Origin of the sequence: Saliniferula longa, from assembly GCF_050789285.1 — a bacterium.
Lineage (GTDB): Bacteria > Pseudomonadota > Alphaproteobacteria > Rhodobacterales > Rhodobacteraceae > CAVPWP01.
Genome location: NZ_JBOUVX010000004.1, coordinates 330,451 through 384,911 on the forward strand (window position 1 = coordinate 330,451; position 54,461 = coordinate 384,911).

The 54,461-nt window shown below is 66.1% G+C and carries 58 protein-coding genes and 3 tRNA genes (2 of these 61 only partly in view); 30 read left to right on the forward strand and 31 right to left on the reverse strand.

The genetic code is table 11. The features are described 5' to 3' along the window. Positions 1–178: the start of a Na/Pi cotransporter family protein gene (locus ACRDNQ_RS18160; RefSeq protein WP_431830126.1), read on the reverse strand. 1,427 nt of this gene lie to the left of the window's left edge; only the first 178 of its 1,605 coding nucleotides appear in the window; the start codon lies at positions 176–178; its stop codon lies off the left edge, out of view. Between the two features lie 159 nt (positions 179–337). Between ACRDNQ_RS18160 and ACRDNQ_RS18165 the strand changes: the two genes are divergently transcribed. Together ACRDNQ_RS18165 and ACRDNQ_RS18170 are read left to right on the forward strand one after the other, a co-directional pair. Next, entirely contained in the window at positions 338–1,300 is a 963-nt protein-coding gene (locus ACRDNQ_RS18165; RefSeq protein WP_431830127.1) for a DMT family transporter, read from the forward strand. Positions 1,301–1,346: 46 nt separating this feature from the next. Then, positions 1,347–1,423 (forward strand) — tRNA-Pro (locus ACRDNQ_RS18170). Between the two features lie 104 nt (positions 1,424–1,527). On the opposite strand, the gene ACRDNQ_RS18175 is transcribed toward ACRDNQ_RS18170, so the two are convergent. The 3 genes from ACRDNQ_RS18175 to ACRDNQ_RS18185 form a co-directional block, all read right to left on the reverse strand. After that, a complete protein-coding gene (locus ACRDNQ_RS18175) occupies positions 1,528–2,406 on the reverse strand; it encodes a transglutaminase family protein (RefSeq protein WP_431830128.1) in 879 nt (292 codons plus the stop codon). Positions 2,407–2,575: 169 nt separating this feature from the next. Then, positions 2,576–3,280 (reverse strand): VIT1/CCC1 transporter family protein, encoded by a 705-nt coding sequence (locus tag ACRDNQ_RS18180; protein ID WP_431830129.1) that lies wholly within the window; start codon positions 3,278–3,280, stop codon positions 2,576–2,578. A 102-nt stretch (positions 3,281–3,382) separates the two neighbouring features. Further along, positions 3,383–3,739 carry a DUF4440 domain-containing protein gene (locus tag ACRDNQ_RS18185; protein WP_431830130.1) on the reverse strand — a complete coding sequence of 119 codons (357 nt, stop codon included), beginning with the start codon at positions 3,737–3,739 and terminating at the stop codon, positions 3,383–3,385. Positions 3,740–4,188: 449 nt separating this feature from the next. Between ACRDNQ_RS18185 and ACRDNQ_RS18190 the strand changes: the two genes are divergently transcribed. The 10 genes from ACRDNQ_RS18190 (at position 4,189) to ACRDNQ_RS18235 (ending at position 11,553) form a co-directional block, all read left to right on the forward strand. Next, a complete protein-coding gene (locus ACRDNQ_RS18190) occupies positions 4,189–5,739 on the forward strand; it encodes a winged helix-turn-helix domain-containing tetratricopeptide repeat protein (protein ID WP_431830131.1) in 1,551 nt (516 codons plus the stop codon). A 129-nt stretch (positions 5,740–5,868) separates the two neighbouring features. Continuing rightward, on the forward strand, positions 5,869–6,201 hold the full coding sequence (locus ACRDNQ_RS18195) for a GYD domain-containing protein (protein WP_431830132.1): 333 nt from the start codon (positions 5,869–5,871) through the stop codon (positions 6,199–6,201). A gap of 325 nt (positions 6,202–6,526) precedes the next feature. Next, positions 6,527–6,910, forward strand: a complete 384-nt coding sequence (locus tag ACRDNQ_RS18200) for an SgcJ/EcaC family oxidoreductase (protein ID WP_431830133.1) — start codon at positions 6,527–6,529, stop codon at positions 6,908–6,910. Between the two features lie 61 nt (positions 6,911–6,971). After that, positions 6,972–7,760, forward strand: a complete 789-nt coding sequence (locus ACRDNQ_RS18205; protein WP_431830134.1) for a class I SAM-dependent methyltransferase — start codon at positions 6,972–6,974, stop codon at positions 7,758–7,760. Positions 7,761–8,001: 241 nt separating this feature from the next. Then, positions 8,002–8,427 (forward strand): cupin domain-containing protein, encoded by a 426-nt coding sequence (locus ACRDNQ_RS18210; RefSeq protein WP_431830135.1) that lies wholly within the window; start codon positions 8,002–8,004, stop codon positions 8,425–8,427. Beyond that, positions 8,424–8,855: an ester cyclase gene (locus ACRDNQ_RS18215; RefSeq protein ID WP_431830136.1), complete on the forward strand. Its 432-nt coding sequence runs from the start codon at positions 8,424–8,426 to the stop codon at positions 8,853–8,855. The genes ACRDNQ_RS18210 and ACRDNQ_RS18215 overlap by 4 nt, the downstream gene beginning before the upstream one ends. 33 nt (positions 8,856–8,888) lie before the next feature. Continuing rightward, positions 8,889–9,227: a cupin domain-containing protein gene (locus tag ACRDNQ_RS18220; RefSeq protein ID WP_431830137.1), complete on the forward strand. Its 339-nt coding sequence runs from the start codon at positions 8,889–8,891 to the stop codon at positions 9,225–9,227. A gap of 1 nt (position 9,228) precedes the next feature. Further along, positions 9,229–9,750 (forward strand): hypothetical protein, encoded by a 522-nt coding sequence (locus ACRDNQ_RS18225; RefSeq protein ID WP_431830138.1) that lies wholly within the window; start codon positions 9,229–9,231, stop codon positions 9,748–9,750. Then, entirely contained in the window at positions 9,743–10,492 is a 750-nt protein-coding gene (locus tag ACRDNQ_RS18230; protein WP_431830139.1) for a gamma-glutamylcyclotransferase, read from the forward strand. The genes ACRDNQ_RS18225 and ACRDNQ_RS18230 overlap by 8 nt, the downstream gene beginning before the upstream one ends. Beyond that, positions 10,489–11,553, forward strand: coding sequence for a dipeptidase (locus tag ACRDNQ_RS18235; RefSeq protein WP_431830140.1), 1,065 nt, complete (start codon positions 10,489–10,491; stop codon positions 11,551–11,553). Before ACRDNQ_RS18230 ends, ACRDNQ_RS18235 begins: the two co-directional genes overlap by 4 nt. A gap of 223 nt (positions 11,554–11,776) precedes the next feature. On the opposite strand, the gene ACRDNQ_RS18240 is transcribed toward ACRDNQ_RS18235, so the two are convergent. After that, positions 11,777–12,673, reverse strand: a complete 897-nt coding sequence (locus ACRDNQ_RS18240; RefSeq protein WP_431830141.1) for a phosphotransferase family protein — start codon at positions 12,671–12,673, stop codon at positions 11,777–11,779. A gap of 84 nt (positions 12,674–12,757) precedes the next feature. Here ACRDNQ_RS18240 and ACRDNQ_RS18245 point away from each other — a divergent pair, with 84 nt between their 5' ends. Continuing rightward, positions 12,758–13,378, forward strand: coding sequence for a class I SAM-dependent DNA methyltransferase (locus tag ACRDNQ_RS18245; protein ID WP_431830142.1), 621 nt, complete (start codon positions 12,758–12,760; stop codon positions 13,376–13,378). On the opposite strand, the gene ACRDNQ_RS18250 is transcribed toward ACRDNQ_RS18245, so the two are convergent. Genes ACRDNQ_RS18250 through ACRDNQ_RS18270 form a run of 5 tightly spaced genes read right to left on the reverse strand, consistent with a single transcriptional unit; the run spans position 13,375 to position 20,689 of the window. Next, entirely contained in the window at positions 13,375–15,810 is a 2,436-nt protein-coding gene (locus ACRDNQ_RS18250) for a GcvT family protein (protein WP_431830143.1), read from the reverse strand. The genes ACRDNQ_RS18245 and ACRDNQ_RS18250 overlap by 4 nt on opposite strands. Further along, positions 15,807–16,682: a phosphotransferase gene (locus tag ACRDNQ_RS18255; protein ID WP_431830144.1), complete on the reverse strand. Its 876-nt coding sequence runs from the start codon at positions 16,680–16,682 to the stop codon at positions 15,807–15,809. Before ACRDNQ_RS18255 ends, ACRDNQ_RS18250 begins: the two co-directional genes overlap by 4 nt. Further along, positions 16,669–18,675: an ABC transporter permease gene (locus ACRDNQ_RS18260; RefSeq protein ID WP_431830145.1), complete on the reverse strand. Its 2,007-nt coding sequence runs from the start codon at positions 18,673–18,675 to the stop codon at positions 16,669–16,671. Before ACRDNQ_RS18260 ends, ACRDNQ_RS18255 begins: the two co-directional genes overlap by 14 nt. Positions 18,676–18,679: 4 nt before the next feature. Next, positions 18,680–19,699: a quaternary amine ABC transporter ATP-binding protein gene (locus ACRDNQ_RS18265; protein WP_431830146.1), complete on the reverse strand. Its 1,020-nt coding sequence runs from the start codon at positions 19,697–19,699 to the stop codon at positions 18,680–18,682. A 48-nt stretch (positions 19,700–19,747) separates the two neighbouring features. Further along, entirely contained in the window at positions 19,748–20,689 is a 942-nt protein-coding gene (locus ACRDNQ_RS18270) for an ABC transporter substrate-binding protein (protein ID WP_431830147.1), read from the reverse strand. A gap of 181 nt (positions 20,690–20,870) precedes the next feature. On the opposite strand from ACRDNQ_RS18270, the gene ACRDNQ_RS18275 reads away from it, so the two are divergent. The 11 genes from ACRDNQ_RS18275 (at position 20,871) to ACRDNQ_RS18325 (ending at position 35,097) form a co-directional block, all read left to right on the forward strand. Continuing rightward, positions 20,871–21,653: a DeoR/GlpR family DNA-binding transcription regulator gene (locus tag ACRDNQ_RS18275; protein ID WP_431830148.1), complete on the forward strand. Its 783-nt coding sequence runs from the start codon at positions 20,871–20,873 to the stop codon at positions 21,651–21,653. 492 nt (positions 21,654–22,145) lie between these two features. Then, positions 22,146–23,177 carry a LacI family DNA-binding transcriptional regulator gene (locus tag ACRDNQ_RS18280; protein WP_431830149.1) on the forward strand — a complete coding sequence of 344 codons (1,032 nt, stop codon included), beginning with the start codon at positions 22,146–22,148 and terminating at the stop codon, positions 23,175–23,177. A gap of 94 nt (positions 23,178–23,271) precedes the next feature. Beyond that, positions 23,272–24,576: an ABC transporter substrate-binding protein gene (locus ACRDNQ_RS18285; RefSeq protein ID WP_431830150.1), complete on the forward strand. Its 1,305-nt coding sequence runs from the start codon at positions 23,272–23,274 to the stop codon at positions 24,574–24,576. Positions 24,577–24,667: 91 nt separating this feature from the next. Then, positions 24,668–25,534 (forward strand): carbohydrate ABC transporter permease, encoded by an 867-nt coding sequence (locus ACRDNQ_RS18290; protein ID WP_431830151.1) that lies wholly within the window; start codon positions 24,668–24,670, stop codon positions 25,532–25,534. A gap of 14 nt (positions 25,535–25,548) precedes the next feature. Further along, the gene (locus ACRDNQ_RS18295) at positions 25,549–26,379 is read left to right on the forward strand and encodes a carbohydrate ABC transporter permease (RefSeq protein ID WP_431830152.1); all 831 of its coding nucleotides are present in this window, start codon (positions 25,549–25,551) and stop codon (positions 26,377–26,379) included. 10 nt (positions 26,380–26,389) lie between these two features. Beyond that, a complete protein-coding gene (locus tag ACRDNQ_RS18300; protein WP_431830153.1) occupies positions 26,390–27,394 on the forward strand; it encodes an ABC transporter ATP-binding protein in 1,005 nt (334 codons plus the stop codon). After that, a complete protein-coding gene (locus tag ACRDNQ_RS18305) occupies positions 27,391–28,164 on the forward strand; it encodes an L-iditol 2-dehydrogenase (RefSeq protein ID WP_431830154.1) in 774 nt (257 codons plus the stop codon). Before ACRDNQ_RS18300 ends, ACRDNQ_RS18305 begins: the two co-directional genes overlap by 4 nt. Then, positions 28,152–29,645 carry a mannitol dehydrogenase family protein gene (locus tag ACRDNQ_RS18310; protein ID WP_431830155.1) on the forward strand — a complete coding sequence of 498 codons (1,494 nt, stop codon included), beginning with the start codon at positions 28,152–28,154 and terminating at the stop codon, positions 29,643–29,645. Before ACRDNQ_RS18305 ends, ACRDNQ_RS18310 begins: the two co-directional genes overlap by 13 nt. A 294-nt stretch (positions 29,646–29,939) precedes the next feature. After that, the gene (locus tag ACRDNQ_RS18315; RefSeq protein ID WP_431830156.1) at positions 29,940–31,322 is read left to right on the forward strand and encodes a mechanosensitive ion channel family protein; all 1,383 of its coding nucleotides are present in this window, start codon (positions 29,940–29,942) and stop codon (positions 31,320–31,322) included. A gap of 363 nt (positions 31,323–31,685) precedes the next feature. Then, the gene (mgtE, locus tag ACRDNQ_RS18320; protein WP_431830157.1) at positions 31,686–33,101 is read left to right on the forward strand and encodes a magnesium transporter; all 1,416 of its coding nucleotides are present in this window, start codon (positions 31,686–31,688) and stop codon (positions 33,099–33,101) included. Positions 33,102–33,297: 196 nt separating this feature from the next. Next, the gene (locus ACRDNQ_RS18325; protein WP_431830158.1) at positions 33,298–35,097 is read left to right on the forward strand and encodes a cation:proton antiporter; all 1,800 of its coding nucleotides are present in this window, start codon (positions 33,298–33,300) and stop codon (positions 35,095–35,097) included. A 219-nt stretch (positions 35,098–35,316) separates the two neighbouring features. On the opposite strand, the gene ACRDNQ_RS18330 is transcribed toward ACRDNQ_RS18325, so the two are convergent. The 3 genes from ACRDNQ_RS18330 to ACRDNQ_RS18340 form a co-directional block, all read right to left on the reverse strand. Then, positions 35,317–36,807 (reverse strand): phospholipase D family protein, encoded by a 1,491-nt coding sequence (locus ACRDNQ_RS18330; RefSeq protein WP_431830159.1) that lies wholly within the window; start codon positions 36,805–36,807, stop codon positions 35,317–35,319. Positions 36,808–36,920: 113 nt separating this feature from the next. Beyond that, the gene (locus ACRDNQ_RS18335; protein WP_431830160.1) at positions 36,921–37,232 is read right to left on the reverse strand and encodes a hypothetical protein; all 312 of its coding nucleotides are present in this window, start codon (positions 37,230–37,232) and stop codon (positions 36,921–36,923) included. A 170-nt stretch (positions 37,233–37,402) separates the two neighbouring features. Further along, the gene (locus tag ACRDNQ_RS18340) at positions 37,403–38,179 is read right to left on the reverse strand and encodes an efflux RND transporter periplasmic adaptor subunit (protein ID WP_431830161.1); all 777 of its coding nucleotides are present in this window, start codon (positions 38,177–38,179) and stop codon (positions 37,403–37,405) included. 367 nt (positions 38,180–38,546) lie between these two features. Between ACRDNQ_RS18340 and ACRDNQ_RS18345 the strand changes: the two genes are divergently transcribed. From ACRDNQ_RS18345 to ACRDNQ_RS18355, 3 genes are all read left to right on the forward strand, one after another. Beyond that, a complete protein-coding gene (locus ACRDNQ_RS18345) occupies positions 38,547–38,855 on the forward strand; it encodes a hypothetical protein (protein ID WP_431830162.1) in 309 nt (102 codons plus the stop codon). Positions 38,856–39,204: 349 nt separating this feature from the next. Next, positions 39,205–39,933, forward strand: coding sequence for a cobalamin B12-binding domain-containing protein (locus ACRDNQ_RS18350; protein WP_431830163.1), 729 nt, complete (start codon positions 39,205–39,207; stop codon positions 39,931–39,933). Between the two features lie 174 nt (positions 39,934–40,107). Next, a complete protein-coding gene (locus ACRDNQ_RS18355; protein ID WP_431830164.1) occupies positions 40,108–40,314 on the forward strand; it encodes a cold-shock protein in 207 nt (68 codons plus the stop codon). Positions 40,315–40,630: 316 nt separating this feature from the next. Here ACRDNQ_RS18355 and ACRDNQ_RS18360 read toward each other — a convergent pair whose 3' ends face one another. The 3 genes from ACRDNQ_RS18360 to ACRDNQ_RS18370 all read right to left on the reverse strand — a co-directional run bounded on the left by ACRDNQ_RS18360 (position 40,631) and on the right by ACRDNQ_RS18370 (position 43,239). After that, positions 40,631–41,515 carry an ABC transporter permease gene (locus ACRDNQ_RS18360; protein ID WP_431830165.1) on the reverse strand — a complete coding sequence of 295 codons (885 nt, stop codon included), beginning with the start codon at positions 41,513–41,515 and terminating at the stop codon, positions 40,631–40,633. Next, positions 41,512–42,315: an ABC transporter ATP-binding protein gene (locus ACRDNQ_RS18365; RefSeq protein ID WP_431830166.1), complete on the reverse strand. Its 804-nt coding sequence runs from the start codon at positions 42,313–42,315 to the stop codon at positions 41,512–41,514. The genes ACRDNQ_RS18360 and ACRDNQ_RS18365 overlap by 4 nt, the downstream gene beginning before the upstream one ends. A 381-nt stretch (positions 42,316–42,696) precedes the next feature. Further along, the gene (locus tag ACRDNQ_RS18370) at positions 42,697–43,239 is read right to left on the reverse strand and encodes a MarR family winged helix-turn-helix transcriptional regulator (RefSeq protein ID WP_431830167.1); all 543 of its coding nucleotides are present in this window, start codon (positions 43,237–43,239) and stop codon (positions 42,697–42,699) included. An 82-nt stretch (positions 43,240–43,321) separates the two neighbouring features. Between ACRDNQ_RS18370 and ACRDNQ_RS18375 the strand changes: the two genes are divergently transcribed. Continuing rightward, on the forward strand, positions 43,322–43,711 hold the full coding sequence (locus ACRDNQ_RS18375; protein WP_431830168.1) for a RidA family protein: 390 nt from the start codon (positions 43,322–43,324) through the stop codon (positions 43,709–43,711). Positions 43,712–43,780: 69 nt separating this feature from the next. Then, on the forward strand, positions 43,781–44,809 hold the full coding sequence (locus tag ACRDNQ_RS18380) for an ABC transporter substrate-binding protein (RefSeq protein WP_431830169.1): 1,029 nt from the start codon (positions 43,781–43,783) through the stop codon (positions 44,807–44,809). Positions 44,810–45,090: 281 nt separating this feature from the next. Here ACRDNQ_RS18380 and ACRDNQ_RS18385 read toward each other — a convergent pair. From ACRDNQ_RS18385 to ACRDNQ_RS18450, 14 genes are all read right to left on the reverse strand, one after another. Then, positions 45,091–45,165, reverse strand: a tRNA-Phe gene (locus ACRDNQ_RS18385). Between the two features lie 79 nt (positions 45,166–45,244). Then, positions 45,245–45,424: a DNA gyrase inhibitor YacG gene (locus tag ACRDNQ_RS18390; protein ID WP_431830170.1), complete on the reverse strand. Its 180-nt coding sequence runs from the start codon at positions 45,422–45,424 to the stop codon at positions 45,245–45,247. Further along, a complete protein-coding gene (locus ACRDNQ_RS18395; protein WP_431830171.1) occupies positions 45,421–46,455 on the reverse strand; it encodes a ribonuclease E/G in 1,035 nt (344 codons plus the stop codon). Before ACRDNQ_RS18395 ends, ACRDNQ_RS18390 begins: the two co-directional genes overlap by 4 nt. Continuing rightward, positions 46,452–47,033, reverse strand: a complete 582-nt coding sequence (locus tag ACRDNQ_RS18400) for a Maf family protein (protein WP_431830172.1) — start codon at positions 47,031–47,033, stop codon at positions 46,452–46,454. The genes ACRDNQ_RS18395 and ACRDNQ_RS18400 overlap by 4 nt, the downstream gene beginning before the upstream one ends. Next, the gene (gene infA / locus ACRDNQ_RS18405; RefSeq protein WP_007205486.1) at positions 47,034–47,252 is read right to left on the reverse strand and encodes a translation initiation factor IF-1; all 219 of its coding nucleotides are present in this window, start codon (positions 47,250–47,252) and stop codon (positions 47,034–47,036) included. Between the two features lie 78 nt (positions 47,253–47,330). Continuing rightward, positions 47,331–48,218 (reverse strand): carbon-nitrogen hydrolase family protein, encoded by an 888-nt coding sequence (locus ACRDNQ_RS18410; protein ID WP_431830173.1) that lies wholly within the window; start codon positions 48,216–48,218, stop codon positions 47,331–47,333. Further along, the gene (locus ACRDNQ_RS18415; protein ID WP_431830174.1) at positions 48,215–48,799 is read right to left on the reverse strand and encodes a GNAT family N-acetyltransferase; all 585 of its coding nucleotides are present in this window, start codon (positions 48,797–48,799) and stop codon (positions 48,215–48,217) included. Before ACRDNQ_RS18415 ends, ACRDNQ_RS18410 begins: the two co-directional genes overlap by 4 nt. After that, entirely contained in the window at positions 48,799–49,197 is a 399-nt protein-coding gene (locus ACRDNQ_RS18420; RefSeq protein WP_431830175.1) for a ketosteroid isomerase-related protein, read from the reverse strand. Before ACRDNQ_RS18420 ends, ACRDNQ_RS18415 begins: the two co-directional genes overlap by 1 nt. 33 nt (positions 49,198–49,230) lie before the next feature. Beyond that, the gene (locus ACRDNQ_RS18425; RefSeq protein ID WP_431830203.1) at positions 49,231–49,701 is read right to left on the reverse strand and encodes an arsenate-mycothiol transferase ArsC; all 471 of its coding nucleotides are present in this window, start codon (positions 49,699–49,701) and stop codon (positions 49,231–49,233) included. 4 nt (positions 49,702–49,705) lie between these two features. Beyond that, complete coding sequence (locus ACRDNQ_RS18430) at positions 49,706–50,185, reverse strand: UPF0262 family protein (RefSeq protein WP_431830176.1); 480 nt, start codon at positions 50,183–50,185, stop codon at positions 49,706–49,708. Between the two features lie 138 nt (positions 50,186–50,323). Further along, complete coding sequence (gene hisD / locus ACRDNQ_RS18435; protein ID WP_431830177.1) at positions 50,324–51,625, reverse strand: histidinol dehydrogenase; 1,302 nt, start codon at positions 51,623–51,625, stop codon at positions 50,324–50,326. A gap of 58 nt (positions 51,626–51,683) precedes the next feature. Continuing rightward, on the reverse strand, positions 51,684–52,160 hold the full coding sequence (locus ACRDNQ_RS18440) for a DUF2948 family protein (protein ID WP_431830178.1): 477 nt from the start codon (positions 52,158–52,160) through the stop codon (positions 51,684–51,686). After that, positions 52,160–53,425, reverse strand: a complete 1,266-nt coding sequence (gene murA, locus ACRDNQ_RS18445) for a UDP-N-acetylglucosamine 1-carboxyvinyltransferase (protein ID WP_431830179.1) — start codon at positions 53,423–53,425, stop codon at positions 52,160–52,162. Before murA ends, ACRDNQ_RS18440 begins: the two co-directional genes overlap by 1 nt. 12 nt (positions 53,426–53,437) lie before the next feature. Then, positions 53,438–53,575, reverse strand: coding sequence for a hypothetical protein (locus tag ACRDNQ_RS18450; protein ID WP_431830180.1), 138 nt, complete (start codon positions 53,573–53,575; stop codon positions 53,438–53,440). A 116-nt stretch (positions 53,576–53,691) separates the two neighbouring features. Here ACRDNQ_RS18450 and ACRDNQ_RS18455 point away from each other — a divergent pair. Continuing rightward, positions 53,692–53,766, forward strand: a tRNA-Thr gene (locus tag ACRDNQ_RS18455). Positions 53,767–54,190: 424 nt separating this feature from the next. Here ACRDNQ_RS18455 and ACRDNQ_RS18460 read toward each other — a convergent pair. Beyond that, positions 54,191–54,461, reverse strand: the final stretch of a protein-coding gene (locus ACRDNQ_RS18460; RefSeq protein WP_431830181.1) for a GntR family transcriptional regulator. It continues 431 nt past the right edge of the window; 271 of the gene's 702 nt are visible here — the last part of the coding sequence; its start codon lies beyond the right edge, outside the window — the gene reads right to left on this strand; the stop codon is at positions 54,191–54,193.

Consider the following 54,461-nt stretch of genomic DNA (forward strand, 5'->3'; position numbering starts at 1 on the left):
GCACGAGCGCCGTTGCGACCGTCCCGGTCAGCACCCCGCGCAGCGGCGTGGTGGTGAAGCGCGACAAAAGCCCGCGCAGCCGGTGGCCCGCCGCCTCGCGCAGCGCGTCAGTCATCGTCTTCATGCCCAGAAGGAACAATCCGACGCCGCCAAGAAGGACCAGGATGCCCTGAGTCACCGTCCTTACCCCTTTGCCGCGCCTGAAAGATGAGCATCTTGTCGCGCCCGCCACAACAGCCGGTTCAGGGTGGATGGGGAAATTGCACCTGCCGCAGAATTCGCTAGGGTGGCTGCACGCTCGGCCGATTGCGCCTCCCGAACCGAACGGATCCCTGAGATGCTGCAGAACAGCCCCAACCTGCGCGGCGCGCTGTTGTCGCTTCTGGCCTTCGGGATCTTCGCGACCCACGACGTGATCATCAAGGTCCTCGGCGGCAGCTACAGCGTTTTCCAGATCGTCTTCTTCAGCGTCCTTCTGTCCTTTCCGCTGGTGATGCTGATGCTGATGCGCGACACCGCGCGGGCGACGCTGATCCCGGTGCATCCGTGGTGGACGGCGGCGCGGACACTGGCCGCGATCATCACCGGCAGCACCGCGTTCTACGCCTTTTCGGTCCTGCCCCTGACCCAGACCTATGCGATCCTCTTCGCCACGCCGCTTCTCATCACGGTGCTTTCGATCCCGATCCTGGGCGAACGGGTCCGCTGGCACCGCTGGGCGGCGGTCATCGTGGGCCTTGTCGGCGTGCTGGTCGTGCTGCGTCCGGGGGGCGAAGCGCTGACCCTGGGCCACCTCGCCGCCATGACGGCGGCGGTGTGCGGGGCGCTGGCCTCGGTCATCGTGCGCAAGATCGGCCGGGACGAGCGTAGCGCGGTGCTTCTCCTGTACCCGATGATGGCCAATTTCGTGATCATGGGCGCGATCCTGCCCTTCGTCTACAAGCCGCTCCCGATCGAGCATTTCGGGCTTCTCGGCGTCATCGCCGTCTTCGCCTTTGCCGGCGGGCTTCTGGTTATCGCCGCCTACAAGGCCGGCGACGCGGCGGTGGTGGCGCCGATGCAGTATTCCCAGATCGTCTGGGCGACGGTCTATGGGATGCTCTTCTTCGACGAATTTCCCGACCTTGCCACGATCGTCGGCGCGGGCATCGTCATCCTGAGCGGACTTTACATCGTGCTGCGCGAAAGCATCGCCGGGGTCTCGGCCACGCGGCCCATGACCAGCACCCGCCTGCGCCCGGAAACCGGGACCTCGCCCCGTTCGAGCTTCGAGAATTCGGTTCAGACGCCGGGTGAATGACCCCCTTGCAAATGCGCGCGGCAAGCGCTACGCCCCGCGCCACGGTCGGAGTGTAGCTCAGCCTGGTAGAGCACTGTCTTCGGGAGGCAGGGGTCGGAGGTTCGAATCCTCTCACTCCGACCATGACATCACGATATCGGCAAGGCAGTTCCCAGGCTCGGGGTCCGCATGGGGCCTGATCTCAGGACTGTGGCGGCGACTGCCCACGCAGCACACGTCCCAGGCCTTCAATCCGGCTGTGTAGCGCGCCCCACCTTCACCTGAACACGGAAATCCGCAAGCGCGTCGGCAGGGCCCACGAAGCTGCCCGCGACCGGTACGACCTGATGCACGTCCCGCGCCACGGCTACCGGGATCAGGTTCTGCGACCCGACCGCCCGGTTCGTGGGATCGAACGCGATCCAGCCCGCGCCCGGCAGAAACACCTCGGCCCAGGCATGGGTCGAACCATCCCCGGCCGAGCCGGTCAGAACCGCGTGAGGGTCGTGCAGATAGCCCGAAACGATCCGGGCGCCCAGACCAAGAATCCGCACGGACTCGACCAGCAGAAGGGCAAGATCCCGGCAGGCCCCCCGGCCAAGTCGCAGTGTCTCATGCGGCATCTGCGTGCCTTCGGACTCGCGGCTTTCATAGGCGATCCGCGCGGCTATCCCTTCGTTGAGGTCCTTCAGAAGCGCGAGCGTGTCGGTGGGCCGGCTGCGCACGAACCCCGCGACCCAGCTTCCCAGGCGCCCCTGCGGATCCTCGTATTGCGGACGGGTTAGAATGCCCAGGTCCGCCCAGTCGTCCGCTGGATAGATGAAGGGATACGCGGCGGCCGAGGCCGCGATCTGGAAGACGGGCCAGTCGGGAGAGAAAACCTCGAGCGTGGCGCGGCTTTCGATGACCAGGTGAACGGTGGGTGCATCGAACGACGCCGTGGCCACCGAATTGCCGGCAACGTCCTGCGCCCAGGTCAGCGTCGCCTGGGGTTTCACCACGACCGAATGCGCCAGAAGACGAAGGTCGTGCGTCTCGCGGGGGCGCAGCATCAGTCTGTGCGGGAAAAGCATCACCGGCTGACGGTACCGGTAGGTCGTCGTGTGAAGAATGCTCAGTCGTGTCACGGGACTGCCCCCCTCGGGCGCGGCCTGCTCAGGATCCGTCAGAACCGGCACCATCCCGGCCACGCCGCTGCGAACGTGGTCGGGCCTGGTCGAGAGCGTCCCACGCCCAGGTGGCAGGGGCTCCGCATCCGGTCATCGAAAGCCTACGATCCCCCAAGATGTGGGCATCTCAAACACTGACACCAAACAGCCAGCCCACTCCGGCCGTGACGGCCATTGCGAAAAGCCCCCACGTCACCACACGAACAGTCGCCCGAAGGACCGGTGCGGCCCCGGCCTTCGCCCCCAGCGCGCCAAGGGCCGCCAGGGCGATCAGGGTGACTGCAAGGACAACCGGAATCACCGCACCTGTGGGCGCGGCGACCGCCGCCAGAAGAGGGACCGCCGCGGCCACACTGAACGTCAGGCCCGATGTGATGGCCGCCTGAAGCGGATTGGCCGCGTGCACCTCTGACAGGCCAAGCTCGTCTCTGACGTGTGCGCCAAGCGCGTCGTGGGCCGTCAGTTCCTTCGCAACCGACAGGGCTGTCTCGGCACTCAGTCCCTTTTCCCGGTAGATCGCAGCAAGTTCGGCAAGCTCGGCTTCCGGCAAGTCCCGCAGCGCCGCGGTCTCGCGTGCGATGTCGGCCCGCTCCGTATCGGATTGCGACGAGACCGAGACATACTCGCCCGCGGCCATCGACATGGCACCGGCCGTGAGCCCCGCGATGCCAGCAATGATGACCGCGCTTGGCGTCGCGTCTGAGGCCGCGACCCCGACAATCAGCGACGAGACAGAGACGATGCCGTCATTCGCCCCGAGGACGGCGGCACGAAGCCAGCCGCTGCGTGTGATGTAATGTGGATCCCCCGGATGAGCCGACGCAGTGGCCATGGGCAATTCCTTCCTTTCCGCCTCGATACTTCGGTGTCTGGCACCGCGACCGAAAGCGCAGGCTGTCGCGCAGCCGCGCAAAGACCATTGGGGCAGCTACATTCATTCCTGGTCGGCCAAGGGGGTTTGCTGATGCGCGACCCGCAGCCATTCGCCATCGTCCTTCAGGTAGGTGGACGTGCAAAGGGCTTCGTAGATCGGTGTGTCACCACGCTCGGCCGAAACGCGGTAGGCCAGAACGGCAACGTCGCCTTCCTGCCTGAAATAGCGCTCCGAGAACTCGACGGACCGCCATCGCTGCGCGACCAGACCTTCCCGCCAGACAGAGTCGCCCTGAAGAATGCCCGGCGGAAAGGGAAGAACAAAGATGGCGCCTTTCGCCGATCTGGCACGCGCGCTCTCGGCGCCCTCGGTCCAGAACCGTTCTTCCGTGTGCCAAATGTCATCCTGGTCAGCCATGTCTGATGTCCATGATCGCGGAAGGGTTCGTCATCAAAGAGTTCGAACCCTATCCCGCCGGGTGAAGTCGCGCGTTGCTCTGGATCAAGTCTTGCACCATCCTCGCCTTCCCACGAGCGGGTCAAGTGCACATCAACAGCCACCGCACAGTTCTTGACCCCTGAAACCGGCCCGGCCTGACGGCGAGGTTTCCATCCCATCGGAGGGGCGCGGCGGACGTGGCGTTCTCCCGATCCTGGAAGGGTCGGTTCGCGGTGGGCGCGGCACCGCGCGGGTGTTCGGGCACGGCGCCGATCTTCTGCGGAACAGAGTGGGGCTGGATTGCCCAGCACCGATTTCCGCCGATCCGCCGGCGCTTTCACCTTTCCGGCGGCGCCCAAACAGGGGTCCCGGCCCCTGTTGGTTGTTCTTGTTACCGAAATCCGGGGGATTTCGTTACTATTCCACAGATGGACAGCGTTTGGTTCGCCGACTTCACGTTGCAGCGAAGCACCCGCCGGCTGATCCGCGGGAGCGAGGACGTCGCGATTGGCGCGCGTGCCTTCGATCTTCTCGACATGCTGGTCGCCCGCCGCGACCGCGTGGTTGGACGCGACGAGATCATGAAGGCCGTCTGGCCCGGCACGGTCGTGGGCGAGAACAACCTCAACGTACAGGTCGCGAACCTGCGGCGGATATTGGGGCCCAACGCGATCGTGACCGTTCCCGGGCGCGGTCTGCGCTTTGCGCTCGACGTCACGTCCGAAGGGCCGTCCACCCTGCGCCTGCCGGACCGCCCCTCGGTCGTGGTGCTGCCGTTTTCGAACCTCGGAACCGACCCCGATCTGGTCTGGCTTGCCGAGGGATTCGTGGAGGACATCACCACCGAACTCTCGCGCTTTCGCGACCTCTTCGTGGTCGCGCGGAACTCGGCCCTGGTCTATGGGCAGACGCCCCGCGACGTGCGCGTCATCTCCCGCGAGCTTGGCGTGCGCTATGTCGTGGAGGGCAGCGTGCGAACCGCCGCCGATCGCGTCCGGGTGACGGCCCAGCTAATCGACGCATCCACAGGCGGCCATGTCTGGGCCGAGAACTTCGATCGCGACCTTGCCGGGCATTTCGAAACGCAGGCGCGCGTGGCCCGCGCCATCGTGACCTGCCTTGCCCCGCAGATCGACAGGGCGGAAGCCGAAAGGATCCGGACAGCCTCGCCCGTGGACCTGACGGCCCATGGCCTGGCGCTTCGGGGCTGGTCGGTGATCTCGGCAGGCGACATGGGATATGATGTGGCACCGCGCGAACGGGCGGCCGATCTTGCACGGCAGGCGCTTGCGCTCGACCCGGAGTCGGGTCTTGCGTGGCGCGTGCTGGCCTGGGTCGCCTGGTGGAACGTCTATCACGCAACGACCCCGTCGGTTCCCGGAACGCTGGCCGAGGGGATCACGGCGGCCACTCGGGCAATTGCAGCCGATCCGACCGACCATCACGGGCGCCGGCTGCGCGCGCTTCTGCACTTCATGAACGATGATCCCGAGGCCGGTCTGGCCGAGCTTCGCCAGGCGCACGAGATGAACCCCAATTGCGCGGTCACACTGGCCTGGCTGGGGCTTTACGAGGGCTTTCACGGAGACGCCACCCGGGGCGTTCCCCTGGCCGAGGCCGCACTTCGCCGCAGTCCGCGCGATCCCTCGCGCGGCTCGCTCCTTGCGGCGCTGGGCTTCGCGCAATTCGCCGTGCGGAACTACGCCGCAGCGGCCGAGGCCGCAGACGCCGCGCTGGCCGAGGCGGCGGGAAGCGCGACGCCCCTGATCCTTGGCGCCATCGCCTGGGTGGGCGCAGGGCGCCTCGACCGTGCCGCGGACGCCTTCGCCCGGGTCGAAAGGATCGCGCCGTCGCTGGTCGAGGCACGGCTGGCGGGACGTTGGCTGACCACGAACGCCGACTACCTTGCGCGGGCGCACACCTTCTTTCGTGTCGCCGCGGGACTGGCGCCGCCCGAGGCCGCCGATGCCCTGCGCTAGCAGGACCGGGGACGTCGGGCTTTAGATCGTTTTAGCCAGTCTGGTAGACGCGGCGCCCACGGACCGACCAACATTCGGCTCGAGGCCACGGCACAGGATGCCATGGCCCGTCCTGAGGGAGGACCCATCGTGCCGTTCTATCTGTATCAACTGACCTATTCCAAGGACGCGATCAAAGCCATGGTCGCCAAGCCAAGCGACCGCGAGGCCGCGGCACGCAAGCTGATCGAGGCGCTTGGCGGCAAACTGCACCACATGTTCTTTGCCTTCGGGCAGTACGACGTCATCTGCCTGATCGAAGGTCCAGACGACAAGTTCATGATGGCTGGGGCCGCCGCGGTCGCATCGGCCGGCACCGTCTCGGGATCGGCGACGACCAAGCTCATGACTTCGGCCGACGCCATGGCTGCCCTGGCGAAAGCGGGCGAGGTGCTGGGCGCCTACAAGCCACCGCACGGTTGAATCGCTGCGCGCGCAGAAAGACCCCGAACGCGGATCCGCTCGGGCCGTCTTGCGATCCGTCGCAAGGCTGGGCACCCGCGTCCTCGGTGGGTCGCGGCCGCACCGGTGCCGCCCAACCGCCCCGCATCCGGCACCTTGCCGAACGCGTGAGTGGGATGATGGCCTTGTGCGGGGCGTTGCCTCCAAACCTGCGCTACGGCAGGTTCAACGGCCCCGACGGACGCGAAGAGTTCGCCCCTGCGCCTTCCACGCGTCTCTGCGCACTGCGCCGGCATGGCGTCCGGGATGGCGATCCATATGCCGAATTGCAGAAAGGAGCCCCGGCATGACCACCGACATCGCGGCCCTCGCAGCCGCCTACACCGCCGCGTGGAACAGCGGCTCACCCGAGGCCGTCGCCTCGTTCTATGCCGACGGCGGCGGCATCGTCATCAATCGGGGAACCCCCTGGGTGGGACGCGCCGGCGTGGCCGCGATGGCGGCCGGCTTCTTCGCCGACGTCCCCGACCTGACGCTGACCTGTGATGGGCTGCGCATTGCGGGCGATCATGTCGCCTATCTGTGGACCTTCACCGGGCACGACGCGAAGACCCACAATCCCCTGCGCATCTCGGGCTGGGAGGAATGGGACCTCGACAGCCACGGCAAGGTCGCCGCATCGCGCGGCTGGTTCGATGCCGAGGACTACGGCCGGCAGGTCGCGGGATGACGCGCCACCTCCATTCATCGCTTGCGCCCGCGCAACGCAGCGCCCCTTACAGGAGACCGGAATGAACACCCAAACCGCAGAACGGAACGGTCAGGTTTGGGGCGCGCGCGCGCGCGACTGGGCCGAGGTGCAGGAAGGCCAGTTCTCGGCCGCCTACCATGCGGTGCTGACCCGTGCCGGGGTACGCGCGGGCACCCGGCATCTTGACGCCGGCTGCGGGGCCGGCATGGCTGCGCGCCTCTCGGCCTCGCTCGGAGCCACGGTCGCCGGCATCGATGCGGCCGAGGGGATGCTCGAAATCGCGCGCGAGCGCACGCCAGGTGGCGACTTCCGGCGTTGCGACCTTGAAGCGCTGCCGTTCGACGACCACGCCTTCGACCTTGTCACCGGCTTCAACTCCTTCCAGTTCGCCGGCGATCCTGCGCAGGCGCTCCGCGAAGCGGGACGCGTGACGCGGCCAGGCGGCCTCGTCATCATCATGACCTGGGGAAATCCCGAAGGCATGGAAGCGGCCGCGCTCGTCGCAGCCCTGAAGCCGCTTCTGCCTGCGCCGCCGCCCGGCGCCCCCGGCCCCTTCGCCCTTTCCGACGAGACCGCGCTTCGGACTCTCGCCACTGCGGGTGGCCTGACCCCGATCGAGGTTTGCGATGTCGACACGCCCTGGGCATATCCGGACGAGGCCACCGCACTGCGTGGGATCGGCTCGTCGGGGGTGGCGGTGGCGGCGGCCTCCCGTTCGGGCGATGCCGCCGTCGAGGACGCGAACCGGATGGCTCTGGCGCCGTTCCGGCGTTCCGACGGCAGCTACCGCATCGGGGCGCGGGCGCGTTTTCTTGTGGCCGCGCCGTAACGACCGGCAAGCAACGCCCCTGTCCACGCAGTCCTGCCAAACAAGGAAGGGCCCGCAATGCCAGATCATGTCGAAGCACCCGCCGGAACCTGCGTCGGCCAAATCCACCTGAGGGCCGCGGACCTCCTCGGGGCCCGGGGAAACGACCGCATCAGGTTGACCATCCGGGACAGCGAGGGCCCCCCCACCGCCAGGAACGACCGTGTCTCCAACGACGACGCAGCCAAGACGGAGGCGCAACATGGCTGAGGACGCGGTCGACGCGATCACCTTCCTTCATCTGACCGAGAACGCGAACGGCGTCTCGCGTTTCTCGGACGGCGCGGTGCCGCTGCATCCGGTGGCCTTCGCGCCGCCTGCCCCTCCGATGCCGATCTCGGAAATCGCCCCCGCGACCGGCCTTCTTTTCCTGATCCTGCCGGCCGGCTGGGGCGGCGCGCGGCACCCGTCGCCACGCCGGCAGGTCGCCTTCTGTCTGTCGGGTCGCCTTCGGGTCGAGGCCGGCGACGGCGCGGTGCGCGAGTTCGGCGCCGGCGCGATCTGGCGGATGGAGGACGTTTCGGGGCCGGGCCACACGACAACGGTGGTCGGCGACGAAGACGTGCGGCTGGCCCTCGTGCAACTGCCGCCGCAGCCCGGGGATGCGATCACGGAGGACGCCCCATGAACGCGTTGGAAAAGACCGTGCGACAGTTCCATGAATCGTGGGACATGCGCGACCCGGAGCGCGGGGTCGCCGTCATAGCCCCCGATTGCCGGTTCAAGGATGTCGCGCGCGGCGAGGCGCAGATCGGTCCCGACGGCTATCGCGCCGATTATCACCGATGGCGCGCGGCTTTCCCGGATGGCGAGGTCAAGGTCGTCAACGTGATCACCTCGGGCGACGGCCCCGACGGCTGGGCCGTCGTCGAGTTCCTCAACCGCGGAACGCAGACAGGAACGCTGCAGTCGAGCCTTGGGGATTTCCCGCCGTCGGGTCGCCGGATGGAGGTATGGTACTGTTCCGTCATGCGCGTCGAGGACGGCAAGGTGGTCGAGGGGCGCGACTACTACGACAGCGCCAGCATCGCGCGACAACTGGGTCTGGTGAAGTGAACGTCGACGCCGCCGCCGTAACAGGAGATTACAATGAACCTTCCCAGTTTCTTTGAGTCCATGCCGGCCCTCGACGTGCCGTTCCCCGAGGACGTGGTCACCACCCATGCCGTGCGCTCGGACGCCGGGCTTGTGGCGTTCTTCCGTTTCCACAAGGATATGGACCTGCCTCGGCACGCACACGGCGCCCAATGGGGAACGGTGATCGCGGGCGAAATCGTCTTCACGATCGGCGACGAGACGCGGACCTATGGCCCGGGCGACAGCTATGACATTCCTGCGGGCGTCGAACACGGCGCGAAGATCCGGGCCGGCACCGTGGCGGTCGATGTCTTCGCCGAGGCCGATTGCTACCCGCTCAAGGCGCGCTAGGATGGCGCCCACCATCGCCCGCAACCAGCCGCCCGGCGATCTGGATGCCGTCCCAGGGCCGACACGGGACTTTCATCGCCGGGCGATGAAAAAGGTTTCGCAAGGGCCTCACCCCGCAACCCTTGGTGCCGAATTGGCTACGCATCCCGGCATCGTCGATCTGCCGTCGGGATGCCTGCGTCCGGCGCGCCTGACCGGCGACACCGCTGTCTGCCGGACCTTCGACGAACGCGGTGACACCGCATTGAAAGTCGTGCGCATCTCTGCCCGACCGGCCGCGCACAGGCACCGAAGTGGTGAACTGCCGGTCAGTGACAGTCTGCCCAGGGCGCACCGACTGGGCGTTCAGCGCGTCATCCGGTCACCCCACCCGTCCAAGGAACACACAGATGCGGCTGGTCGCCGGGCGGCAGACCGCGATGTCGAGTGCTGGGCGAATTTCCCTGTGGTCGCGCGCGGCACGGCCATCGGCACGCCGATGCTGCCCACTCAAACCGCCCCATTGGAGCGCCACGATGCCTGACCCCATGGATCCCTTCGCCCACCACCCCGAGTTGCGCGACCGGATCGCAGACCCCGAAACCTCGTACTTCCGCACCTTCAGCGTCGAGTCCGTTCTCGAACAGCACCCCCACCTCGAGGCGTTCCTGCCGTGGGTCCACACCGACGAACAGCGCGAGGCGATCCGGGCCGAGGCGCTTGGCGGTCATCAGGGCGATCTGTGGATCTTCGCCTATGGGTCGCTGATGTGGGACCCCGCCTTGCGCTTCGCCGAGGTCCGCCGCGCCCGCGCCGACGGCCACGCCCGGCGGTTCATCCTGTGGGACGACAAGGGCGGACGTGGCATGCCCGAGGCGCCGGGCCTGATGGCCGCCCTGGATACAGGCGATGGCTGCGAAGGGCTGGCCTTCCGGATCCGGGCCCAGGACGTGAACATCGAAACCGAGATCCTGTTTCGCCGCGAGATGATCGGGCCGAGCTACATCCCCGGGTTCGTGCCGATCCGGATCGCGGGAGCCGAAACGCCCGCCCTAACCTTTCTGGCAGATCACGGCCACCCGGACATCCGAGGCGATATCACCCGGGCCGAGCAGATCCGTTGCATCGCGACAGGGGCGGGCGTCCTTGGCACCAGCCGCGCGTACCTGACCAATATCGTCGATCACATCGGCCATCTTGGCATCACCGACGATCACTGCACCGGCCTCCTGCGCGACGTCGACGCCTATCTCGCCGCTCTGTCGAACGAGGACCAGGCCCGATGACGGCGCCCATTCCGTTCTTCGACGGCCACAACGACTTCCTGCTGCGGCTGATGCTGACCCCCGCCCCTCGGGAGGAGACCTGGCTTGGCGCGGCGGGCCGGGGCCATCTTGACCTTTCCCGGATGAAGGCCGCGGGCTTCGCCGGCGGTCTCTTTGCGATCTTCGTACCCCCGGCGTCGAGCGGCCCGCCGCCCGACTTCAAGACGCTGATGGCCGATCCGCCTTATGCGCTGCCGATGCCGCCCGAGATGACGCACGCGCAGGCCCAGCCCCACGCGCTGACCATGGCCGGACTGTTTCACTGGATGGCGCGCGCGGCGCCCGATGACTTTCACGTGTGCCGGTCGGTCGCCGACATCCGCGCCGCGATGCAGGCGGGCGCCATTGCCGGCGTGATGCACATGGAAGGGGCCGAGGCCATCGGCCCCGACCTCGACGCGCTCTATCTGTTCCACGACATGGGTCTGAGGTCGCTGGGGCCGGTGTGGAGCCGGCCGACAATATTCGGCCACGGCGTGCCCATGGCCTTTCCCGGCAGTCCGGACATCGGAGCGGGCCTGACGGACAAGGGCCGCGACCTCGTTCGGCTTTGCGACGAACTCGGCATCCTGATTGATCTGTCGCACCTGAACGAGAAAGGGTTCGACGACGTGGCCCGTCTCTCGAATGCACCGCTTGTCGCCACGCATTCGAACGCCCATGCGCTTTGCCCCTCGCCACGCAACCTCACCGATCGGCAGTTGCACATGATCCGCGAGCGCGGCGGCATGGTCGGCTTCAACTTCGCGACGTTCTATCTCAACGCAGATGGCCGGGCGGCCAGCGACACCGGTTGGGACACGATGCTGCGCCACCTCGACCACCTGATCGCGCATGCGGGCGAGGATCACGTCGGCCTCGGCTCGGATTTCGACGGCTGCGTCCTGCCCGACCTGATCGGCGACGTGACCGGCGTGCCGCGCCTGCTTCAGGCGATGGCGGCACATGGCTACGACGACGCCCTGATCGCCAGGCTGGCGCGTGAGAACTGGCTTGCCTGCCTGGATCGGTGCCTGACCTGAAGCCGGTCATCAGAAGACCCGCCACGATCCCGCCCCTGCGCCCTGCACGTGCGCCCGTCGACCGGCCGCCGCCCCGGATGCGAAACCGTCGGGACAGGCCGCACATCGGGACAGGCCGGCGCTGTTCCATTCGATGTTCGACGATTTCCTTTCGGAACGGCCGGAAGTCGAACCCGCGCAAATCGGTCAGTCGGCGCAGGGCCTTTGTGGGTTAACCCCCGGCCTAGCGGCCAAGCACCGCCAGCTGGCGCGCGAAGTCCGGCGTCGCCATCAGCGCCTTGCAACGGGCGAACCGTGTTTGGGCGTAGGCCTTGAAGTCGTCGGCGGGATTGTCGTTCGCCAGCTGGATCAGGCCCCAAAGCGTCCAGAGAAGATCGCACATCGCCTTGTAGATCACCATGCGCGACCGGTCCGTCGGCGGCACCGGACCGCGGAAATAGGCGGCAAGCATCTCTTCGTCCTGATCCGGGGAAAACCCGCCTTCGACCGACAGGTCGCCCAGGTCCCACATCGGATCGTTCATGCCCGAGTACTCCCAGTCGACGATCCACATACGCTCGCCGGTATCGAGGAAGTTCTCGCACAGGGGGTCGCAGTGACAGGCGGCGGCGGGAATGGGCGCGCGTTCGAGTGCCGCGCGGACACCCGACGCCTCGCCCATCACGTCGTGGTAGCCTTCGGGCAGGGCCACGTCCTTCGTCGCAAGTAGCCTCAGGTAGCCGTCGATCATTCCGAACAGCTCGAAGCGTGCGGGAAAGACCGCGCCCGAGTCATGAAGCTGCCGGAAGGCCTGACCGGCGCGGCCGGGTGCGCCCGTGCGGGTACGGAATGTCTCGGGCGACATGGTCACGGTGCCCTCGATGTAGCGCGTGACCATCACGCCCGAGTCAGGGTCGACGAACAGCACCTCGGGGCTTACACCGGCCGCGGCGGCCGAATGGGCGGCGGCGGCCTCGTTCGCGCGGTCTATGTATTCCTCGGTCCCCCTGCCGGGCAGACGCAGGACGACGTCGCCCGCGCGGAACACCGCGTTGGTCAGCCCTCCCATCCGCTCGAGCGGACCGATGTAGCCGGAAAGCGCCGGAATCCCCGCAAGAACCCTTTGTGCTTCGTCCTCCATCGCGTCCCCCATGGCGTCCAGCAGTCGCCCTCACCCTTCCACAGGCCGGGTGGCTTGGCTAGAGTCGGCCGTGCGGAGGATGCCATGGCCAGCCACGACAACGACCACCTCGATGCCGTCTACGCCGCGAAGGGTCCGCAGGACATCGCACGGCTTTACGACGACTGGGCGGGATCCTACGACGCCGACATGGCGAAGGCGGGCTACCGGCACCCGGCCATCGCAACGGCGCTTCTGGCGCGGCACCTGCCGAAGGGAGCGGCCCCGATCCTGGACGCGGGGGCTGGCACCGGACTTGTCGGCGAGTGGCTCGGCATCCTTGGCTATCCCGAGGTCGAGGCGCTGGATATCTCTGCCGGGATGCTCGCTGTCGCGCGGGCAAAGGGCGTCTATCAGGCGCTGCACATCGCGCTTCTGGGCGGCGATTTGCCCGTGCCGAAACGACACTTCGCAGGCGTCGTCTGCGCGGGAGTCCTGACGACCGGTCACGTCGGGGCCGAGGCGCTGCCCGGCCTTCTTGCCGTGACGCGGCCCGGCGGGGTGCTGGTGCTGACCGTCAAGGAGACGCTCTGGGCCGACAGCTTCGCGGCGGCCGTCACCGGCGCGCCAGAGGCGCAGGTGGTCGAGGCGACCGAACCCTACATCTCGATGCCCGGCGAAACCGGCGCCACCCCAAGCCGCGCCGTCGTTCTGGCGCGCACCTAGGCCCGGATGCGGTCGCCCTTCGGATCAAGGAAGGGCGGCGTGCCCAGGACCGCGGGCACCGTCTCGCCCGCCACCACAAGTTCGTAGCGCCCGCCGGCCAGCCAGTCGTCGGTCACCCCCGCGGGGTTCCGCACGTAGCCGTAGCCGATGCCCTGCCCAAGCGTGTAGCCGTACCCCCCCGAAGTCAGGTAGCCGACAGGCGCGCCGTCCCGCAGGATCGTCTCGCGCCCCAGAAGCACGGCGTCACCGTCGGTGAGGAATCCGACAAAGCGCTTCTTCAGGGGTCTGCCCGACATCACCTCGAGCGCGTCGCGGCCAAGGAAGGGGCGGTTCGACCTCATCTTGACCGCCCAGCCCAGCCCCGCTTCGAACGGTGTGTCGTTCGGCGTGATGTCGGACGACCACGCCCGATACCCCTTCTCGAGGCGCAGCGACTCGAGCGCGCGGTAGCCGACCGGGCGCAGACCCGCCCCTGCCCCGGCCTCCATCAGCGCATCGAAGACGCGCCCCGTGGCCTGCAGCGGCACGTGAAGCTCCCACCCCAGTTCGCCCACATAGGTCACGCGCAAGGCCCGCGTCTTTGCCCCGGCGATGTCGATTTCGCGCACGTGGCCGAAGGGGAAGGCGGCGTTCGACACGTCGGCGTCGGTGACGGCCGACAGCACCGCGCGGGCGCTTGGCCCCATCAGCGACAGCGTGCCCCAGGCTTCGGTCACATCCTCAAGCCGCACGTCGCCCGGCGGCAGGTGGTCGACGATCCAGCCAAGGTCATGGGTGCGAAAGCCTGTTCCCGTGACGATGTAGAACCGGTCCTCGGCGATCCGGGCCACGGTGAGGTCCGCCTCGATCCCGCCCCGGCTGTTGAGAAGCTGGGTATAGGTCAGCCGGCCCACGGGCTTGGTCACGTCACCCGCGCAGATCCAGTCAAGCGCGGCGCCCGCGTCGCGCCCGGTCACCTCGTATTTCGCGAAGGACGACTGGTCGAAAAGGCCGACCGCGCTGCGGACAAGGGCGTGTTCCTCGCCCACCGGACCGAACCAGTTCTGCCGTCCCATCGAATAGATGTCCCGCGCCTCGATGCCGGCGGGCGCGAACCAGTTCGGGCGCTCCCAGCCAAGCTTCGATCCGAAGACCGCGCGATGCGCCGTGAGCCGATCGTAAAGCGGCGAGACGATGCGCGGACGGCCGCTTTCCATCTCTTCATGCGGAAAGGCGACGGTGTAGTGCTTGCCATAGGCCTCGCAGGTGCGTTCGCAGACCCAGTGGCGGTCGCGGTGAAGGCTTGAGAAGCGGCGGATGTCGACGACCCAGAGGTCCATGGGCGCCTCGCCGGCCATCACCCAGTCCGCCAGCACCCAGCCCGCGCCGCCGCCCGAGGCGATGCCGAAGGCATTGAAGCCCGCGCCGACATACATGTTCGTGCATTCCGCCGCGCGGCCAAGGATGAAGTTGCCGTCGGGCGTGAAGCTTTCCGGCCCGTTGATCATCTGCTTCACGCCGGCTTCGGCCAAGGACGGCACCCGGGCGATCGCCTGCTCCATGTGCTGGGCGAAGTGGTCCCAGTCGTCGTCGAAAAGCCGGAACTCCCAGTCGTCCGGCACGTCGCCGGTGGTCCAGGGCTGGGGGTCGGGCTCGTAGCCGCCCATGACGAGGCCGCCGACCTCTTCCTTGAAGTAGGTGCGCCTGTCCGGGTCGCGGATCGTCGGCGCGTCGGTCGACAGGCCCGGCAGCGCCTCGGTGATGATGTACTGGTGCTTGATCGGTTGTAGCGGGACCTCGATCCCCGCCATGGCGCCCACCTGCCGCGCCCATTGCCCGGCACAGTTGACGACCTTGTCGCACTGCACCGCGCCTGCGGTCGTCTCGACCGCGACGATCCGGCCGCCGTCCATGCGGAAGCCGGTGACGCGAACGCCCTCGACAAGCTTCGCCCCATGCATCCGCGCCCCCTTGGCAAGCGAGCGGGTGATGTCCGACGGGCTGGCCTGACCGTCCGTCGGCAGCCAGCTTGCGCCGACAAGGTCCGAGGTCTCCATCAGGGGCCACATCCGCTTGACCTCATCCGGCGAGATCAGATGCATCTCCATCCCGAAGCTGCGCGCCGTCGTGGCAAGTCGGCGGAACTCGGTCCAGCGATCGGGCGTGGTCGCCAGCCGCAGGCATCCCGTCATCTTCCAGCCGGTTTCGAGGCCCGTCTCTTCGGCAAGCCGCTTGTAGAGATCGACCGAGTACTTGAGCACCTGCGTGATCGACGCGGATGAGCGCAACTGCCCGACAAGCCCCGCCGCGTGCCAGGTCGAGCCCGAGGTGAGCTGAACCTGTTCGAGCAGAAGGACGTCCGCCTTGTGGTCGCGCGCAAGGTGATAGGCGGTCGAACAGCCGATGATGCCGCCGCCGATGACGACGATCTGGGCGCGATCCGGAAGGTTCATTCAGTTCCCCATCTGCTGCGGTAGGCGGCAAGTGCTGCATCAAGCCGCGCGCGGTTTTCGGCGGCGTAGGCCATGTAGTCGACGCCCGGCGCCGACAGGGTGAGGTCGGACACGTAGGCCCAGAGCGTCTCGCGCAGGAGCGACACCACCTGCATGGCGTCGAAGGCGCGGAATAGGGCCGGGTCCGGCGTCGCCCCGAAGTAGGTGGCCAGCAACGCCTCGGCCGCGTCGGGCGGCATCTCGGCGTTCGACGCGGCCCCGGCAAGGTCGAAAAGGGCCGTTCCGAAGCCCGCGTATTCATAGTCGATCAGCCAGAGCCGCTTTCCGTCATCGAGGATGTTCGCTGGCAAAAGGTCGTGGTGCCCGAAGACGATGGGCAGCGGGACCTGCGCGCGCTCCATTTCGTCCGAAAGCGGAAGGAACTCGCCCGTCACGCCGTCATGTGGGGTCCCGCGCAGGGTGCGCGCATAGTCGCGAACGACGTGAAAGGGCCAGAACAGGAACGCCGCGCCCGAGATCTCGGCGCCCATCCGGCGGTGGAAGGCGGACAGAAGCCGCGCGACGCGCTCGGGGTCCGTGCGAAGATCCTCGGCCCCCCACGTGCGCGCGCCGATGAAGGCGGTGACCATGACACCCGGCGCGGCGAAGTGCACCTCCGGTCCGAAGCCCGCCCTGTGCGCGGCCCGCGCCGTCATCACTTCGCGCGCGCGGTCGACATGGTGGAAGGGATAGTCGCGCCCAAGGCGCACGACATGGGTGCCCGCGTCATCGGCGACCTTCCAGATCTCGTTCGACAGCCCGCCGGACAGCCGCTCGCCCGAAGGCGTCCCGTGCCAGCAGGGAAGGTCGGCGACTGCGTCAGGCAGCGTCATGCGCGGCTCCGTCGGTAAGGCCAAGCCTTGCGCGCGACCGCGACGCGGCGGCGTGGATCAGGCGGTCGGCGATGATCGCGATGAAGGCGACGCAAAGACCGGCGACCAGCCCGCGCCCCGCGTCCGCCTTGGTCAGGGCGATGTACACCTCCTGCCCAAGATCGCGCGTGCCGACGAGGGCGGTGATGACCAGCATCGACAGCGCGAACATGATCGTCTGGTTCAGGCCCAGCAGGATCTCGGGCAGGGCAAGACGCAGGCGAATGCGGGTCAGGATCTGCCAGGGCGTGCAGCCCATGGCCCTGCCCGCCTCGATCAGCGCGGGCTCGACGCCGCGCAGACCAAGGACGGTATAGCGGATGGCGGGCGCAAGCGCGAAGGCCACGATGGCGATCATCGCCGTGAAGTCGCCCACCCTGAACAGCATCACCGCTGGCATCAGATAAACGAAGGCCGGCAGCGTCTGGAGGGTGTCGATGATGACCCGCACCCAGGCCCATAGCCGGTCGCGTTCGGCCACGAGGATGCCGATGGGCAGGCCGATCAGCATGGCGATCACCACCGAGATGCCGCACAGATAGACGGTGGTCATGGCCTCTTCCCACAGCCCGGTCGAGGCGACCAGCACGGTGAGGCCCCCGGTCAGAAGCGCAAGCCGCGGACCGCCAAGCCGCCAGCCGGCCAGCGCGAGAAGCCCCGCAACGCCAAGCCAGGGAAGGCTCATCAGAAAACGCTTCACCGGGACAAGGACGTTCAGGAGCACCGCGTTCTTCACCGCTTCGATCGTGTCGAAGTGATTGACGTTGATGTATGCCACCACGTCGGACCAAAAGGTGCCGGTCGAAAGCTCCCATGCCTCGGGAAAGGTCTGGACCGCGGGCACAAGAAGGCCCGCGACGGTGGCAAGGACAAGCACCGCCAGCGCCGCCACAAGGAAGGGATTGCGCGCGACGAAGCCCGCACTGGTCACGGGGGCGGGGCGCCGCCGCGCCGCCGCCTGGCTGAGCCGGTCAAGCGCGATGGCAAGCGCGACGATCGCGAGGCCCGCCTCGAGTCCCGCGCCGAAGTCGAGCCGCCTGAGCGCGGACAGAACGTCGAAACCCAGCCCGCCCGCGCCGATCATCGAGGCGATGATGACCATGTTGAGCGACAGCATGATGACCTGGTTGACCCCCACCATCAGCGCCTCCTGCGCCGAAGGCACCATGACCTGCCAGGTCATCTGCCGGCGCGTGCAGCCGATCATCCGGCCAAGGTCGACGATCTCGTCCGGGACCCGGCGCAGCGCAAGCATCGTGATCCGCGTCATCGGGGGCATGGCGTAGATCAGGGTCGCGATCATCGCCGATGTCGGGCCGAAACCGAAGAGGATCAGGATCGGCACAAGGTAGGCGAAGATGGGGATCGTCTGCATCAGGTCGAGAAGCGGCACGATCGCCCGTCCGAATCCCGGCCAACGGTGCCCTGCGATCCCAAGAAGAAGGCCCCCGCCCACCCCCAGCGGCACCGCCACCAGGATCGAGGCGAGCGTGAGCATCGCGCTTGTCCACTGGCCGAAGACCGCGATGAAGACGAAGGCCCCGCCTGCCAGCGCCGCAAGCGGCACGCCGCCCAGCGCGAACCCCAGAAGCGCCACCAGCACCGTCACGCCAAGCCAGCCGACCGGTGGAACGCCGACGCCGAAGACGCTGCCCCCGCCTGACAGCAGGCCCAGCGCGATCTGATAGGGAACGTCAATGATGGCCGACAGGAACCGCGTCAGGTCCCGGAAGGTGAAAAGGCCGAAATGCGCATCGTCCGTCAGCCAGTCGAGGAACCCGCTGATCCACGCGGCGAAGGGCGGCCGCCACGCCCGGGGCATCTCGAAGGCCCAGGGCAGGGCATCGCCCCCCCAAAGCCAGAGCGCGGCGGCAAGAGTGGTCGCACAGGCCCAAAGCAGAACGCCCGGCCGCAGGCCGAAGACCGGGGGAACGGGCAGGGTCGCGGTCGCCATCGTCCTAGCCCCCGAGCATCAGATCAACCACGGTCGCGCGGTCGAGCTGCCCCACGACGCGCCCTGCGGCATCGATCACGGCGACGGCCTCGGTCCCGTCGCGGAACAGCGGCGCAGCCTCGGCCACCGAGGTGCGCGCGGCGATGCACGGCCGCTCCGCCACGCCGTTTGCGGGCGACATCACGCTGCCGGCCTTCACGACCTTGGAACGCGCGACCGCGCGCGTGAATTCGCGGACATAGTCCGTGGCCGGATTCAGGACGAGATCCTCGGGCGTACCCGCCTGCACCACGGCGCCGTCCTTCATGATGGCGATGCGATCGGCCAGCCGGATCGCCTCGTCGAAGTCGTGGGTGATGAAGACGATGGTCTTCTTCAGGACCGACTGCAGGCGAATGAACTCGTCCTGCATCTCGCGCCGGATCAACGGGTCGAGCGCCGAGAAGGGTTCGTCGAGAAACCAAAGCTCGGGATCCGCCGCCAGCGACCGCGCGATGCCCACCCGCTGCTGCTGGCCCCCGGAAAGCTGGCGCGGGAAGGCATCCTCGCGGCCCGAAAGGCCCACAAGGCCGATCATCCGCGCGGCCCGCTCTTCGCGTTCGGCGCGGGCCATGCCCTGGACTTCAAGGGGGAAGGCCACGTTCTGCAGGACCGTCATGTGCGGCAGAAGCGCGAAATGCTGGAAGACCATGCCCATCTTGTGCCGACGCAGGGCGATCATCTCGGCATCCGAGGCCGCAAGCAGGTTCCGGTCGTGGAACAGGATCTCGCCCGCGGTCGGTTCGATCAGGCGGGACAGGCAGCGGACCAGCGTCGACTTGCCCGATCCCGACAGCCCCATGATGACGAAGATCTCGCCTTCATGGACGGTCAGGTCGACCTTGCGAACGGCCGGAACCAGACCCGCGGCGACAAGCGTCTCGGGGTCGGCGTCGGGGCCAAGGCGCCGTAGCATTTCGGCCGCATGTGGGCCGAACAGCTTCCAGACGCCCCGGCAGACGAGTTTCGGTTCCGTCGTCGTCATCTCGCGGTCCGCGGGGGCGCCTTCAGGCGCCCCGGCCGACTGTGCGTGTCACTGGATCCAGGCCTGCCACGTCGCCTCGTTCGCTGCCATCCAGTCGGCCACCACCTGCTCGACCGTCTTTCCGTTCAGGTCGACCTCGGTGATCATCGCGCCCATGTCGTCGTTGTCGATGGTGAACGCCTCGATGGCCGAATAGGCCCCCGGCCACTTGTCCTTCACGCCCGACCACGCGACCTTCCAGATGTCGCCGAACGGCTTGCCGCAGTCATAGGCGAGGTCCGGGTTGGACCCCCAGGCGGGATCGGCATAGCACTCGGCGGTGTATTGGGGGAACTCGACCCACTCGCCCTCGTATTTCGCAGGCGCCCAATGCGGGGCATAGACCCAAAGCAGGACAGGCGCCTGCCGCTGAATCGCGCTTTCGAGTTCGGCGAAGAGCGCGGCGTCGGTCCCGGCGTGGATGACCTCGAACGGCAGGTCAAGCGCTTCGACCCGCTCTTCGTCGAAGCCGCCCCAGGTGACCGGGCCGCCAAGGTAACGTCCCTTCGGAAGCGTCTCGGCCGTGCCGAAGGCCTCGGCGCAGGCCGGATCCTTGAGCGCCTCCCAGTTCGGCAGGCCCGGGCAGGCCTCTTTCATGTAGATCGGATACCACCACTCTTCCTTGGCCTGCATGCCCGTGGGGCCGACGTTGACAACGTTGCCGGTCGCGATGGCCGCGTCCATCGCCTCGCGGCCCGTCGTCTCCCAGATCTCCATGGCGACGTCGAGATCGCCGGTCTCGAGCCCGGCGAACTGGGCAAGGTAGTCCGCTTGCAGATACTCGACGTTGTACCCCGCCGCCTTCAACACCTCGCCCATGAGCTGGGTGGTGATGAGCTGGCCGGTCCAGTCGTGCAAGGTCAGCTTGATCGGATCGGTCGATTCCTGCGCGATGGCAGACGTGCCGGCCAGAAGCGCCAGCGTAATCGCGGAAAGCCGTCTTTTGGTCATGTGAATGCACCCCCTGCTGGGTCTTGAGTCTCCGGGAGTGGCTTGTGCCCGGCGCGCCCCGGATGCAGCGCCAAGCCGATGCTGGCCAAGTGAACCGCGCGGCGAAGCAGGCTGTCAATTGCCATGTGTGGGATTTTGTGGTTTTTCGGCCCGTATCTGTTGATACATCGCCCGAGGCGCAATGGACCGCCTGTCAAAGCGGCATGGCCGCATCCTCGAAATCCTGGGCCGCGAAGGCACCGTGACGATCGCCGAACTGGCCGGGCGACTCGAAGTCTCGGCCGAGACCGTGCGGCGCGACGTGCGCCCGCTTGCGGATCGCGGGACGCTGGTGCGGATGCACGGCGCGGTCGGCCTTGCCGGCAGCGCGGGAGAGGCCCCGTTCCAGCGCCGAATGGGCGAAAACGCCACGGCCAAGCAGCGCATCGCCCGATCGGCCGCCGCGCTTGTCAGAAACGGCGACAGCCTTGCGCTCGACACCGGCACGACGACCAGTTTCCTCGCACGTGCGCTGACCCGCCATGAACGGCTTGAGATCGTGACGAACTCGACCGACATCGCGCGGACGCTTGCGGGGCGAAACGGCAACCGGGTGCACCTTCTCGGCGGCCGCTTCGGCGCGGATTCGGGCGCCCTCCTAGGCCCGGACACGGTCGAGGCGATGCAGAAGTTCCGTGTGGACCACGCCGTCATCTCGGCCGGCGCGATCTCGTCGGACGGCGTGATGGACTACGACCCCGACGAGGCCGCCTTCGCCCGTGCGGTACTGGCAAGCGGCCGGAGACGGGTCGTCGTCTGCGACAGCAGCAAGTTCTGTCGCTCCGCGCTGGTCCGCGTCTGCCCGCTGGCCGGGATCGAGATCTTGGTCACAGAAGTCGCACCCGTCGAGGCGCTTGCCGCAGCGCTGGCCGAAGCGAAGGTCGCGGTCACGATTGCGCAGGCCAGACCGGCGGCCGCAGAATAGGGGCGCCGGCTATCCCGCAGCCCCGCGCCGATCGGGCGGCCGACTGCGGCCTTCCACGTTGTTTCCCATGGCTGAACCTGCACTGTGAACCGGGGCCGCCCTTCATGAGGGCTTGGGCTTCGGGGATCCAGCGCGCGCCTGTGAACCACAGGCGGGCGGAATTCCTTTTCCGGTTCCCTTGGACACAGGACGGATATCGCGTCGCCACGCCGGTGCCGGCGTTTTGCAAAGCCGGACTGCACCAAGACTTCTGCGCGGTCTGCCGTGGGGACTTTGCTGCCGCGTGACCCTCGTCCGGCTGCGGCCGTCGGGCTTTGGGATCAAGGGAATGACGGGCTTTCCCGTCCGGATCGGGCCCGGACAGGCCCTTCGCCCATTCCGGCTTTGGACCCGAAGTTTGCGCGAGTGAAGTTTTTTTGCCTATTCTGGGGCGGGCGCCTTGAGGCGCAAGGCGGTGGGGGTTAGGTCGTCGGAAGGCATCGGAGAAAGCAGTTGTCTGAGACAAAGATCCGGAACATGGAGGAGTTCGCCGCGATCAGCGGCATCTCGCGTCCGACGGTTTCCAAGTATTTCAACGACCCGAACAGCGTGCGCAAGTCGACCCGCGCCCGGATCGAGGAGGCGCTCAGGCAGTACGAGTACCGCCCCAACATCTACGCGATGAACCAAAACCGGAAGCTGACGAAGAACGTCGGCATCGTCGTTCCCTACCTCGCCGATCCGTTCTTCGCCGAGATCGCGCGGCGCCTCGAGCAGCGCTGCATCGAGGCCGGGTTTTCTCCGATCCTGTTCAGCGCCTATGGCGAGCAGAAGTTCGAGAACGACATTCTGGACAACCTGCGCTCGCTGAAACCTGCGGGCGTGTTGCTGGCGCCGCTTGGGCGCTCGTCGGATCGCGCGGCGATCGAGAGGTTCTGCCGCGATGTGCCGACGGTGCTGTTCGACAGCAATATCGAGGGGCTTGGCGAAGCATTTGTCGGATCGGACAATTTCAGCTTCGTCTCGCAGACGGTCGAATACCTGACTCGAACCGGCGAACCGCCGTCGTTTTTCGAGATGCGCACCCCCGCGAACCCGAATGCCAACAAGCGCCGCAGGGCCTATGTCCAGATGATGGAGCGGCTCGGCCTCAAGCCGCACGTGATCCAGGTCGAAGGCGAAGGCTGGGCCTTCGAAGAGATCGGCCGGCGGGGCGCCCTGAAGATGCTGGAAGAGCGCGCGCTTCCGACGAACGCCGTTCTTTGCAGCAACGACCGCCTTGCCATCGGCCTTCTAGCGGCGTGCTACGAACGGGGCATCCGGGTCGGGCGCGACCCGGACTGCTCGCTTCGCGTCGCGTCGAACGACGACCACCCGTTTTCGCGCTTCACCTGCCCGTCGCTGACGACGGCGGCACATGACTATGATTCGGTCACCAGCCGAAGCGTCGAGACGCTGTTCGAGCTGGTCGAAAGCGGTGGCCGGTTCGAGAGCCGGACAGAAACCCTTTTCCCTGCGAGGCTTATCCTTCGGGCCTCTGCATGATTTTCAAAAATTAGCGCGCGTAAAGAATTAATTGACGTCGCGGAAATTTTTCGACTACCATGCCCGGGTGACATCCAGCACAGGGAGGACACGGATGTACCTGAAGAACGCACTTCGTGCGGCGACGGCGCTATCGCTTGTCGTTGCGAGCGGCGCCTATGCCGAAAACATCACGATCGCGACCGTGAACAACGGTGACATGATCCGGATGCAGGGCCTGACTGACGATTTCACGGCGAAGACCGGCCACACTGTCGAGTGGGTCACGCTGGAAGAGAACGTTCTTCGTCAGCGTGTGACCCAGGACATCTCGACCAAGGGCGGCCAGTTCGACATCATGACGATCGGCATGTACGAGACGCCGATCTGGGCCAAGAACGACTGGCTGGTCGCGCTTGACGACCTGCCCGAGTCCTACGACGTCAACGACATCCTGCCGGCGATGCGTGCCGGTCTCAGCCTGGACGGCACGCTTTATGCCGCGCCGTTCTACGGCGAATCCTCGATGATCATGTATCGCACCGACCTCATGGAACAGGCCGGTCTCAGCATGCCCGACGCGCCGACCTGGGAGTTCATTCGCCAGGCGGCCGAGGCGATGACCGACAAGGACAACGAGATCTACGGCATCTGCCTGCGCGGCAAGGCGGGATGGGGCGAGAACATGGCCTTCATCACGACGGTCGCCAACTCGTTCGGCGCCCGCTGGTTCGACGAGGACTGGACGCCGCAGCTCGACAGCGCCGAGTGGAAGGAGGCGGTCTCGTTCTACAACGACCTTCTTCAGAACTACGGACCGCCGGGCGCCTCGACCAACGGTTTCAACGAGAACCTCGCGCTGTTCCAGCAGGGCAAGTGCGGCATGTGGATCGACGCCACGGTGGCGGCGTCCTTCGTGACGAACCCCAACGACTCGATGGTGGCCGACAAGGTCGGCTTCGCGCTGGCGCCGAACAAGGACGGCGTCGACAAGCGGGCCAACTGGCTTTGGGCCTGGGCGCTCGCCATTCCGGCCGGCACGCAGAAGGAAGGTGCCGCGAAGGAGTTCATCGAGTGGGCGACGTCCAAGGAGTACCTCGCGCTCGTCGCAGAGAAAGAGGGCTGGGCCAACGTGCCCCCGGGCAGCCGGACCTCGCTCTACGAGAACCCCGAGTACCAGAAGGTACCCTTCGCCAAGATGACGCTCGACTCCATCAATGCGGCCGATCCGAACAATCCGTCGGTGCAGCCGGTGCCCTATGTCGGCATCCAGTTCGTCGCGATCCCCGAGTGGGCCGGCATCGGCACGAGCGCCGGGCAGGAGTTCTCGGCCATGGTCGCGGGCCAGCAGACGCCGGATGAGGCGCTTGCCAAGGCACAGGCGCTTGTCGCCGAAGAGATGGAAGCCGCAGGGTACTGAGGCATCCTCGCGTCCGGAGGGCGGCAGTCCGCCCTCCGGAACCATTCCCCCGACCCTTTCAGGCAACGCCTGACGACCGAGGAGACGTGTAATGGCGACCCGGCACTCACGCGCTGCCGCGCGTCTGATGATGGCACCGGCGGTGATCCTGCTTCTTGGCTGGATGCTTGTACCGCTGTCGATGACGCTCTGGTTCTCGACCCGGAATTTCCTGCCGCTGCGCGGCGGCGACCAGGGGTTCGCGGGCTTCGACAACTACATCCGCTTCGTGACGTCGAGCGCCTTCTGGCCCAGCATCTATGCGACCGTAGTCATCGTCGCGGGCGTTCTTGCGATCACGGTGACGCTGGGGGTCCTTCTTGCGATCCTTCTCGACCAGCCGATGTGGGGCCAGGGGATCGTCCGGATCCTCGTGATCGCGCCCTTCTTCGTGATGCCGACCGTCTCGGCCCTGGTCTGGAAGAACATGTTCATGGATCCCGTGAACGGCGTCTTCGCCAACCTGTGGAAATTCTTCGGCGCCCAGCCCATCGAATGGCTGAGCGACGTGTCTCTCTTCTCGATCATCCTGATCGTGTCCTGGCAGTGGCTGCCCTTCGCGACGCTCATCCTGCTGACCGCGATCCAATCGCTTGACGGCGAACAGCTCGAAGCCGCCGAGATGGACGGAGCGCCGCCGCTCAAGCGCTTCGTCTACATCATCTTGCCGCACCTCAGCCGCGCCATCACGATCGTCATCCTGATCCAGACGATCTTCCTTCTGTCGATCTTTGCCGAGATCTTCGTGACGACCCAGGGCTCGTTCGGGACACGGACGCTCACCTACCTGATCTTCCAGCGCGTTCTCGAAAGCCAGAACGTCGGCCTTGGATCGGCGGGCGGGGTCTACGCGATCATCCTGGCCAATATCGTTGCGCTCTTTCTGATGCGCATCGTCGGCAAGAACCTGGACGCGTGAGGAGGTAGACGCACATGGCCCGCGCCGTCACAGCCCGCCGCAAGACGATCAACACCGCACTGGCCTGGACCGTCGGCCTGCTGATCTTCTTCCCGATCCTCTGGACGATCCTGACAAGCTTCAAGACCGAGGCCGAGGCCATCGCCTCGCCACCGAGTTTCTTGTTCTTCGACTGGACGCTCGAGAACTACAGCGTCGTCCAGGAACGCTCGGACTACTTCCGGCACTTCATGAACTCGGTGATCATCGCCGGCGGCTCGACGCTTCTGGGGGTTCTCATCGCGGTTCCGGCCGCCTGGTCCATGGCCTTCGTGCCCTCGCGGCGAACCAAGGACATCCTGCTCTGGATGCTGTCCACGAAGATGCTGCCGGCGGTCGGGGTCCTGTACCCGATCTACCTGATCTTCATTCAGCTGGGACTTCTCGATACCCGCACCGGCCTCGTCATCGTCATCATGCTGATCAACCTGCCGATCATCGTCTGGATGCTGTTCACCTACTTCAAGGAGATCCCCGGCGAGATCCTCGAGGCGGCGCGCATGGACGGGGCGTCGCTGCGGGAGGAGATCCTGTACGTGCTGACGCCGATGGCCGTGCCCGGCATCGCCTCGACGATCCTGCTGAACTTCATTCTGGCCTGGAACGAGGCGTTCTGGACGTTGAACCTGACCGCCGCCGGGGCCGCACCGCTGACCGCCTTCATCGCCAGCTACTCAAGCCCCGAGGGCCTGTTCTACGCCAAGCTGTCGGCGGCATCGACCATGGCGATCGCGCCCATCCTGATCCTGGGATGGTTCAGCCAGAAGCAACTTGTCCGCGGCCTGACCTTCGGCGCCGTGAAGTAGGGGGAAGGACATGGGACGCATCGTACTCGACAAGGTAATGAAGAATTTCGGCGAGGTGACCGTGATCCCGCCGCTCGACCTCGAGATCGAGGATGGCGAGTTCGTGGTCTTCGTGGGCCCGTCAGGCTGCGGGAAATCGACCCTCCTGCGCCTGATTGCGGGGCTCGAAGATGTGTCGGGCGGCAAGATCCGGATCGACGGGGAAGACGCGACGATGGTTCCGCCCGCCAAGCGGAGGCTCGCCATGGTCTTCCAGTCCTACGCGCTTTACCCGCACATGTCGGTCCGAAAGAACATCGCCTTTCCTCTTCGGATGGCGAAGCTTCCGCAAGAGGAAATCGACAAACGGGTAAAGAACGCGGCCGCCGTCCTGAACCTGACCGACTATCTTGAACGCCGTCCCGGCCAGCTTTCGGGCGGCCAGCGCCAGCGCGTGGCCATTGGCCGCGCGATCGTGCGGGAACCGGCGGCGTTCCTATTCGACGAGCCGCTTTCGAACCTCGATGCCGCGCTGCGTGTCGGCATGCGGCTTGAAATCAGCGAGCTTCACAAAAGGCTCCAAACCACGATGATCTACGTGACCCACGACCAGGTCGAAGCGATGACAATGGCCGACAAGATCGTGGTTCTGCGCGCGGGCAACATCGAACAGGTCGGCAGCCCTCTCGAACTCTACCGCGAACCACGAAACCTGTTCGTGGCGGGCTTCATCGGATCTCCGCGCATGAACTTCATCGAAGGCGCCGAGGCGCAGAAGCTTGGCGCGCACACGATCGGCATTCGTCCCGAGCACATCGACGTCGTCTCGGATGGAGGGCGTTGGGAAGGTCGCGTGGGTGTCGCGGAACACCTGGGTTCGGACACCTTCTTTCACATCCACGACACCGGCCTCGGGGGCGTCCTGACCGTCCGGGCTTCGGGCGAGGTCGATTTCCGCCACGGCGACCGCATCCGGCTCAGCCCGCGCGAGGACCAGTTCCACCGGTTCGACCAGAAGGGGCTGCGGATCGCATGAAGCGGCTCGACGGAAAGACGGCCCTCATCACGGGCGCCGCACGCGGGATCGGGCTTGCCTTCGCCGAGGCGTACCTCCGCGAGGGTGCGCGCGTCGCCATCGCCGACATCGACATCGTCCGGGCGCGCGCGTCCGCCAAAGAACTTGGGCCCGATGCGGTCGCGGTCGAGATGGACGTGACCCGTCAGGACAGCATCGACCGCGCGGTGACCGAAACGGTATCGGCACTTGGCCGCATCGACATCCTGATCAACAACGCCGCAATCTTCACCGCGGCCCCGATCGTCGAGATCACGCGCCAGGACTATCAACGCGTCTTCGACATCAATGTGGCCGGCACGCTCTTCACGCTGCAGGCGGTCGCGCGCCACATGATCGAGCGCGGCATCCGTGGCCGGATCATCAACATGGCAAGCCAGGCCGGTCGGCGGGGCGAACCGCTGGTGGCCGTCTATTGCGCCACGAAGGCGGCGGTCATCAGTCTTACGCAGTCGGCTGCGCTGAACCTGATCCCGCATGGGATCAACGTGAACGCCATCGCGCCGGGCGTCGTGGACGGCGAACACTGGGACGGGGTCGACGCCTTCTTCGCGAAATACGAAGGAAAGGCCCCCGGACAGAAGAAGAAGGAAGTGGGGTCCAGCGTTCCCTACGGCCGGATGGGCCGGGCCGAGGACCTTACCGGGATGGCGGTCTTCCTTGCCAGCGCCGAGGCCGAGTACATCGTGGCCCAGTGTTACAACGTGGACGGCGGCCAATGGATGAGCTGAGCGCCACACAGCCCGTCCCGCTGCGGAACGCCACCCTTTCCGATCTGCCGGAGGCGATCCTCCGCCCCCGCTATGACCGCGCGCGGCTTACCCCCGGCATCGTCCACATCGGGCTTGGAAATTTTCACCGTGCGCATCAGGCGTGGTACCTTCACCGCCTCATGCAGGAGGGGCATGCGCAGGACTGGGCGATCCTTGGCGCCGGCGTGCGCCCACAGGACGGCGCGACGCGAGAGAAGCTTCTTGCGCAGGATTGCCTGACCACGCTGATCGAGCTTGACCCCGACGGAACGGCGGCCGAGGTGACTGGCGCAATGATCGGCTTCCTTCCGATCGAGGACGGCAACGGTTCGCTGATCGCCGCCATGGCCGACCCGCGCATCCGCATCGTCTCTCTTACGGTCACCGAAGGCGGCTATTTCCTTGACCCCGTGACCGGGGGCTTCGACGCGACCCACCCCGATATCCGCCACGATGCCGAGCACCCGTCTGCGCCCCGTACCGCCTTCGGTGCGATGATCGCCGCGTTGCGACGCCGGCGCGACGAAGGTCACGGGCCCTTCACCGGCCAGTGCTGTGACAACCTGCAGGGCAACGGCGCGATCCTCAGGCAGACCGTCGTGTCGCTTGCCCGCCTGTCGGACCCGGACCTGGCCGCGTGGATCGACCGCCACTGCAGCTTCCCGAATTCCATGGTCGACTGCATCGTGCCCGCGACGGGCCCCGGCGAGATCGCGCTGGTCCGGCGCCTGGGCATCGACGACGCCGCCCCGGTGACGCACGAGAACTTCCGGCAGTGGGTGATCGAGGATGACTTCTGTGCCGGCCGTCCCGACTGGGACCGGGTGGGCGCGACCTTTTCGGACCGCGTGCACGACTACGAGCGGATGAAGATCCGCATCCTGAACGGTGGTCATCAGGTCCTCGCCAACGCGGGTGAACTCCTGTCCTGCGGGACGATTGCCGATTGCATGGCCGATCCCGACATCCGCGCCTTCTTCCACAAGGTCCAGCAGGACGAGATCGTCCCGTACGTCGCGCCCGTCCCCGGCATGACCCCTGGCGCCTATGCCGAACTCATCGAACGGCGATTCTCGAACCCGTCGATCCACGATACTGCACGACGCGTCGCCTTCGACGGCTCGTCCCGGCACACTGGCTTCATCCTTCCGATCCTTCGGGATGCGCTCGCTGCCGGGGGCCAGGTCGAAGGACTGGCCCTGACCGAGGCCCTTTGGTCCCGGATGTGCGCGGGCCTTCGCGAGGACGGCACGACGATCGCGCCGAACGACCCGAGCTGGGAGTCCCTTCAAGCCGCGGCGCGCAAGGCACGGACACGGCCCCGCGCCTGGCTTGAACAAGGCCACATCTACGGTGATCTTGCGCAGGACACGAGGTTCGCTGAGGCCTTCGAGGGTTGCCTGTCGCACATCTGGGCGTCGGGCACCCGGGCGACGCTGAGGGCTTTCGCGAAGCGATAGCCCGGCCGCGCCCGCGCGAGTTCGTCGCACGCAGCGCCCCACCCGTGATTGCGCCGGGGTGTGACCCGATCGACCGGCCGTGGAAACATGCGCAATCGCGGACCGAAAGCGTCAGGACCGCGCCTTGCGCCGTCTTTGTCGGGCGGCACGGTCCTTGCGTGGGAGATAGGGCCGCGTGCGCGCATCACTGGACACGCGGCGGGCCTGCCCGGACAATGGCATCTCGGGGCTGCCCCGGGGCTGACCCGACACGGCAGACCGGATGGGTGCCGCGCGACGCAAGGGACCGACGTGATGGATGGCGAAGACCAGACAATTGTCGAGCAGGAGATCGAGGAATTCGCCGATCTGGCCGGGGCGCAGCTTCGGCGCATCTACGACTGGCTCGACGCCAATCTGCTCACCCTCGAGTCCCTCTATCAGCTGGCGGCAATCGGCGTCACCTTCACACTTGCCTGGCTTCTTCACAGCCGATTCAAGCGCCTCCTCGAAGACACGAGCCGCGAACGTAAGCTGGGGCCAGCGGTGCAGCGCCTTGTCCGTACCGTTGCCGCGATCTCGCTGCCGGTCGTGTGGGTTCTCTTTCTTGGCGTCACGATCAACGTCTTCGAAGCAATCGGCTGGCCGATCCAGTTCCTGAGGCTGGTTTCAAGTCTGCTGCTGGCCTTCATCGCGATCAACATCGTTTCGATCTTCATCCCCTCGGCATACTGGAGCAAGGTGTTCTCGTGGGTCGCCTGGATCGTGGCGGCGCTCAACGCTGTCGGGCTTCTGGATGTCGTGATCGAATGGCTTCGGGCCACCGGGGTCACGATCGGGGCCGTCAACATAACGGCGTGGAGCATTGCAAAGGCGCTGATGCTGGCGGCCGTCCTTGTCTGGGCGGCAAATGCCTTGGCCGCCGCTTTCGAACGGCGGCTGCAGAAGTCCCGAAAGATGAGCGTGGCCCTCAGACTTCTGGTGGTCAGACTTCTGCGTCTGGTCCTGCTGTTTCTGGCCGTGATCATCGCCTTGTCGGCGGTCGGCATCGACCTGACCGCATTTGCCATCTTCTCGGGCGCGGTCGGCGTCGGCGTCGGTCTTGGCCTGCGACGGACCGTAGAGAACCTGATCGCAAGCTATACCCTTCTGGCCGATGAATCGATCAAGCCGGGCGATGTCATCGAGGTGGAGACCGTGAGTGGTCCGACCTACGGGCAGGTCCGCAAGATGACCACGCGCTATGTGTCGGTGCTGACGCGGGACGGGACCGAGACGCTTATTCCCAACGAAGTCCTGATGGCCAATCCGCTTACGAATTGGTCCCATTCGGACAAGCCGATCCGCCGGCGGATCCCCTTCGGGATCTCCTACGAGGCGGATGTGGAACTGGCGCGCAGGCTAAGCGTCGAAGCCTCGCTGGATGTTCCACGCGTCTTGAAGGATCCGCCGCCGCGATGCCTGATGCGCGGCTTCGGAGACAGCTCGATCGACCTGGAGTTGCGGTTCTGGATCGATGATCCCGAGGAGGGCGTCGCCAATGTGGCAAGCGATGTCCTGCTCGGGATGTGGCGCAGGTTCCAGGAACACGGCATCGAGATTCCCTATCCGCAACACGACCTGCACCTGCGGAGCGCCGTGGTTCTGCCAACGCCCGGCGGAAAAGGGATCGCCCCGGATGAAGGGGGCACTGAATGATGCCTCCGACCCTTGCTTGCGACCTGCGGGAAGCGCCTCGACGCACCGCAGATCGTCCGCATGACCGTTGCCCCGATACCCGCCGTGGGGGCGACTTCTTCCGGCGAAAAGGGAAGCGTCGGATGACCCGCGCGCAGTTCTTCCCGAAGTGGCGTGTGTCCCAAGAGACCGGCCTTGAGCAGACCCAGGCCTGAGTGGCTTGCGACCGCCACCGGTGCCGATCTTCCATGGCTGTCCGAGATCGGGAACCGGCCCAAGCCGGCGGCCGTTCTGGACCACGACCATGCCACCTGATCTGATGGGTCGGAGCCGCCGTCCCGAGGCATGGACCGACGACCGACGCCTCACGCAAAGGAGGGGAACTTGAGCGAAGACAAGGACACCGGAGACACCCTCCTGATCGACCCTCAGCCCCCCGAGGCGGGCGGCGATGAGCGCACTGTAACCATGCGCGAACGGGTGAAGGCCGCAGTCGACGCCCGGGACGGAGAGGAACTTGCCGCGCTGCTCGATCCGTTGCCGATCTCGGCTGCCCTGCGCCAACTTCTGGCGCTGTCGGCCGAAGATCGGGACACGCTGCTGGAACTCGTGCCCACCGAACTGGCCGCCGCGCTCGTCGAGGAGGCGCCCCACGCGGCGGCCACGGACCTTGTCGAACGGCTCGAGTCCGAGCGTGCCGCCGAAATCATCGAGGAACTCGACTCGGACCTGCAGGCCGACCTGATCGGCGACCTCGACAAGGACGACGCCGAAGCAATTCTTGCGGAGATGGAGCCCGAGGACGCCGCGGATGTCCGCCGCCTTGTCGAGTACGAGGACGACACCGCCGGCGGCCTGATGGTGGCACAGGCGTTCCAGTTTCAGGACACCGCGACGGTCGGAATGGTCCTGCGCAGCTTCGTCGAGGAAGACGACGATTTCGAACGATACCGCGGACAGCATCCTTACGTCCTCGATGCAGACGGGCGTCCGGTGGGCGTCGTGTCGCTACGCGGACTTCTCACCGCCCGGAGATCCGAGAAGCTCACCTCGATCATGGTCCCGCCGCTGACCGTGCCGGTGACGGCCACGCTTCTGGAGCTTGAGGACCTCTTCGACGAATACCCCTTCCTCGGCCTGCCCGTGGTCGAGGCGGACGGTCGTCTGGTCGGCGTTGTCAGCCGGGACGGCGTCCGGGACGCGGCGCTTGAAAGGGCGGAAAGCGAAAGCCTGAAGCGTCAGCAGGTCGGCGACGAGCTTCGCTCGATGCCGATCTGGCTGCGGTCAAGACGGCGGCTTGCTTGGCTTTCGGCCAACATCATCCTCAACATCATCGCGGCGAGCGTCATTTCGGCCTACGAGGAAACCTTGGCCGCGGTCATCGCCATCGCGGTGTTCCTGCCGATGGTGTCGGACATGTCGGGCTGTTCAGGCAACCAAGCTGTCGGCGTCACGATGCGCGAGTTGTCGCTTGGCCTCGTTCGGCCCAGGGATGCCTTCCGGGTCTGGGTCAAGGAGGCGTCGGTCGGGGTCATCAACGGCCTCGCCTTGGGAATTCTGATCGGCCTTGTCGCCTGGGCCTGGAAGGGAAATCCGTGGCTCGGTGTCGTGATCGGCATTGCGCTCGCGCTCAACACGGTCATCGCGGTGTCCATCGGCGGCGTGGTGCCTCTTGCCCTCAAGCGCATCGGGCAGGATCCGGCTGTCGCGTCCGGTCCGCTGCTGACGACGATCACCGACATGGCCGGCTTCTTCCTGGTCCTCAGCCTTGCGACACTGCTGATGCCTTACCTGATCTGATCGGCGCACGACCATGGGCGGGAAGGACCGGCGCCGCCCGGTCGCGGGCGAGGTGGGCGTGGTGTCCGTTCCGCCGCTTCGGCGCACCACGCACCTGCACCCCTGGAATCGCGTCTATCGAATTGCGCTCGCTCCACATTTCGGACATGGATTCGGGCGTCGGCCTGGGCGCCGGTGCGACCGGGAACGGCATGACATGGCGATTGAAGCATCGAGCGTCATTTCCGGAACGATCCCCGCCATCGCGCTTGTGGGCGCCCTCGGCGTAGGGTCGCAGTGGCTTGCGTGGCGCTTCCAGCTTCCTGCGATCGTCCTCATGCTGGCGGCCGGGATCGTCGTCGGACCGGTGACGGGCATCCTCGATCCGGCGGCCGAGTTCGGGTCGCTGCTTGCGCCGCTGATTGCCGTGGCTGTCGCGATCATCCTGTTCGAAGGCGGGCTGACGCTCGACTTCAAGAAACTTGGAGACGCGGGGCGCGGCGTTCTCAGGCTGGTCGTGATCGGGGCTCCGCTCGGTTGGCTTCTCTCGGCGCTGGCGCTCCGGTATGGCGCCGGTCTGACCTGGGAATCCTCGGTGGTCTTCGGTGGCATCATGATCGTGACCGGTCCGACGGTCATTGCGCCGCTGCTGCGGCAGGCGCGGCTGCAGCGCAGGCCGGCGGCCCTTCTGCAATGGGAAGCCATCGTCAACGACCCGATCGGTGCCATGGCCGCGGTCATCGCGTTCCAGGTCGTGCTGGCGCTTCGCGGAGTGGACGAAGTGGGCTTCGGTGCGATGGTGTTCGGCATCGCCTTCGCGGCCTTGCTGGGCTATGCCGCCGCGCGCGCGATCGTCTGGATGTTCCGCGACGCGCTTGTCCCGGAATACATGAAGGTCCCGGTGCTGTTCGCAGCGGTCCTTTCGGCCTTCGCGCTGGCCGACATCGTCCTGCACGAGAGCGGTCTTCTTGCCGTGACGGTCATGGGGCTGGTCATCGCGAACGCCAACCTGCCGTCCTATGAAGAACTCCGGCGCTTCAAGGAACATGCGACAGTCCTTCTGGTGTCCGGCCTCTTCATCCTGCTGGCGGCCTCGCTCGACTTCTCGGCGCTCGCCCAGCTTACGTGGCGCTCGGCGCTGTTCGTCCTGGCGGTGGTCCTACTGGTGCGGCCGCTGACCGTGTTCGCCTCCTTCATTGGCACCGACCTACCCTGGAGGGAACGCGCCCTCGTCGCGTTCACGGGGCCGAGAGGCATCGTCCTCATCGCCGTCGCCGGTCTGTTCGGAGAACGGCTTGCGGCGGCAGGCGTCCCGGACGGGGCTCTCGTCGCGCCGCTTGCCTTCGCCCTGGTGGTCGGGACGGTCGTGCTTCATGGCTTCAGCCTGACGCCGATGGCGCGCGCGCTTGGTGTCTCGGGCGGAGAGTCGCCCGGCGTTCTTCTTGTGGGGGGGTCCCGCTTCACCACCGGGTTGGGCGAGTCCCTTCAGAACGCCGGGATTCCGGTCCTGGTGACCGACCCCAACCGCACGAACCTGCGGCGCGCCAGATCAGCGGGCATCCCAACCTTCTATGGGGATATTCTGGGCGAGGCCGCCGAGCATTCGGTTGAGTTTCTCGAGTATCGCACCGTTCTGGCCGCAACGGACAACGACGCCTACAACACCCTTGTCGTCGCCGACCTCGGCCCCGAGTTCGGAAGGGACGAGGTCTGGCGGCTGGCAAGACCCACGGACAACCGGTCCCGCCACGCGCTTCCCCCCAGCCTGTCGGGGCGCGTGATAGGCGGCGGACGCACGTTCGAGCACCTCGAGGGCCTCATGTCCGAGGGATGGACGGTTCGCCTGACGCGCATGACCGACGAATTCGACTTCGAAATGTGGCGTGAGCGCGTGCCCGATGCCCTGCTTCTTGGCGTCCTTCTTCCGACGGGCGAGGTGACCTTCCTGCCGGAAGCCCCGAAAGCCGGGCTTCCCGAGAACTCCCGCGCCATTTCGATCGCCCCGCCAGAGACCTGACGAAAGGCCCGGGGCAATCTCGTCCCCTTTTCCGGCCCGCGCCAGCGCCCAGGTTCACTTTGCGCGACATGGCAGACACCACGTGATCTGGTCCGATCTTCAGCGAAACGGCCATGCCTGGCATCGCGTTCTCCGCACAAGCTCAAGGGACCGACATCCCAACGGGCCGCCGGGACGCCCGGATGCACATGGTCCAGCCTTGAAACGAGGGCCGCCGGCCTAAAGCTGGCCGCCGATGGGAAGCGCCCCGTAGACGCGGCTCATGAAGACGCGCCAGCCCGAGTCCGCCGGTTCGTCCGGATAGATCAGGATCGCGCCATCGCTGCGCCGTGCCATCCAGTCGATGCCGCCTTCGTCGTCGAGCCGAAGCTCATAGGCGTTTCGTCTGATGTTGTCCTCGAAACCTGCAACCGCAGCGCTGGCGACTTTCTCAGACTCGATGAGCACGCCCATCTCGTTGTTGATCCAGACGGATCTGGGATCCCAGTTGAACGACCCGACGAAGAGGTATCTTTGGTCAATCGCGAAGGCCTTTGTATGAAGCGACGATTGCGACAGTCCCAGTCCGATCGCGGCACGGTCCGGCCGTTCGGCGTCGGGGCGCAACTCCCAAAGATTGATGCCGGCCCTCAGCATCTCCTCGCGCGACAGGGCGTAGTGGCCGTAGACGGGGACGACATCCGTCGAGTCGAGCGAGTTCGTGAGGATCGACACCTCGACCCCACGTTCGCTCAGGGCCGACAGCAGGGCAACGCCACGGTCCCGGGGAACGAAATACGCCGAAGAGACGAAAAGATCCCGTTCGGCGCCCATGATGTAGGGCAGCATCACGCCGCTCACGATCTCGTCGCTGTCGGCTTCGCCCGCGGCCTTTTCCACCGGGTCGGCGACCAGGGTCGCGGGAACCCACTCGAGATCGATCCGGCCGCGGGCGACGCGGTCCCGGATGCCATGGCTCAAGGCATCGCCGTACGGCGTCCGACCTGCCTCGTCGGCAAGCTGTGAAAGCCGCGAACGCGCCTCGTCAAGGCTGAGATCGTCCCCGCGATCTCCGACGACGACGCGTACGGGTACGGCGTAGGGGCTGTTCCAGTAGTCGTCGAAAGTGGCCGACACCTCCCGGGCGATGGGGCCCGCGCCAAGCACGTCGAGGTCATTGTAGTTGCTGTCTTCGCGTGCGGCGAAGTACTCGTCGCCGATGTTTCGCCCACCTACCAGCGTCACGACGTTGTCGAAGGTCATCGACTTGTTGTGCATCCGGCGATTGACGCGATCGAACTCGAAAAGCGAGGCCACGTTCTTGCCCAGTCCGCGTCGGAAGGGATTGAACAGCCTGATCTCGATGTTCGGGTGGGCATCGAGTGCGGCCGACATGGCGTCATAGTCGGCGACATCCATGTCGTCGAGAAGCAACCGCACGCGCACCCCACGGTCGGCGGCCTCGAGAAGCTTCCAGGCAAAGAGATGCCCAGAGGCATCGTTGTGGAGAAGATAGTACTGTGCGTCGATTGTCCGTTCGGCCATCTCCGACAGGACAAGGCGCAGGGCCAGCGCTTCCGGCCCTTCGGAAACGAGGTAGATCCCCGAACGCCCGTCATCGGGATTTCCAAGCGCCTGAGCGCGTTGTGCAAGGAATGTCCCGTCGGTCTGGGTCTGCGCGCGCGTCACCGTCTTGGTATAGCTCTCGGGCCAGGGCGAGCACGCCGCCATCGAAAGCAGGACGATGACCGGCAGGAATGACCTCCAGATTCCTGACAGCCGTCTTGCAGGCAGCGCGCCTGCGACGGCAGGTCCGCCAAAGTCTGCGAGCATCGGACCAGTATTCACGAGCGCACCTCTGTTCCGTCGGAGATGCCTTCGACCGTAGGAAGATCGCCTTGCAGGCGCAAGCCGACCGGCTGGGCAGTGATGCCGCGCGCATCAGGGCCATGGCCAATCTCAGCAAACCCCGAAATCCCCGCAAAGGTCCGATCAAGGGGGTCGAAATCCGTCCCTTGCGTGTCCGGTCGCGCTGGACCCGTGTCCAGAGACGGAATCAGCACATCGGTCCAGAAAGGGCTCAGGGCCAGAGCGAATGACCGATCGTGTTTGCCGACCGGACCCCGCCGCCACCCCGGCAAGGACAGCCCGATCATGGGGAACGCCCCGTCCCGCCAGATCCCAGTGTCTGGCGGGCAGTTCATCGTGGTCTTGCGGACGCCGCACGCGAGTTGGTTAAGGCCATCCTGTCATTTGCCGACAGGCCAGGAACCGTGCCGACCATTCCGGCCGCCCGGAAGAGGCCACGCGGCCTTGTGTCTTGGCCCTAATTCCTGACCCGAAGGTGCACGGGAAGTCCCGGGCGAAGCAGTCCGTTGGGGTTGGGAAACTCGACGATCACCGAGCCCTCGCCTGTTTCGGGATCGATCTCGAAGCCGACGGCGACGGGCACGCCAAGTTCCTCGAAAACGCCCCCGTTCGGCCCAACCATCTCGAACCTGAGTTGCCGGGCATCCTCGAGCGTATAGGACCCCTCGACGAGACGCTCGACCACGTCCTCGGGGCGCACGGAGATGCGGACATGGATCGGATCCAGTTGCACGATCCTGGCGATAGATCCCGAGAGGGCCGGGTTATAGCTCGCGCCCACCGCAATGGCGGGTGCCGAGATGAGGCCGTCAGCCGGCGCGGCGATCGTGTGATGACGCTCTGCCTCGCGGGCGATGAGGAGTTCCGCCTCGGCCTGTTCGACGTCGAGCGCCACCGATGCATAGGCGAACTCCGCGTCTCTCAACGCGACAGTGGAAACCGCCTGTCGGGATGCCAGTTCCTTCTGACGCCCGAGGTCATCCTCCTGTTGGGCAAGAGCCGCCTGCGCGCGTCTCAGCTTGATCTCGGCAAGTTGGGTCTGAAGACGGGCGTCGGTGGCGTCCAGTTCGACAAGAATGTCTCCCTGCGAGACCTGCTGTCCCTCCGAGAAATGAAGGGCGCGTATCTGCCCATCCACGAGGGTCGTGAGATCCCATGCCTTCGGCGCAAACGTCACCCCGGGAAGAAGGGGGCCAAGATCTTGGGCGACCGAAGGTCCGGAAAGGTGCGTCAATCCGACGGCAAGAAGAGCAGCAGTCACCAGCTTCCGTGTGAAAGGCATCATCGATTCTCACTCAACTGTTTTTGGGTTTCCCCGCAAATCGGAGCCAACACGCACGGGGACATCCTGCCAAATCAAATCAGTCGTCCGACGCGCGAGTCCCGTCCCTTAGTAATATCCAAGATCAGCGCGCTTGGAAGGGCGGCGTCACGGCGCGTGGGACGACTTCGGCGCACTCTCCCTCGGGATTTCAGGATCTTGCCCCTCCCGTCCGAGAAAGCCGGGGCGGCCGATCAAGGGGCGTGCGAAAAGGCGCTTGCCAGACCCGCGATTTCCTTCAGGCTACCAGGCCTGAGGCAAAGGGTATGGGGGTGGCGCGATGACTTCGATACTCACTGCACTTCTTGCGGTGAACGCGGTCCTGCACGGCGTGATCATCGCGCGCTTCGGCGTGAAGGGGAACGAGCCGCCACTTGCCTTCGGCGTCGCCTACGCCGCCCTTGCCGTGGCGGTGTTCTTCGCGGTCCCCTATGCGCTCTGGGCCACCCTGATCGTTTCGGTGGTGGCCGTCGCTGGCCTCACGGCAGCTTACGCGAAGATTCCGCACGAGAAATCGATTGAGCGCGTCTGCTGGGCGGTAGGAGCAATCATTTTCACGCTAACCGCCTTTCTCCTGTTCCTGCGCTGAGGGCAGCAGGGCCCACACCCCCGACTCGTCGATGAAAGCGAACGGATGGGCCTGCCGTCTGGACCTTTGTCGGACGCCGGGACACTTGTCTCTCTTTAGAGATGAGCCGCTGGAGCGGATCGCCTTCATCGTTGTTGACCGGTTTTGCGGGCACGGTATGGTCGGATGAAGGGGGCCAGTATCCGGCGCAGGCTTGAGCCCCAGGGAATGCCCAAATCGCCGGGACCAGCCAGCGGGAGAGACGGAAGTGGCACCAGGACTTCAGGTACAGGTGCGCCTTGATCTTGACGAAAGCGTCTATTCGTCCGTCAGGCTGCAAAAACTTACGACCGCCCTTCCCGAAGATGCCGTGCAGGTCCTTGCCCAGGAGGTCATCAGACGGCTCTCGACGCAGCTCCGGTCCCCTGACAAGACTCCGCATGCCCCGACGCCGGAAGAGATCCAGTCGTTTTGCGATGCCCTGGTGTCGAGCGACGCCGGTGCCAGCGCGACGATGATGTCCCGGATCCAGGCCAAGGGAACATCCGTTACAGATATCTATATCCACTATCTGGCGGCCGCCGCAGGGCGCCTGGGCGAGATGTGGGCAACCGACGAGATTTCGTTCATGGACGTCACGATCGGAGCAAGCCGGATCCTTGCGATCCTGCGCGGGCTGCGGGACGTGTTCCGATCAAGCCGCCCGATGACCGAGCGTGCGGCGCTGTTTGCGGCCGTGCCGGGGGAACAGCACACGATTGGCATCACGATGGCGGCCGATCTCTTTCGGAGAGAGGGCTGGGACATCGACCTGATCGTCGGGGCCTCGCATGAAGAGATCATCGACAGGCTGGGCAGCAGTGATGCATCCGTCGTCGGTCTGACCGCGCATGGCGAGAAATCCCTGAGCCCGTTGCTTCGACTCATTCCGGCGATCCGGATCGTGAACCCTGCGGTCAGCATCCTGATCTGCGGCAAGATCGGCGAGTTGTCGGACGATGTTGTTTCCCTCACCGGGGCAGACGGCTTCGCGGGCGATGTAACAAGCGCGCTGGTGACGATGGGACAGTGGCACGATGGCCTGGCCAGATCGGGCTGAACGCGTCCCTCGGTGATATCCCTTGCTTTCCGCGCCGGGGATCCCTATGTCGACGGTGCAACGTTATTCTTCTTCGACACACTGTTCTCCTTTATCGGCTGCAGTCTCTCGATTTCGAACTGACCAGCCGGGCTGCAGCATCCTGCGGGCAGCACTACATAAGGAGATCTCACGATGGCCAATGGCACCGTGAAATGGTTCAACGCAACCAAAGGTTTTGGCTTCATCGCACCTGAAGGCGGTTCAAGGGACGTGTTTGTGCACGCCACCGCCCTCGAGCGTGCCGGCATCCGCACCCTTGACGATGGTCAGCAAGTGACCTTCGACATCGAGTCCGGACGTGACGGCCGCGAAAGCGCGGCGAACCTTCAGCTCGCCTGAGACGGACAAGGCGCCGCTGGCGCCGCGACGAAAATGACGGCCCCGCTCAGGCGGGGCCTTTTATTGTCTTGGATCAATACAGTCCGAAGAATGTCCCACGTCGGCGCACGACGTCTCGACACCGGTTCGTGACGGGACAAGCCCATGGTCTGGCCCGGCGTCATCCAGTTCCCAAGGATCGCGGCCGCATCCTGCGGATAGCGGACACTCAGGCGAAGCGGACGAGAATATTGAACAGGGGCGAAGCGGCAGCTCCGCCCTTGTTCCCTAACTTCTACCCTTGCTCGCGGCTGTCTCGACGCCGCTTGCCTGCCGTCTATTCCGCGGGCTGCACCGAGGGGCTTTTGGTGAGCAGGTCGGCATAGCGGGTGCGTAGACGGCCCGACATGCGTTGCAGCAGGTCCGTGTGACGCCAATAGGCAACGCGCCGATCCGCGAAGGTTGCCGCAAAGTAAAGCAGCAACCCCATGACCGTCAGCATGATGAGGCAGGCGAAGGCTTGCGGCAAAAGCAGCTGGAAGCTGAACTTCTGAATAAGGACACCGAGGCCGACGCTGGCCGAGACGAACTCGCCCACGATCGCGCCGATCAGGGCCAGCGAGATCCCGGTCTTGAAGCCAGCCATGATGATCGGTGCGGCGCCGGGAAGCTGAAGATGGCGGAAGATCTGCCAGCGCGACGCGCGCATCGACTGGAACATCTCGAGGCTCTCTTCGTCGACATTCATCAGGCCCGTCAGCGAGTTGATGAAGATCGGGAAGAAGCAGATGATCGCGGCGATTGCGATCTTGGGCTCCATCCCGAACCCCAGCCAGGCCACGATGATGGGGGCAACGGCGATACGTGGGGTGACCTGAAGCGCCACCATGTAGGGCGACACGAGCCGCCGGAAGGTCGGATTGAGCGCGCTGACGATGGCGACGGACAGCCCGAACGTGGCGCCGAGGGTAAAGCCGAGGACGACCTCGGTCAGCGTGACGAAGAAGTGTTCCCAGATCAGGCCAAGCTCGATCGCAAGCTCCCACCAGGCGGCGATGACGGCGAAGGGCGACGGCAGGATCAGCGCCGAAACCCAGCCGTTGCGCACCGAAAGCTCCCACAGCGTGATGAACACGGCGAAGACGATGAGGTGTTGAAGCCAGCCCGGAATGCGCTTCGGCTTGGCGTCCTTCATCGGGATGTCGGTCAGCGACTCGCTCATATGAAGCCTCCCAGGGTGTCACGGATGTTGAAGACCAGATCATTGAATTCGGGTGTCTTGGTCATCTCGATGGTGCGCGGACGCTCGAGCGGGACGTCGACCGTCGCCGCAAGCCGCCCCGGCCGCGGCGTCATGACGAAAACCCGATCCGCAAGGAACACGGCTTCCTGGATGTTGTGCGTCACGAAGAGGACCGTTGCCTTCAGATCGCGCTGAAGCCGCAGAAGCTCAAGGTTGAGGCGCTCGCGCGTGAATTCGTCGAGCGCGCCGAACGGCTCATCCATAAGCAGGATGCTGGCGCCGGTGTTCAGCAGCCGCGCAAGAGCGACCCGCTGCTGCATCCCGCCCGAAAGTTGCCGCGGAAAGGCGACCTCGAAGCCTTCGAGCCCAACGAGCCGAATGAGTTCGATGGCCTTCTCGCGGTCCGCGCGGGTGACACCCGGACCAAGCGTCTTGGGAAGGAGCACGTTGTCGAGGACCGACTTCCAGTCAAGAAGCGTCGGCTTCTGAAACATCATGCCGACCTCGGCGCGAGGCCCGGTGACGGGCTTGCCAAAGACGCTGAGCTGTCCGCCGGTTGGTGTGATCAGACCGGACACGAGACGAAGAAGAGTCGACTTCCCGCAGCCCGATGGCCCGATCAGCGAGACGAACTCGCCTTCCCGGATCGTGAAGCTTGCATCGTCCAGCGCCACCACCGGCCCCGGAAAGGTCATGCCGGTGTTTCGCCCCTCGATCACGACACGAGCCGTCGCCTCGTTCGTCCGTGCGGCCGCCAGTGCGGTCACCTGTCTGGCCATTCGCGTCCACCTCCGATGGTCGTCATGGATGCTTGTCCGTCATGTCCCGCCTCAATCGAAACGCCGCACACCACAGCCCCGAAGAAGGCGTCCACTCCTTCCGCGACGTGCCGCTCACCTCAGCGCCACATGGCCGCTTGGATCGACGCAAGCCCCTAGTTTATGCTAACGATTGCACGTTACTTTTGCAGTATCTTAATGTCAAGGCAATCCCTCCGGGGTAAGGACAGGCAAGCGATCATTCGTCGACCCCCGCGATCGCCGGGACGATCGGCGCAACCGACTCCGTTGCAGCCACAAGATCCGGCGTCACCCGCTCGACATGCCTCTCGTGGCGGATCACACGCCCGACCGGAGGCCGCGCACGTCGGACTGTAATCCCTACGCGTCGTCGCGCCCGCCGCCAGAGGCCTCCATCAGGGCGAGCGTCCGGGCAAGCATCGCGTCAAGTGCGCGCAACTCGTCCCCACCAAGAACGCCAAAGACTTCCCAAAGATGCGCCTGATGGACTTCTATTGCGGCGTTCGCTGCATCAAGTCCTTTTTTTGTAAGGCGCACAAGCGATGCGCGTCCGTCCTCCAGGTCGGCTCTCCGCTCGACAAGGCCCATCTGCTCGACCCTGTCGATCCGGTTGGTCACGGCGCCGGACGTCAAAAGCGACTCGCGCAGAATATCCGTCGGCCGCATCTCGTAGGGCGGCCCCTGGCGGCGCAGGGTGGCGATCAGACTGAAGGCCTCCCAGGTCAGGCCTTCGGCTTCAAGCCACCCCTTCGTCCGGTTGCTCAGGTGGCTGGACAGCCTGTGAATTCGGGCAAAGACCCCAATGGGCAAAGGATCGAAATCGGGGCGCTCCCGGGCCCAGTCGGCAACCAGGTGGGTGACGGAGTCCTCTGGATCGGGCCGTGAAAGCTCAGATGGGATCATGCTGCATGCCCTCCGCGTTTATCTTGACATTAAGGTAACTGCTGCATATCGTGCAATCGTTAGCATGCGTTCGGAGGGGCCAATGGAACGATCCTATGTCAAGGGAGACTGGCAGCAGGGTCGGGCGTTCTCGCCGGCCGTCATCACCACCGGGCCGCAGAAGATCGTCTGGGTCGCCGGGCACGGAGGACTGAAGTCCGACGATGGCACGGTGCTCAAGGGCGACTTCGAAGCCCAGTGCCGGCAATGCTTCCGCAACCTCGAGCGGACCCTCGACCAGGCTGGGGCGACGCTGAAGGACATCGTGACGATGACCGTCTTCGTGACGGATGTGCGCTTCACGACCCCGATGACCCAGATTCGCACCGAGATTTTCGGTGACGACTTCCCGGCGAGCGCCGCAGTCACTGTGACCGGCTTCGCCGACCCCGCGATGCTGATCGAGATTCAGTGCATCGCCGTCATGGAATGACGCGGCCACGGCCTGCGTCGCACGTGTGTCGACCGGGGGAGGGTCGGCAACAACAGAGAGGGAAGTAGAATGAAACTCAGACATGGATTGGCGGCACTCGCTTTGTTCGCCGCGGCGGTTCCCGCAACCGCACAGGAACTCACGACGCTGAAGGTTCTCACCCCGGTGCCGCGAACGGCGTCGTGGTACCCGATCCTTGTAGGCGAAGCGCTGGGCTATTTCGAGGAGGCAGGGATCGTCATTGATCTTGTGCCGGGCGGCGACCTTCCGGCGACCGCGTTCCTCGAGAACGGGTCGGTCGACATCGCCAGCCTCGACGCACCCCAGGTCGTGCAGGCGCAGGCGCGCGGGATCGATCTCGATGTCGTGTACGAGGTCATGCACGGCGCCGTCGAAGGCGTGTTCGTCAAGGCCGACAACCCGGCGCAGTCGTTGTCCGAACTGGGCAACACGACCATCGGAATCGTCGGTGAAAGCGACCGCTCGCTTCTGGTGACCGCGCTTGACATCGCCGGTGTCCCGCTCGACTCGGTGCAGATCGTTGTCCTTGGCGAAAGCGCCCCGCTTCTTGCCAACTCGCTTGACAGCGGGCAGGTCGCGGGGATCGTCGGCGGCCCGTCGGACCTTGTTTCGCTCCGTTCGCAAGGCCTCGAGATCCGCAACCTTCTTCCAGAAGAGATCGGTGATCTGCCGGCCAACTCCTTCGCCATGCGCGCAGACCGCATCGAGGAACTGCGCCCGGTGATGGAAGGCTTCTTCCAGGCCTGGGGCAAGAGCGTCTACGCCGCCGAAGCCGATCCCGAGGTCGTCGCCGCGATCGCCAAGCAGGCGGTGCCCGAGAACTGGATACGCGAGGATCTGGGCCAGCTGCTGCTTGATGTCGGCTTCACGCTGCACAAGCCCGACAATGGCATCTACGGCGAACTGCGGAGCGGCGTCTGGACCAACCTGCAGGAGGACCTGATGACCGCCGGAGAGATCAGCCAGATGTATGACAATGCAACGTTCCTGAACGACGCCTACATCGCCTCGGCCAACGACTTCGACCGTGATGCGGTCGCTGCCGATCTCGCGGCGTGGAAAGCCGAAAACATGTGAATTCTCCCGTCCGGTTCCCCGGATAGTTCCTGGACGCCCCGTGGCTCTGCCCCGGGGCGTCATTTTTTTTGCGTGACCCTCGCTGCGGTCTCGACTCTGGCTTCATCGAGGTCTGCCCCGGCTCGGAGCGGTGATCTGATAGAAGTGATCGAATGACCGCTTGGCTGGGCGAAGCTGCCCTTCAATGATCCGCCATCGCAGCTCCTGCCGAAGGCCTTGCATTGAGGGAGTTGCGTGGATCCGCAAACACTACACGGAGCCACAGCGATATGGGGAACTCGTGGTGCCCGGGGGCGGAATCGAACCACCGACACGCGGATTTTCAATCCGCTGCTCTACCCCTGAGCTACCCGGGCACGGGTGAAGGCGAACCTTCAGGTCGCGGCGTTTTAGACGCGGGCGCGGGGGCTGTCCAGAGGGATCGGTGCGAAAACGTCAGTGCTTTGGCGGGGTCTCGCCATCGTCGCCGCCGGACTGGTCGTCGACCTCGACCGGATCGCCAGGGACGGCGTAGCCTCCGGTCAGCCATCGGCCCAGGTCAACGTCGGCGCAGCGGCGCGAACAGAACGGGCGATACGCCTTCGTCGCAGGCTTGCTGCAGATCGGGCAACTCATGGCAAGACCTCGGCAAGGGGAAGACGCGCGCGCTTGCGCTGCAACTCGAAGTGGCCAAGCGCCGTCCAGCCGGCGAGCACCGTCTCGTCGCCCTCGGCCCGGAAGGCGGCCTTAAGCGCCTGTTCGACACGATGGCGGTCGGCCCTTGGGAAGGGGGCGAAGTCAACCGTGATCGCGCCGCCAAGGCCGCGGCAGCGCAGCTCGCGCGGCAGGGCGCGCGCGGCGGCGATGTTGGCCTTGAGGCCCGCGGCGGGGCTTGTGTCGGGCCCGGTGTTGACGTCGACGGCGACAAGCGCCGCGGTGGGTTCGATCACCATGGAGGCCCCGCCCGGCAGCAGCGCCCGAGGGCGGCGCAGAGGGTCAAGCGCCTCGGTCACGCCAAGGCGCGCGAAGCTGTCCGGCCCCTCGTCCACCTCGTCCGCGCCACCCCAGTCGGACAGGGCAACCTCGTGTGGATCGGGGCCGTCGAGCAGAAGGTCCGCCGCGGGCCCCGCGGCATCCGACAGGATCGCCCGCGTGACTTCCGCGATGGACTGCGCATCGGCCAGAACGTCGGCCTCCGGCGCCGCTTCCGCAGCCGAACGCAGGATCAGGCCCACGTCCTCGGGCAGGTCGATGCCGGCGCCCAACGCCGCCAGCGCCGACCGCGCGTCGGCATCGGCGATCGCGCGCGACACGTTGCGCCCGGGCGCACCCGGCGTCGCGATGGCAAAGCGGCCCTTGATCGTCAGGCGGGTCGATACCGGGACGGCCTTGCCCTCACGGGCATAGCCGGTGACCTGCACCAGCAGCGGTTTGCCCGGGGCGATGCCCTTGGTCTGGCGCAGAAATCCCGTCCGCCCGTCGCCAAGGTCGATGAAGATCCCGCCCAGCCCCTTCACCTGACGCTGCGCGATCCCGCGCAGGATCGCGCCGGGGCGCAGCACCTCGCCCGGGGCGTCGATCAGGATATCCTCAAGCCGCCCGTCCACAAGCAGCGCAGCCGCGGCCCGACCGTCGATGTGGTCAAGAACGATCACCCGGCCCTTCATCGGACGCCCTCGAAGCCGGCGGCCCCAAGCAGGGCGGCGGTCTCGGCAAGCGGCAGACCGACGATGGCGGAATAGCTGCCGGACACCCACGGGATGAAGGCCTCGGCCAGCCCCTGGATGGCATATCCCCCGGCCTTGCCGTCCCATTCGCGCGAGGCGAGGTAACGGGCGATGTCGCCGTCGTCGAGCGTCTTCATGCGCACGGTCGACGTCACGTCGCGCCGCCAGATACGGTCGGGCGTACGCACGACGACGCAGGTGATGACGCGGTGACGGCGACCCGAGAGAAGCCCGAGGAAGGCGCGAGCCTCGTCCTCGTCCGCGGGCTTGCCAAGGATGCGGCGCCCCGCGGCGACCGTTGTATCGGCGGCGACAAGCACCTCGCCCTCGGCCAGCGGCACCGCCATCGCCTTGTCGAGGGCGATGCGGCGGCAGTAGGTCAGCGGGCGTTCTCCCGGCAGGGGCGTCTCGTCGGTTTCGGGAACCCGCACCTCGTCCGGCACAAGACCGATCTGTTGAAGAAGCGCGCGCCGCCGCGGGCTGCCCGAGCCCAGGATCAGCCGGGTCGGACGGGCCACTTACTTGAAACGATAGTTGATGCGGCCCTTCGTCAGGTCATAGGGCGTCATTTCGACCTGAACCTTGTCGCCGGCCAGAACACGGATGCGGTTCTTGCGCATCTTTCCTGCCGTGTGCGCGATGATCTCATGGCCGTTCTCGAGTTCGACCCGGAATGTCGCGTTGGGCAGGAGTTCCTTCACGACGCCGGGGAATTCGAGAAGTTCTTCCTTGGCCATGAGTTCTCCTTGGTTGCACACCCGGTGCTTCCGGGCGCGCCTTAAATGATCCCAAACCGCCGCCTTTTCAAGCCGGAATCAGCACAGGGCTTGGATTGCGACGTTGCGGGCTGGACCGGCCTGCATCGGCCAGTCGGAAGGATTGCTGACTTGGGCCACCGGCGCGGCGTGGTCGAAATCCGCCCGATCGACCGTGGCGAAGGTCCAGCCGGGGGTTTCGATCTGACCAAGCGCCACGATTCCCGTGGGCGGAAACCCTTCGTCCGGGGGGCAGAATACCCCCGCCGCGCCGACGTTGATGTCGATCAGCGCGCATTTCGGCGTGAACCCCGACAGGGGCGCCTGCACGGTGATGCAGCGCTGTTCCAAGGCGCGGGCCATCGCGCCGATCCGCACCCGCCAGTAGCCGGCCGTCTTCTCGGTCGCCGAGGGTATCAGGATCAGCCAGCACCCGGCCTCGGCCAAGGCGCGCGCCAGGATCGGGAATTCGCCGTCATAGCAGATCAGCACACCAATCCGACCGAAGGGCGTATCGAAGGCGGTCAAACCCGTGCCGCCCTGAAGGGCCAGATCGCGCCGCTCCCACGGGGTGGGCACGATCTTGTCCTGCTGTCCGACCGCGCCCGAGGGCAGGTGCAGCCGTGCGCGGTTCACATGGCCCGTGCCACAAGCCACGAGGTTCGAACCCGAAAGGATCGCGACCCCGTGGCGCGCGGCCAGGTCGGAATGCAGCGCGACCAGCGCCGGATCGGCGGCCGAGGTCAGTGCCAGCCAGTCCTTGGGGTCCTCGGGCGGGTCCGACAGCCCCGCCAGCGTCGCCTCGACGCCGGCGTATTCCGGAAAGACCAGAAGATCGGCCTGTCCGGCCGCTTCGGCCACCCAGGTGTCAAGCTTGGCGGCATAGGCCTCCCACGAGGGCAGCGCCTCGACTGGATAGGCGGCGGCGGCGATACGAAGCCTTGTCATAGGGCACGGGTCCAGAACTGAAGGGGTTTCTCGGTCTGCTCCGCCGCGCCGACGTCCTTCCAGCGGAAGTGCGCGACGGCGCCTGGCAGGGGGGCATAGCCGCGCTTGCGCCAGAAGCCATCCAGCGGGCGGTAGTCGATCGGACGCGCCGGGTGGTCGCCCGGGCGGATCACCGCGCAGAACGCGGCGTGCGAGCGGCCAAGCGCGCGGGCATGGGCCTCGCGCGCCTCGAAGAAGGCATGTCCCGCCCCCTGCCCCCGATACTCCGGCAGAAGCACGCTTTCGGCGCAGTAGAAGACCTGGCGCATCGGGACGTCCCAATCCGCAAGCGCGCGGCCGAAGTCGTCGGCGTGATCCTCCATCGGGGTGCCTGTCGCCGCGCCCACAAGGCGCGCGCCATCGAAAGCGCCGACCAGGATCGCGGCCCCGCTTTGCGCATAGGTCGACAGATAGCGCCTCTCATAGTCCAGATCACCATCGTAGAGATAGGGAAAGGCGCGGAAGACGGTGATGCGCAGTGTCGCCACGTCGTCAAGCGCGGCGGCAAGCGCCGCCCCCGTCAGCGTCCGCACATCGAGCATCAGGCCCCGACCTGCCGCAGCCAGTCGGCCATGTTGTAGTAGGTGGTCACCCGGGCGATCTTGCCGTCCCTGAGCGTAAAGAACGTTCCCACGGGCAGCACATAGGTCTGGCCCGCCGCCAGCGGCAGGCCTTCCTGCGTGGCCTTGTAGGTTCCGTGGATGGTGAACTCGGCGGCCGCGCGGGCACCGTCGTCGCCCATCAGGATCACAAGACCCTCGACGCGTTCCGCATAGGCGCGATCCATCTCGGCCAGGAACTCGGCGAAGGCCGCCTTGCCGTGCCGGATGCTGCCCTGGTTCACATGATGCTCGACGTCGTCGGTGAGAAGCGCCAGCATCCCTTCGGCGTCGCCGGTGTTGAAGGCGTCGAAGTAGCGTTGGATGAGATCACGGCTCATTGTCTTGTCCTTTCGCATTCGCAGGGCCCCCGGTCACGAGGCGGGATCGGATAGATCCCGGGGTGGCCCCCATTTTCCGGTCATCCGGGCGATGATCTGGTCGCGCGCCTGGCGGTAGCTCTGCATCTTGTCTTCGCGCGTCTCGCCCAGGCCGGTGGGATCGAGGATCGGCCAGTATTCCACCTCGAGATGGTTATAGCGGGTCAGTTCCTGCGCCCGGCGCTGCGCGGCTGGCGACAGCGCCACGATCAGGTCGAAGCTCGTCAGGTCGTCGCCCCATTCCTCCATCTGGTCAAAGGACCGCACCCGGTGCCGGGACAACTCGACCCCAAGCTCGGCACAAACGGCAATGGCGAAGCCGTCGATCTCCATGTCGCCCTTCACGCCGGCCGACTGCACATAGGTGTCCTGACCATAGAACTTCTTCATCATGCCTTCAGCCATGGGAGAGCGGACGGCATTGTGATCGCAACAGAAAAGCACCGATCCGGGCAGGTCTGCGATCACATCAACCCCCGAAGTGCAGCACGCAGATCAGCGTGAACAGCCGTCGTGCGGTGTCGGTGTCGACCTCGGCCTTGCCTTCGAGGCGCTCCTGCACGACGCGGGCGCCTTCGTTGTGGATCCCGCGGCGGGCCATGTCTATGGTTTCGATCTGGCTGGGGGGAAGCTTCTTGACCGCGTCGAAGTAGCTTTCGCAAATCTGGAAGTAATCCTTCACCACCTGGCGGAAGGGACCAAGCGACAGATGGAATTCGGCCGCGGGCTGGTCGTCCTCGGTGCGGATGTCGAAAACCAGACGCCGGTCCTTGATCGACAGCGATACGCGGTAGGGCCCCGCGGGGGGAGTGCGCCCGTCACGCACCGGCAGCGAGAAGCTGTTGTTCTCCAGAAGATCGAAGACGGCCACCCGCCGTTCCTGTTCGATTTCGGCGGTGGGCGGCGGCAGGCCGCTGTCGTCGATCCGGATGTCGCAGATGCGGGTCATGGCAAGGGGCTCCGCGCAGGCTTGCCCGTAGATGCCCGACCCACCCGGCCACCGCAAGGCACGATAAGGCCATCTGCGGGGACAGGCCGCCTGTGGCACGGCCCGCGACGGCAGTCATCGCACGCCCCGGTCACGTCGTCAGCCGTTCAGTCGGTCAAGCCGCGCGCGCACGCTGAGACCGTGCGCTTGCAGGCTTTCGCTGATCGCCAGCCGCTCGGCCGCGGGGCCGATCGCCGCAAGCGCGCCGGGGGTCATCTTCGAGACGGTCGTGCGCTTGAGGAAATCCATCACGCTCAGACCCGACGAAAACCGCGCGGACCGGGCGGTGGGCAGAACGTGGTTGGGCCCGCCGACATAGTCGCCGATCGCCTCGGGCGTCCACTTCCCAAGGAAGACCGCGCCGGCATGGGTGATCCGTGGCAGAAGCGCGTCGGGATCGGCGACGCAAAGTTCAAGGTGCTCGGGCGCGATGCGATCGCTCAGCGCCGCGGCCTCGTTCAGATCGCGCACGGTGATGACCGCGCCGAAATCGCGCCAGCTTGCCCCGGCGATGGCGCGACGATCGAGCGTGCGAAGCCGCGCCTCGACCGCCTCGGCCACGGCGCGCCCGAAGGCGGCGTCGGTGGTGATCAGGATCGACTGCGCGCTTTCGTCATGCTCGGCCTGGCTCAGCAGGTCCAGCGCGATCCAGTCGGGGTCGTTGTCGGCGTCGGCGATGACCAGAATCTCGGACGGGCCTGCGATCATGTCGATTCCGACCTTGCCGAAGACCTGACGCTTGGCGGCAGCGACATAGGCATTGCCGGGGCCGGTGATCTTGTCGACCGGCCGGATCGTGGCCGTGCCATAGGCCAGCGCCGCCACCGCCTGCGCGCCACCGATGCGATAGATCTCGTCCACCCCGGCGACGCGGCAGGCAAGAAGGACCAGCGGATTGATCGTCCCATCCGGTGTCGGCACGGTGACGACAAGCCGACCCACCCCGGCGACCTTCGCCGGGATCGCGTTCATCAGGACCGACGAGGGGTACGAGGCAAGTCCGCCCGGCACGTAAAGCCCCGCCGCCGAGACCGGGCCCCAGCGCCAGCCCAGCATCGCGCCCGATTTGTCGGTCCAGCTTTCGTCCGTTGGCATCTGCCGGTCGTGATAGTCCCGGATGCGCCCGGCCGCGAGGGCAAGCGCGGCACGCTCGTCGTCCGGGACGACGGCGACGGCGGCATCAATTTCGGCGTCCGTGATGGCAAGCCGATCGGGCGTCAGCGAAACCCGGTCGAAGCGTTCGGTCAATTCGACCACGGCGGCGTCGCCGCGCGCGCGCACGTCGGCGATGATGCGCGCCACGACTTCGCCCACCTCGGGCGCTTCCTCACGCTTCATGGTCAGGAGGGCGGCGAAGCTGGATTCGAAATCGGCGGCGTCGGTCGACAGGAACTGGGGCATGGCGAACTCCTTGGCCGGCACATAGCGTCCGGCGCGCCGGGTCACAAGCGAGGGCGGTTCAGGTGTGCCTTGGCGCCTTGCCGGATGGGGCCACGTAGGGCCGCGTCACGTCGCGCAGGACCACTTCCAGCGCCTCGACCTCGATCCCGACCGCGCCATCGCCCGCAAGCGTCAGCACGACACGGCCGGTGCCGTCCTCGCCCGCCTCGAAGTCGATCGCAAGCAACGACAGGATGGTGTCCGCGTCGCCGCGTTCCACACCTTGCGAGCCCACGCGCTGGACGTCCTCGACCGCAAGCACCGACTGCACCCGTTCGTAGGGGCGGCGCCGCGCTTCGGCGCCTGTGGTGTCCTCCCACCGGAAGCGGTTCAGAAGGATCGCGAAGCGCCGGTGCCGCCGGTCCCAGGTCATCTCGGACGACGGGAAGACCGCGTCCTGCACAAGGCTCGAGATCACCTTCAGATCTTCGGAATCGAGCGCCCGAAGCCGCAGCGGCCCTTCGGCCGCATCTTCGAAGCGCGCGTCCTCGACCATCAGCCGCTGATCCTTTCGATGCTGGCCCCGCAGGCGCCAAGCTTTTCCTCGACCCGCTCGTAGCCGCGATCAAGATGATAGACGCGATTCACCACGGTCTCGCCCTCGGCCGCAAGGCCCGCAAGGATCAGGCTGACGCTCGCCCTCAGGTCTGTCGCCATGACCGGCGCGCCCTTCAGCCGCTCGACCCCGGTGACGGTGGCGGTGCCGCCATGCACGGCGATCTTCGCGCCCATGCGCTGCAACTCCGGCGCATGCATGAAGCGGTTCTCGAAGATCCGCTCTTCAAGGACGCTGGTGCCGTCGGCGGTGCACAGAAGCGCCATCATCTGCGCCTGAAGATCGGTCGGAAACCCCGGGAATGGCGCGGTTTCCACGTCGACCGCGCGAATGCGCCCGTTCCGCCGCGCCACCTTAAGACCGCGCGGCGTCTCTTCCACGCTGACCCCGGCCGCGTCGAGCCGCTCGGCGAAGGCCGACACAAGGTCAAGCCGCCCGCCGATGCACTCGACCTCGCCGCCGGCCACGGCGGGGGCGATCATGTAGGTTCCAAGCTCGATCCGGTCGGTCACGACGGGGTGGGTGGCGCCGGTCAGGCGATCGACGCCCTCGATCGTGATCGTGCCGGTTCCCGCACCGTCGATCCGCGCCCCCATCTTCGACAGGCAGGCGGCAAGGTCCACGATCTCGGGCTCGCGCGCGGCGTTCTTCAGAACCGTGGTCCCGCGGGCGAGCACCGCCGCCATCAGCACGTTCTCCGTCGCGCCGACCGAGACGAAGGGGAAGTCGACGACCGCGCCCTTCAGCCCGCCAGGCGCCTTGGCGTGGACGTAGCCCTCGCGCAGATCAAGCTCGGCCCCCAGCGCCTCGAGCCCCTTGAGGTGCAGGTCGACCGGTCGCGCCCCGATCGCGCAGCCGCCCGGAAGCGACACGACCGCATGGCCGTAACGCGCCACCAGCGGCCCCAGGACAAGGATCGAGGCGCGCATCTTGCGCACGATGTCATAGTCGGCCACGTGGCTGGTCAGGTCATGCGACGACAACGCCAGCACACGGCCGTCCTGCAAGGCCGAGACCTCGGCGCCCAGCGATTGCAGAAGCTGTGTCATGGTCCGGATGTCCGACAGCCGCGGCGCGTTCGTCAGCGTCAGCGGCTCGTCCGACAGAAGCGTCGCCGGCATGAGCGCGAGACACGCGTTCTTCGCGCCCGCGATGGGGATCTCGCCGCGAAGCTCGGCCCCGCCTTTCACCAGAATGCTGTCCATGCCTGCCCTGCCTCACTCCTTGGGGCCGGCGTCTCGGGCGCGCGTCCGTGCCTTGCGTTTGGCAAGGTTCGCCTTCAGCGCCGCCTTCAGCCGTTGCTTCCGGTCCTCGCCTCGCTTCGCCGCGGCCTTCCTGCCGGTCTTTTTCTCCATGCCGGCCTCCATAGCGGAACGCCGGGTGCCGGTCCAGATTGCGCTTGCGTCATGCCCCGATTGGCTCTATTGCCCCGCCACGCCGATTTGGCCCCCACGCGGCCTTGGTCCGGTCCGCTGCCGTAGCTCAGTGGTAGAGCACTCCCTTGGTAAGGGAGAGGTCGAGAGTTCAATCCTCTCCGGCAGCACCACCAAATCCATCACTTAGCGACTCGGTGCCTGTACCCGGGTCCCGATTGGCGCCCGTTTCAGTTCAGGATTTGCGTGTGAAGGCCTCCACAACGGACTTCTGATGGTGCGGGGAATATGCTCTCGTCCCTCGAAGCACCTTGGCCCCGGGCTAACCAAGCGACCGGCCGATGGCCCTCCAAAGCGGGATGCCATCTTCGAGCTTGCCACGAGGAAAGCAGAGCGAGACATTGCCGGGAAGACTGACGCTTGAGACGGCCCGATGGCTCAGTGCTGCAGCCGAGTGTTCCACATGATCGGCAGGTTCGTCCCGCACTCCGGACCCATTTCGTCCCCGACTCCATTTGGTCCACGGAGGTGCAGCCGGTTGAGGTGTGGCTTGCCCCCACCAAGTGGCGGCTTCGGTTGGGACCCAGGAGAGAACGGCTAATTTTCCGCTGACTCACCCTCGTCTTTCGCCAATCTTTTCTCTTCGGGTCTGAACATCCTCTCCGGTGCCTGGTCGACAAACTGCGTCGCGCGGTCGAGGTGTTGACGGATCTCGGCCTCAGCCATCGCTGGATCTTCGCGCAGGATCGCCGCTGCAACGGCGCGGTGTTCCCTTTGCGAAAGCGCCAGCATGTCGGGCGTCATCGCCGCCCGCAACTGCGACATGATCAGGGATAGGCGCAGTTTCCTGGCAAGATCCAGAAGCGTA

Excerpts from the sequence above, each read along its gene's own strand:
- ACRDNQ_RS18165 (WP_431830127.1), top strand. The coding sequence starts at position 338 with ATGCTGCAGAACAGCCCCAACCTGCGCGGCGCGCTGTTGTCGCTTCTG.
- ACRDNQ_RS18180 (WP_431830129.1), bottom strand. The coding sequence starts at position 3,280 with ATGGCCACTGCGTCGGCTCATCCGGGGGATCCACATTACATCACACGC.
- ACRDNQ_RS18185 (WP_431830130.1), bottom strand. The coding sequence starts at position 3,739 with ATGGCTGACCAGGATGACATTTGGCACACGGAAGAACGGTTCTGGACC.
- ACRDNQ_RS18190 (WP_431830131.1), top strand. The coding sequence starts at position 4,189 with ATGGACAGCGTTTGGTTCGCCGACTTCACGTTGCAGCGAAGCACCCGC.
- ACRDNQ_RS18200 (WP_431830133.1), top strand. The coding sequence starts at position 6,527 with ATGACCACCGACATCGCGGCCCTCGCAGCCGCCTACACCGCCGCGTGG.
- ACRDNQ_RS18205 (WP_431830134.1), top strand. The coding sequence starts at position 6,972 with ATGAACACCCAAACCGCAGAACGGAACGGTCAGGTTTGGGGCGCGCGC.
- ACRDNQ_RS18210 (WP_431830135.1), top strand. The coding sequence starts at position 8,002 with ATGGCTGAGGACGCGGTCGACGCGATCACCTTCCTTCATCTGACCGAG.
- ACRDNQ_RS18215 (WP_431830136.1), top strand. The coding sequence starts at position 8,424 with ATGAACGCGTTGGAAAAGACCGTGCGACAGTTCCATGAATCGTGGGAC.
- ACRDNQ_RS18220 (WP_431830137.1), top strand. The coding sequence starts at position 8,889 with ATGAACCTTCCCAGTTTCTTTGAGTCCATGCCGGCCCTCGACGTGCCG.
- ACRDNQ_RS18225 (WP_431830138.1), top strand. The coding sequence starts at position 9,229 with ATGGCGCCCACCATCGCCCGCAACCAGCCGCCCGGCGATCTGGATGCC.
- ACRDNQ_RS18230 (WP_431830139.1), top strand. The coding sequence starts at position 9,743 with ATGCCTGACCCCATGGATCCCTTCGCCCACCACCCCGAGTTGCGCGAC.
- ACRDNQ_RS18235 (WP_431830140.1), top strand. The coding sequence starts at position 10,489 with ATGACGGCGCCCATTCCGTTCTTCGACGGCCACAACGACTTCCTGCTG.
- ACRDNQ_RS18240 (WP_431830141.1), bottom strand. The coding sequence starts at position 12,673 with ATGGAGGACGAAGCACAAAGGGTTCTTGCGGGGATTCCGGCGCTTTCC.
- ACRDNQ_RS18245 (WP_431830142.1), top strand. The coding sequence starts at position 12,758 with ATGGCCAGCCACGACAACGACCACCTCGATGCCGTCTACGCCGCGAAG.
- ACRDNQ_RS18250 (WP_431830143.1), bottom strand. The coding sequence starts at position 15,810 with ATGAACCTTCCGGATCGCGCCCAGATCGTCGTCATCGGCGGCGGCATC.
- ACRDNQ_RS18255 (WP_431830144.1), bottom strand. The coding sequence starts at position 16,682 with ATGACGCTGCCTGACGCAGTCGCCGACCTTCCCTGCTGGCACGGGACG.
- ACRDNQ_RS18260 (WP_431830145.1), bottom strand. The coding sequence starts at position 18,675 with ATGGCGACCGCGACCCTGCCCGTTCCCCCGGTCTTCGGCCTGCGGCCG.
- ACRDNQ_RS18265 (WP_431830146.1), bottom strand. The coding sequence starts at position 19,699 with ATGACGACGACGGAACCGAAACTCGTCTGCCGGGGCGTCTGGAAGCTG.
- ACRDNQ_RS18270 (WP_431830147.1), bottom strand. The coding sequence starts at position 20,689 with ATGACCAAAAGACGGCTTTCCGCGATTACGCTGGCGCTTCTGGCCGGC.
- ACRDNQ_RS18275 (WP_431830148.1), top strand. The coding sequence starts at position 20,871 with ATGGACCGCCTGTCAAAGCGGCATGGCCGCATCCTCGAAATCCTGGGC.
- ACRDNQ_RS18285 (WP_431830150.1), top strand. The coding sequence starts at position 23,272 with ATGTACCTGAAGAACGCACTTCGTGCGGCGACGGCGCTATCGCTTGTC.
- ACRDNQ_RS18290 (WP_431830151.1), top strand. The coding sequence starts at position 24,668 with ATGGCGACCCGGCACTCACGCGCTGCCGCGCGTCTGATGATGGCACCG.
- ACRDNQ_RS18295 (WP_431830152.1), top strand. The coding sequence starts at position 25,549 with ATGGCCCGCGCCGTCACAGCCCGCCGCAAGACGATCAACACCGCACTG.
- ACRDNQ_RS18300 (WP_431830153.1), top strand. The coding sequence starts at position 26,390 with ATGGGACGCATCGTACTCGACAAGGTAATGAAGAATTTCGGCGAGGTG.
- ACRDNQ_RS18305 (WP_431830154.1), top strand. The coding sequence starts at position 27,391 with ATGAAGCGGCTCGACGGAAAGACGGCCCTCATCACGGGCGCCGCACGC.
- ACRDNQ_RS18310 (WP_431830155.1), top strand. The coding sequence starts at position 28,152 with ATGGATGAGCTGAGCGCCACACAGCCCGTCCCGCTGCGGAACGCCACC.
- ACRDNQ_RS18315 (WP_431830156.1), top strand. The coding sequence starts at position 29,940 with ATGGATGGCGAAGACCAGACAATTGTCGAGCAGGAGATCGAGGAATTC.
- ACRDNQ_RS18325 (WP_431830158.1), top strand. The coding sequence starts at position 33,298 with ATGGCGATTGAAGCATCGAGCGTCATTTCCGGAACGATCCCCGCCATC.
- ACRDNQ_RS18330 (WP_431830159.1), bottom strand. The coding sequence starts at position 36,807 with ATGGCGGCGTGCTCGCCCTGGCCCGAGAGCTATACCAAGACGGTGACG.
- ACRDNQ_RS18335 (WP_431830160.1), bottom strand. The coding sequence starts at position 37,232 with ATGATCGGGCTGTCCTTGCCGGGGTGGCGGCGGGGTCCGGTCGGCAAA.
- ACRDNQ_RS18345 (WP_431830162.1), top strand. The coding sequence starts at position 38,547 with ATGACTTCGATACTCACTGCACTTCTTGCGGTGAACGCGGTCCTGCAC.
- ACRDNQ_RS18355 (WP_431830164.1), top strand. The coding sequence starts at position 40,108 with ATGGCCAATGGCACCGTGAAATGGTTCAACGCAACCAAAGGTTTTGGC.
- ACRDNQ_RS18360 (WP_431830165.1), bottom strand. The coding sequence starts at position 41,515 with ATGAGCGAGTCGCTGACCGACATCCCGATGAAGGACGCCAAGCCGAAG.
- ACRDNQ_RS18365 (WP_431830166.1), bottom strand. The coding sequence starts at position 42,315 with ATGGCCAGACAGGTGACCGCACTGGCGGCCGCACGGACGAACGAGGCG.
- ACRDNQ_RS18370 (WP_431830167.1), bottom strand. The coding sequence starts at position 43,239 with ATGATCCCATCTGAGCTTTCACGGCCCGATCCAGAGGACTCCGTCACC.
- ACRDNQ_RS18375 (WP_431830168.1), top strand. The coding sequence starts at position 43,322 with ATGGAACGATCCTATGTCAAGGGAGACTGGCAGCAGGGTCGGGCGTTC.
- ACRDNQ_RS18380 (WP_431830169.1), top strand. The coding sequence starts at position 43,781 with ATGAAACTCAGACATGGATTGGCGGCACTCGCTTTGTTCGCCGCGGCG.
- ACRDNQ_RS18390 (WP_431830170.1), bottom strand. The coding sequence starts at position 45,424 with ATGAGTTGCCCGATCTGCAGCAAGCCTGCGACGAAGGCGTATCGCCCG.
- ACRDNQ_RS18395 (WP_431830171.1), bottom strand. The coding sequence starts at position 46,455 with ATGAAGGGCCGGGTGATCGTTCTTGACCACATCGACGGTCGGGCCGCG.
- infA (WP_007205486.1), bottom strand. The coding sequence starts at position 47,252 with ATGGCCAAGGAAGAACTTCTCGAATTCCCCGGCGTCGTGAAGGAACTC.
- ACRDNQ_RS18410 (WP_431830173.1), bottom strand. The coding sequence starts at position 48,218 with ATGACAAGGCTTCGTATCGCCGCCGCCGCCTATCCAGTCGAGGCGCTG.
- ACRDNQ_RS18415 (WP_431830174.1), bottom strand. The coding sequence starts at position 48,799 with ATGCTCGATGTGCGGACGCTGACGGGGGCGGCGCTTGCCGCCGCGCTT.
- ACRDNQ_RS18420 (WP_431830175.1), bottom strand. The coding sequence starts at position 49,197 with ATGAGCCGTGATCTCATCCAACGCTACTTCGACGCCTTCAACACCGGC.
- ACRDNQ_RS18430 (WP_431830176.1), bottom strand. The coding sequence starts at position 50,185 with ATGACCCGCATCTGCGACATCCGGATCGACGACAGCGGCCTGCCGCCG.
- hisD (WP_431830177.1), bottom strand. The coding sequence starts at position 51,625 with ATGCCCCAGTTCCTGTCGACCGACGCCGCCGATTTCGAATCCAGCTTC.
- ACRDNQ_RS18440 (WP_431830178.1), bottom strand. The coding sequence starts at position 52,160 with ATGGTCGAGGACGCGCGCTTCGAAGATGCGGCCGAAGGGCCGCTGCGG.
- murA (WP_431830179.1), bottom strand. The coding sequence starts at position 53,425 with ATGGACAGCATTCTGGTGAAAGGCGGGGCCGAGCTTCGCGGCGAGATC.
- ACRDNQ_RS18450 (WP_431830180.1), bottom strand. The coding sequence starts at position 53,575 with ATGGAGAAAAAGACCGGCAGGAAGGCCGCGGCGAAGCGAGGCGAGGAC.